Raw genomic sequence first — 57,671 nt, forward strand, 5'->3', positions numbered from 1 at the left:
TAATAGCGGTTCTAGGGTTCAAATCCCTATCCCTCCACCACCATTGAAAAGCCCGCTGAGAAATCAGCGGGCTTTTTCATATCTGCTATTTAGAAAAACAAAAAAGAGCACTAACGTGCTCTCTCTACTATTCTCTTAACCAGCATATCTAAAGTTAACTAGTCAGGGAGATATTTTCCTTCGGCTACCTGCCAGAAAGCTCTAATCAATGGGTTCTCAAGTTGAGATCGTTTACAGCAGACACCTAATTCAAAGGATTTGATCGGTTCTATTTTTAAGCGATCGACCTTGTCTCTCACAGGACTGTTGTTAATGACGACATCAGGAGCAATACCCACTCCACAGCCCAGTGCAACCATACTTACAATCGCCTCATGTCCAGATACCTGAGCGTAAATGCTGGGCTTAATCTTCATTTTTTTGAACCATGCATTCGCACGTTCACGGGCAGTGCCTGCTTCGGGAATGATAAAAGGCACTTCATTCCAATTTGGCCTTTCGGATTGCAGTTGCTGACTAAAGCTACTGACACCGGATGGGATGATCACTGACAGTGGTATATCGCTAATGGTTTCGAACTCTAATCTTGAAGGTAAAATGTCTGGTTTAGCTGAAATAGCAATATCAGCTTCATCATTCAGTATCTTGTCAATGGACTGCGCTGGATCACCGGTAGAGAGCTTAAACTCAATATACGGATGAATAGCCCTGAACTCGGTAATGAGTTCAGGAAGGTGACTGTAGCTTGCTGTTACGGAACAGAAAATACGGATCTCACCCTTGAGCTCCTGTTCTCCGCCTTTTAGGTGAAGATTATATTGCTGCCACTCGCCAACGATGCTCAATGCCACAGGTAATAGGTGTTTACCTGCCGGAGTGAGATCAACACTTCGATTATCCCTGATAAGCAGTTCTTGCCCTGTTTCTTCCTCAAGCTTTTGTATCTGACGACTAAGAGCAGAAGGACTGACGTGCATAGCAGCAGCTGTTTTGCTGAAACTCTTGCTATCACATAAATGTATAAATAATTGTAGAGATTTTATGTTCATGTTCTGTGATCGTTTCCATGTTGCATTTATTGCAATAACTAATTGTGAATATATCACTTTCAGCAACGGGATGTCTGTTTTAGTATGAAGTCATTCGATAGAGAGATATCGACCTTACGGACTTATTTTTAAAGGAGTGCCCTACAATGGCTAACTATTTCAATACATTAAACCTTCGTGAGCAACTAGACCAATTAGGTCGCTGCCGTTTCATGGATCGTGAAGAATTTACGACTGAAGCTGAATACCTTGAAGGTAAAAAGATCGTCATTGTTGGTTGTGGTGCTCAAGGCCTAAACCAAGGTCTAAACATGCGTGATTCCGGTCTAGACGTATCTTACGCTCTACGCCAAGCTGCAATTGATGAGAAGCGTCAATCATTCAAGAATGCTGACGAAAACGGCTTTGTAGTTGGTAGCTACGAAACGCTAATCCCTCAGGCAGACTTAGTTATTAACCTTACTCCTGATAAGCAACACACTAATGTTGTTGAGACAGTAATGCCTCTAATGAAAGAAGGTGCTGCTCTTGGTTACTCTCATGGTTTCAACGTTGTTGAAGAAGGCATGCAATTACGTGCTGACCTTACTGTAGTAATGGTTGCACCTAAGTGTCCAGGTTCTGAAGTTCGCGAAGAGTACAAGCGTGGCTTCGGTGTACCAACACTTATCGCTGTTCACCCAGAAAACGACCCTAACGGCGAAGGTTGGGATATCGCTAAAGCTTGGGCTGCAGGTACTGGTGGTCACCGTGCTGGTTGCCTAGAGTCTTCTTTCGTAGCGGAAGTTAAATCTGACCTTATGGGTGAGCAAACAATCCTTTGTGGCATGCTACAAGCGGGTTCTATCGTATCTTACGAGAAGATGATTGCTGACGGTATCGAACCTGGCTACGCAGGTAAGCTTCTACAATACGGTTGGGAAACGATCACTGAAGCACTTAAGTTTGGTGGCGTAACTCACATGATGGATCGCCTATCTAACCCAGCTAAAGTTAAAGCGTTTGAGCTTTCTGAAGAACTTAAAGACCTAATGCGTCCGCTTTACAACAAGCACATGGATGACATCATCTCTGGTCACTTCTCTAGCACAATGATGGCTGACTGGGCGAACGATGACGTGAACCTACTAGGCTGGCGTGAAGAGACAGGCGAAACGGCATTCGAAAACTACCCAGCTTCTGACGTAGAAATCTCAGAGCAAGAGTACTTCGACAACGGTATCCTAATGGTTGCTATGGTTCGTGCCGGTGTTGAGCTAGCATTCGAAGCTATGACGGCATCAGGCATCATCGACGAGTCTGCTTACTACGAATCTCTACATGAGCTTCCACTAATTGCAAACACAGTTGCTCGTAAGCGTCTTTACGAAATGAACGTAGTAATCTCTGATACTGCTGAGTACGGTAACTACCTATTCGCTAACGTAGCAACACCGCTACTACGTGAGAAGTTCATGCCTTCAGTAGCAACAGACGTAATCGGTCGTGGTCTAGGTGAAACATCTAACCAAGTTGATAACGCTAAGCTAATTGAAGTAAACGAAGCTATCCGTAACCACCCTGTAGAGTACATTGGTGAAGAGCTACGTAGCTACATGAGCGACATGAAGCGTATCGCTGTAGGCGGTTAATGAGTCTCTTAGATACTGACAAATTTGCAGAAAAAGCGAAGCAGTATCACTAGCTCCTTACTGATTGGAGTTATAAATAAGCAACACAACATCTAATAGAAAGGCTTGGTCGCCGTTGACCAAGCCTTTTTGCTTTTAGGAACAAAGCCTTATAAATCAATTGAGTGAACATTGCTTGATAGGTCTTCGTCGACTTGCAGTTCTTGATTGATCCTCAGAAATACAAAAGGGTTGGTGCTTTCACACCAACCCTTTCAGTTTTCTTGCTTTACGCTTACTTATCGGCAATCTTTGCTTCTAAGTCCGCTAGCTTTTGTTCCATTTCAGTTAGCTTCTGGCGAGTGCGCAGCAGTACTTGTGTTTGAACATCAAACTCTTCACGGCTCACAACGTCTAGCTTGTTTAGTTGGCCTTGGATAACCTGGCGAACTTTTTGATCTACGTCTGAACCAAGCTCTTTTACTGGTTGAGGCATAGAATCGTGGATCTGCTTAGCAATCTGCTCTAGTTTTTTTGGATCAAACATATCAATTAAAACTCCTGAATATTTACCACTATTCTATTTAATCACACTTGAGATGTCGCCTATGGCGTATAAAAAAAGGCCACCGAAGTAGCCTTTTTATTGTTAATACGACTTAGCGATTACTTATTATCAGCTAATTCTCTGTGTGCTGCTTTTGCTTCATCGACGCGGGCTAGCTTTTCTAGATCTTTGTCTTCAACAAATACAGGTAGAGGTTTGTGTTTTTCAGCCAAGTAGCTGTAAATCACTGGCAGTACAAATAGCGTGAAGATAGTACCAATCGCTAGACCTGCAACGATTACGATACCAATACTAAAGCGCTGAGCTGCACCCGCACCACTTGCGTACATCAGTGGGATTAGACCCGCGATCATCGCCGCCGTTGTCATCAGGATTGGACGAAGACGAACCTTCGCCGCTTCCATTACCGCTTCGATACGAGTCTTGTGATGATGTAGCTGCTCTTCTTTTGCAACTTCACAGATCAAGATACCGTGTTTGGTAATCAGACCAACCAAGGTGATCAAACCTACCTGCGAGTAGATGTTCATCGTTGCCGCACCCCAAGCTAGAGCTATTAGAGCACCACAGATCGCCAGTGGTACAGATACCATGATAACCAATGGATCCTTAAGAGATTCGAATTGAATCGCAAGTACCAAGAAGATGATAGCTAGTGCTAGACCAAAGGTCGCGTAAAGTGCGCTACCTTCAGTTACGTATTGGCGCGCTTCACCCATGTAATCGTGGTTGTAGCCACTTGGTAGTTTATTTGCTGCCGTATCTTCAAACCAAGCAATTGCATCACCCATTGCCGCACCTGGTGCAGGTACCGCACCAATCGTCGCTGAGTTCAATTGGTTGAAGTGAGGAAGAGAACGAGGTTCTGCCACAACATCAATCGTAATCAAACTGCCTAGTGGAACGGCGTTACCATCAGCTGCTCGAACGTAGTAGTTGTTCATTGACTCTGGGTTCAAACGGAATTTACGTTCAACCTGAGGAATTACCTCGTAAGAACGTCCATTTAAGTCAATACGGTTGACGTAGCCGTCTGACATCATGGTACCTAGCGTGATACCGATATCTTGCATGGTCACACCGTATGCGCCCGCTTTATCCTTGTCGATGTTGATCTTCATGGTTGCTGAGTCGTAGTTCAGGTCGAGATCTGAATATACAAACAGTGGATTTGAAGATACATCAGCCAGAATGTCAGTGGTGATTTGGAACAAGCTTTCAAAACTGTTTGGCGTTGTAATGACAAACTGAATTGGAAGGCCTGAACCTGCACCTGGTAGTTCTGGCATTTGGAACGCTGTTACTGCCATTCCAGGAACATCTTTCACTAAACCACCAACGCGGTTTGCTACTTCTGATTGGCTTGCTTCACGCTCACTCCATGGAACCATAGATGCAATACCAAACGCTTGGTTTGCATTAGGAACACCAGTAAACACCTGCGCGTACGCTACTTCTGGCTGGTCAGACAGAATTGTGTTTACGTCGTTCATGGTATTTTGCATGAAGTCTAAGTTCGCATTCGAAGGTGCTGTACCCATTAGCATGATTACACCCTTATCTTCTGAAGGTGCTAACTCACTAGGGATGAACTTGAATAACATTGGCAAACTTGCAAATACGATGATAGCAAAGCCAATGAATACTGGACGATGCTGCATTACCGCGCCAAGCATACGCTCGTAACGGTTAGTCATACCATCCAGTACGCCATGAACTTTCTGTTCAAACTTGCTTGGCTCAGCGTGAGCTTTCAGCATTTTTGAACACATCATTGGCGATAGCGTAAGTGCCACAATACCTGACACGAAAACCGAACCAGCTAGGGTTAACGCAAACTCTTTAAATAGCGAGCCTGTGATACCACCCATCATTGCGATTGGAGCATATACCGCACCTAGCGTTAGTGTCATTGCGATAACAGGTACCGCAATTTCACGGGTACCGATAATCGCCGCACGGAAAGGGGACTCCCCGAGCTTGATGTGCCGGTCGACGTTCTCAAGTACTACGATAGCATCATCTACCACCAAGCCGATGGCGAGTACCATTGCCAGTAGTGTCATCAGGTTCCAAGAGAAACCCATTGCCTGCATTACCATTGCCACACCAATCAAAGACAGTGGGATAGTAACGATAGGAATCAGTACCGCTCGGAATGAACCTAAGAACAAGGTAATTACGATCAATACGATTAATGCAGCTTCAAGGATTGTCTTGATAACCTCTTGAATTGACTCGTTAATTGCAATGGTTGAATCGTACATTACGTTCATAGAGATGTTGCTTGGTAGGTTCTTCTCTAGTTGAGGGAGAAGCTCAAGTACATCTGCAGCGATGTTGATTGGGTTGGCACTTGGTGCCGCATTAATCGCAGCAACAACCGCTTCCTGACCGTTTGCACTTGCACGGTAAACGTCGTGGCTTTTCTCTAGAGAAACCTTAGCGATGTCAGACAGACGAATAATCTCACCTTCACCACTTCTAACGACTAAGTTCTCTAATTCTTCAGTGTTCGATACTTGCGTGTCGGCACTGCCGTTATAAAGAACAAATTCGCCGGTTGCTTGACCTGTAGCCGATTGGTAGTTGTTGGCATTCAATACCGTCATCACATCGCTAGCAGTTAGATTAACTGCAGCCATTTTTGACGGATCTAGCCATACGCGTAGTGCGTATTTCATACCACCATATAGGTCAACTTTCGATACACCGTTTACCGTAAATAGCTGCGGGTTAATTACACGCTCTAGATAATCGGTAATTTGGCTCGACACCAACTCATCACTAGTAAAACCAATGTAGAGTACCGCTGTTGTTGAACCGGTCGACATAGTCACGGTTGGATCTTCGGCTTCTTTAGGAAGCTGAGAACGTACCGAGTTTGTCTTGGCCAGTATGTCAGACAGCGCTGCATTCGGGTCGGTGTTCAACTTCATGTTCACCGTAATCGTCGAGCTACCGAGTACAGAAGAGGAAGTCATATAGTCGATGTTATCCGCTTGCGCCACAGCCTGTTCGAGGGGCTGGGTGATAAAGCCTTGGATAAGATCGGCACTTGCACCGTAGTAACTCGTGGTTACGGTTACAACGGTATTCGTCATTTCAGGGTATTCACGCACCTGCATTTTGAAGATTGCTTGTAAGCCAAGCAGCGCAATCAAAAAGCTGATGGATACCGCTAGAACTGGACGTTTAATAAAAACATCAGTAAAGCGCATTGTGCCTCCAGTTACAGCTTAGGTGTTTCAGATGGTGGAGTGATTGCATCACTTTCAACAACCTTAACTTTGGCGCCGTTACTTAGACGTACTTGGCCAGAAGTTACAACCGTATCGCCAGCTTTAACGCCTTCAAGGATGTGCGCGATATCTGCTGTGCGTTCACCAACTTTCACGACGTGTTGAGCAACACGCTGAACGCCGTCTTCTTCAGTCAGGATGTAAACATTGTCACCGTATAGAGTGAAAGTAATCGCCGTTTGCGGCAGGGTTACTTGGTTCTCTAGTTTAGGCAGAATGATGTTAGCGCGAGCGAACATGCCACTACGAAGCTTGCCATCATTGTTTGGAATATCCGCTTGAACTTGGATAAGACCACTTTGGATGCTTACTGCAGGTTCAATAGCACTGATAGAGCCTTCAAACGGTTTTTCTGGGTAAGCATCAACAAAGATGTCGATAGCCTGGCCAACATTAATGCGAGAGATATCTGTTTGAGAAACTGTGAAGCGCAGGCGCATGACACTGGTGTCTTCTAAACGAACGATATCGGTACCCGATTGTAGGTATTGACCTAGGTATACGTTACGAATACCAACCTTGCCATCAAAAGGTGCGCGAATTTCACGACGCTCGATCGATGCTTTTAGGCTTTCAATGTCAGCAGATAGAGAGAAGTAGTTCGCTTCTGCTTCATCGTACGCTTCTTTAGAGATAGAACCTTTCTTGAATAGACCTTGGTAACGTTTGTATTTTGCTTTCGCAGCAGGCAAACGAGCTTCAGAACTCTTTAGGTTTGCTTTCTCTACGTCAGAATCAAGACGCACCAGTTGCTGACCATTCTTAACATCAGTACCGGACTCGAAAGAGATCTGGTCAATAACACCGCTGGTTTCGTTCGCTAGTGTCACACCTTGGTTAGGTTCGATGAAGCCGATAGCTTCAATCACTGGAACCCAGTCGATCGGCTGAACTTCAGTTACCGTTACTGGAAACTCTGGTTCAGGGCGGTTGGCCATATACTCAGCAATTTTTTGTTGTTTGAACATGTTAAACCCAATAACGCTGCCGAAAAGTAGTACAGCGATGAGTAACATGAAGAAAGTCCACTTTTTCATTATGGTCAAAACTCCGATCTAGTGTTTAATTATTGCGTCCCAACTGGCTTCGATTGCAGATTCTAGTTCTGCCTCATCAAGTTGGTAAAATCCTAAAGAATGCTTGCGTGCTAGAGAAACACTAGCCGCCAAGCTCAATCCACCTAATACTTCATTGTTAAGTGGTTTAAACAATCCTTGTTCTTTCCCCTCATTAAATAGCAGCTCAACTTGGGCAAACATTTTACGTTCTAGTTCCCTGAAGTTTAGGCTATTTGTGATGGGTAGAGAGTCATACTGAACCCGATTTTTTATTGCGGCTAAATTCGTTCCTGCTAAGTTCCATATGTTCAACCACATAGTACGGTAGCGTTGTTTAATTGGATCCGAATCATTAACCCCTTCTTGAACAGCATCAGCTACTCTTTGAGTCACGAGCATTCGAACATCTTCTATCAAATGCTCTTTATCATCGAAGTAGCGATAGATAGTGCCTGCAGCCACTCCCGCTTCTTTGGCTAATTTTTGCATTGAAAGGCCTTGGAAACCGACCTCTGCAATTAGCTTTTCAGCTGCAGAAAGTATTTGCTGGCGTTTATCCCGAGGTGCATGAGTTGTCATATTTCAACCACCAATGAATGAACGTTCATTCATTATAGCCTAATAACCACACACATGTGCAACAAAGTTTTACATAATCAGCGTAAAAATCTTGTATAAGAGAACGTAGCATTCGTGCTGTTGCAGCATTATTATAGGCGCGCAATTGAATTCGCCCCTCTAGACCAAACTGAGAATCAAATGAAACTGAACCCAAGACAAGATGAAGCCGTGAAATATGTTTCGGGCCCCTGCTTAGTATTAGCGGGTGCTGGATCCGGTAAAACACGTGTTATCACGAATAAGATCGCTTACTTGGTTCAAGAGTGTGGCTATAAGGCGCGCAATATTGCAGCGGTAACCTTTACCAATAAAGCGGCACGTGAGATGAAAGAGCGTGTTGGGCAAACTCTGGGTAAGGGCGAATCGAAAGGGCTGATTGTTTCGACCTTTCATACCATGGGTTTAACCATCATTCGTCGTGAATATAAAGCGCTGGGTTTGAAAGCGGGTTTCTCTCTGTTTGATGACCAAGACCAACTAGCTCTGTTAAAAGAGTTAACAGAGAGACAGATCGATGGTGATAAGGATTTGCTGCGCGCTTTAATGAGCACCATTTCGAATTGGAAAAATGACATGCTGACGCCAGATCAGGCGAAAGCTCGTGCTCAAGGCGAACAAGAGCAGTTGTTTGCATTCTGTTTTGAGATGTACCAGAAACAGATGAAGGCATACAACGCACTCGATTTTGATGATCTGATTGCGATGCCTGTATTGTTACTGAAAACCAATCAAGAGGTGCGTGAGCGCTGGCAATCGCGTATCCGCTATTTACTGGTCGATGAATACCAAGATACCAACACCAGCCAATATGAGTTGGTTCGTTTACTGGTGGGAGAGCGTGGTCGCTTGACGGTAGTAGGTGACGATGACCAATCTATCTATTCATGGCGTGGTGCAAAACCGCAAAACTTGGTGTTGCTGGGTGAGGATTATCCGAATCTTCGCTTGATCAAACTCGAGCAAAACTATCGTTCAACCAGTCGAATCTTACGTGCAGCGAACATCTTGATCGCCAACAACCCACACGTTTATGAAAAGTCACTGTTCTCAGAGATCCCAGACGGTGAAAAGCTCAAGGTACTGAATGCCAAGAATGAAGAGCATGAGGCCGAGCGTATTACCGGTGAGATCATCGCTCATAAGTTTTTGAATCGTACTGAATATAAAGATTACGCAGTGCTTTACCGTGGTAACCACCAATCGCGCTTGATTGAAAAAGCCTTGATGCAGAACCGTGTGCCTTACAAGATCTCTGGCGGTACTTCTTTCTTCGCCAGAGCAGAAATTAAAGACATCATGGCGTACCTGCGTGTGTTGGTGAACCCAGATGATGACAACGCCTTCCTACGTATTGTAAACACACCGCGTCGTGAGATTGGTCCGGTGACGCTTGAGAAATTAGGCAGCTATGCCAACATGCGTGGTAAGAGCCTCTTTGAAGCCAGCTTTGAGATGGGCTTGGAGCAGACCCTGACGGGACGTGGTCTAGAAAACCTGCGCCGTTTCGGTGACTGGATTGTTCGTATCTCAGATAATGCTGAGCGTGGTAATACGGTTGAAGCCGTTCGCTCTTTGGTTCGTGACATCAACTACGAAGATTGGTTGTACGAAACCTCAGCGAGCCCGAAAGCCGCTGAAATGCGAATGAAGAACGTCTCTGATCTCTATAGTTGGATTGTGGCCGATCTTGAGGGTGACAACTACGACAAAGAAGAGAAAACCCTACGCGAGGTGGTTCAACGTTTAACGCTGCGCGACATGATGGAGCGTGGTGAAGATGACGATGACGCAGACCAAGTTCAATTAATGACATTGCACGCATCGAAAGGCCTAGAGTTCCCGTATGTATTTCTTATGGGTGCAGAAGAGGGCATCTTGCCGCACCAAACCAGTGTCGATGAAGGTAACGTAGAAGAAGAACGTCGTCTTATGTATGTAGGGATTACTCGAGCTCAGAAAGAGCTGACCTTTACTAAGTGTCGTGAACGTCGTCAATATGGTGAATTGATTAAGCCAACACAAAGTCGCTTTCTAGACGAGTTGCCGCATGAGGACGTTGAGTGGGAAAGCGTTAAGAAGCCTCAATCCGCTGAAGAAAGAATGGAAAAAGGGCAGGCACACATTGCGAATATTCGTGCGATGTTCAACAAGAAATAAAGCTCAGCTTTAATAGCACTATATTAGAAGCCAATAAAAAAGGTGACCATGAGGTCACCTTTTTTGAATCTGGCATTTTTAATTACAGATCGGTAAATTACAGACCGGCAATCATGTGCTCGATAGCATCTTTGATTTCATCGTCTGAACAGTCCATACATGAACCTTTCGCTGGCATCGCATTGAAACCGTTGATTGCGTGGTCAGCTAGGATGTCGCGACCTTGAGCAATACGAGGGCCCCAATCTCCAGCATCACCTGTTTTAGGTGCGCCACTTACGCCAGATGCGTGACAAGCGATACAAAAGGTACCGTAAACTGCTGCGCCATCACGAGGGCCTGTTGGTTCTGCGGCTACTGGCTCGCTGCCGACTAGGTAAACTTGGCCAACTGGTTTGATGCGTTCAGCAATTGCATCTTGCTCCGCTTCGCTAAGGCCTGCAGCCATTGCGCCAGTTGAAAAGGTTAAAACTGCGATGACAACGCTTAAAATTCGACGAGACATATCCATTAAACTCACTTTACATTCCCAAGGTAAGTACATGCTTACCAATTTATAGTGTTGGAAGGGTGTTTTGGCTTTAACCAGCAAAGAGCAACTGTTAAACCAATGTAAATAATGGGTGATTATATCCCGATAAGTTGTTGCAATAAACAACAACTTATAAGCTGTGGCGGGTTGTAGTACTCAAATAAGGGGTTTATCACATATTAACTGTCGAAAAAGAGACCAAACAGAAAAAAAAGTTAAAAAAGTACTAGACGGCATTGGGTGATATACGTATTATTCCACTCCGCCGACAGGGCATGCGCCTGTAGCTCAGCTGGATAGAGCGTTGGCCTCCGGAGCCAAAGGCCGAAGGTTCGAATCCTTTCAGGCGCGCCATCCGGTCTCTTACTTCGGTAAGTGAGAAATTGGCACAAAAGAAATAATGGTGGCTATAGCTCAGTTGGTAGAGCCCTGGATTGTGATTCCGGTGGTCGCGAGTTCGAATCTCGTTAGCCACCCCATTCTTTCTTTATAAAATATCGGTAGCTTCGGCTTCCTGTGTTGATTCACTATCCCAAGAATCGATACAAAATTAGTCGGTGAATAGCGCAGCTTGGTAGCGCATCTGGTTTGGGACCAGAGGGTCGGGGGTTCGAATCCCTCTTCACCGACCACTATTTCAATAATCGCTTTTAAGCGGTTATATAAAAAATTAGTGGTGGCTATAGCTCAGTTGGTAGAGCCCTGGATTGTGATTCCGGTGGTCGCGAGTTCGAATCTCGTTAGCCACCCCATTAATTTTGGTAACTTCTTTGAAGTTCCCAGTTTGAGAAATCAAACGAAATGTCTCGGTGAATAGCGCAGCTTGGTAGCGCATCTGGTTTGGGACCAGAGGGTCGGGGGTTCGAATCCCTCTTCACCGACCACCTTAAGAAAGCTCATCAGAAATGATGAGCTTTTTTTTCATCTGTAGATCACTAGATAGGAACCCAAATGGGTTCGCCTGATGTTCAAAGAATGTCTCTTCACCGCTCACTTAAGAAGCATCATCAGAAATGACGGGCTTTGTTGCATATGTCGTGTCAGTATTCTTCAATTATTGCTTCCCACAGTGTTGAATTGGTCCAGTTCGACTCGCTCCTCTTTAATAAACTCCTTTTAGAAGCAAGAATCCCACCTTCGATCTCCTCGATTATTACGTCTGTATGGAGGTAGTTCATTTATCAAACGGAAAGATCTATATCTAATTTTATATAAAATAACCACTCAATAATTCGACAAATTAATAGGTCTGGTCTAGAGATTTTTGTGAAAAGTTGAATTTGGCCCTTAATCTGCTCACTAACCCATGTATTTGACAGCTTTCTACGCATTTGGTCGTTCAAAACTCCTCAGATTTATTAAGCCTTTCGTTTCTCTGGTTTGTATTTATCAAAAAAATACAAACGGTTAAATGTATGGTTACTTGGCGTTTATCTAGTTGTTTTATTTGTTTAAATTAACAAAGTTAGCGTTTGTTTCTATAGTGTTAATTGTTTTTTGGAATAATTATTTGTTTTTATTGAATGGTAGTGAGATCTGCTTTGAAGCACAGGTTTAACTCTACAAGTAAGCAGTGGTAAGGAGTTTGTGAGTATTTCTTGCCGGTAATATAATGTTGATTTTTCTTACTATATGCTCTCTGTGTGAATAGTTATGTGGCACTTTTGCTTGCTAAGCGTTTAATGTCGACTTTTTATCCTATTTTTGTTGCTTTTCTGTGAATTATTTGCCAAATTGTCAACCGTATAAAATATCAGAACAATATTCTGGTAAGAATGGATTCAATTTTGCAGACAGGGCAGAAAGCTGCCAAAGCAGTAGAGGTCTGGTAATGTCACTTTTAGAAGTAAAAAATCTTCGTATCGAATACCCATCTCGTCATGGAGTTCACGCCGCAGTTAAATCGCTTTCGTTCAACATCGAACGTGGTGAGATCGTTGGTGTTGTAGGCGAGTCTGGTGCAGGTAAATCAACAGTAGGTAATGCTGTGATCGATTTGCTGAGCCCTCCCGGCCGCATTGCTAGCGGCGAGGTATTTCTGGATGGCGAAAAAGTCTCTGGCTTATCTCCTGAACAGATGCGTTCTGTTCGCGGCTCAAAGATTGGTTTTATCTTCCAAGACCCAATGACTTCTCTTAACCCTCTATTCACAGTAGAACAGCAGTTAAAAGAGACGATTCATGCCAACATGAAGGTTTCGGATCAAGAAGCCTACCAGCGTTCATTAGACTTGATGAACCAAGTGGGTATCCCACAACCTGAAAACCGTTTAAAGCAGTACCCACACCAGTTCTCTGGCGGTATGCGTCAGCGTGTGGTTATCGCGATCGCATTGGCTGGTGAACCTGACCTTATCATCGCAGATGAACCAACGACGGCACTGGATGTGTCTATTCAAGATCAAATCTTAGGTTTGATTCGCGATCTATGTATTAAGAAAAACGTAGGTTGTATGTTGGTCACGCACGACATGGGCGTGGTATCAAACGTTACCGACCGCGTAGCCGTTATGTATCGTGGTGACTTAGTTGAGTTTGGCCCGACGGCGAAAGTCCTTGGTACTCCTGAACACCCATACACACACAGTCTTATCTCAGCGGTTCCACGTTCAGACCGTAAACTTGATCGTTTCCCTCTTGTGAGCTACATCGAAGAAGCGCACGAGATGGAGCCTCTAGATGTGAAAAACCACTGGTTAGGCCAAAGCCAAGATCACCGTGATTACACTGGCCCATTGTTGAATGTTGAAAACGTGCACTTACGCTTTACCACCAAAGATTCTTTCTTTGAGAGTCGTCGTGAGTACGTTCAAGCATCAAACAACGTGAGCTTTGAAGTGCATGAAGGTGAGACGTTTGGCTTAGTAGGTGAGTCAGGCTCAGGTAAATCAACGATTGCTCGTGTGATTGCTGGCTTGTACGCACCCAACTCAGGCAAGGTAACGTTTGAAGGCGTTGACCTGACTGGGCTTAAATCTGAAAAAGAGCGTCGCCCAATGCGCCGCCAAATGCAGATGGTTTTCCAAAACCCATACACATCAATGAATCCTCGAATGAAGATATTCGACATCATTGCTGAGCCTATCCGATTCCATAAACTGACGCGTAACGAGAATGAAACTCGTCAGATCGTGAACGACCTGCTAGAGCACGTTGGTTTGGGCGTAATGGCCGGGGTTAAGTACCCACACGAATTCTCAGGTGGTCAACGTCAGCGTATATCTATCGCTCGCGCTTTGGCTACTCGTCCTCGTCTTTTGATTTGTGATGAACCTACCTCGGCACTGGATGTGTCGGTACAGGCTCAGATCCTCAACCTATTAAAAGACTTACAAGACGAGCTAAACCTAACCATGCTGTTCATCAGTCACGATTTACCGGTTATTCGCCAAATGTGTGATCGTGTTGGTGTGATGCAAATGGGAGAGCTATTGGAAGTTGCGCCAACCGAGCAGCTATTCCAATCGCCTCAGCATGAATACAGCAAACACCTAATTTCTTTAATGCCTGAATTTACAGGTCTAAGAGAAGAAAAAGCAGTGGCACAAGCCGCGGTATAAAAATCAGCAGGCTGGAGTTTAGCTTGCTAAAAACAATAAACAGACGCAAATACAACAACTAGGGATCTGGATTCCCGCATGAAGGAGTTATGCAATGAAAACCATGAAAAGCAAATTAGCAGTAGCTTTAATGGCAGCTGGCCTAAGCTTTAGTGCAGCAGCAGCAGATATTACCGTTGGCTACGCAGCTGACCCTGTATCACTTGACCCGCACGAGCAGCTGTCTGGTGGCACACTGCAAATGTCTCACATGGTGTTTGACCCTCTAGTACGTTTCACGAAAGAGATGGATTTTGAAGGCCGCCTAGCATCTAGCTGGGAGCGTGTTGATGAAACGACTTTCCGTTTCAACCTACGTAAAGGTGTGAAATTCCACTCTGGTAACGAACTGACTGCTGATGATGTTGTGTGGACTTTTGAACGTCTACAAGCTTCTCCAGACTTTAAGTCTATCTTCACGCCATACGAAAAAATGGTAAAAGTGGATGACTACACAGTTGAGCTAGTATCAAAAGCGGCTTACCCACTAGTACTACAAACAGCAACTTACATCTTCCCAATGGACAGCAAGTTCTACTCTGGCCAAACAGCGGAAGGTAAAGACAAGTCTGAGCTAGTTAAGCACGGTAACTCGTTTGCTTCGACTAACGTTTCAGGTACTGGTCCTTTCATCGTAACGCAGCGTGAGCAAGGCGTTAAAGTAACGTTCGAACGTTTCAACGATTACTGGGATACAGAAACTGAAGGTAACGTAGACAAGCTAACACTTGTGCCAATCAAAGAAGACGCGACACGTGTTGCAGCACTTCTTTCTGGCGACGTTGATATGATTCACCCAGTAGCACCAAACGATCACAAGCGTGTTAAAAACGCTAAGAACATCGATCTAGTAACGCTACCTGGTACTCGTATCATCACGTTCCAAATGAACCAAAACAGCAACGAAGCACTTAAAGATGTTCGCGTTCGTCAGGCGATTGTTCACGCAATCAACAACGAAGGTATCGTTAAGAAGATCATGAAAGGCTTCGCAACAGCTGCTGGTCAGCAAAGCCCAACAGGCTACGCGGGTCACAACGAAGACCTAGTTCCTCGTTACGATCTGAAAAAAGCGAAAGAGCTGATGAAAGAAGCGGGCTACGAAGATGGCTTTACGCTAACTATGATGGCACCAAACAACCGTTACGTGAACGATGCGAAAGTAGCGCAAGCGTCTGCGGCAATGCTGTCTAAGATTGGTATCAAAGTTGATCTTAAGACTATGCCTAAAGCACAGTACTGGCCTGAGTTTGACCTATGTTCAGCAGACATGATGATGATCGGCTGGCACTCAGATACTGAAGATTCAGCTAACTTTAACGAGTTCCTAACTATGACTCGTAACGAAGAGACTGGCCGTGGTCAATACAACTGTTCTGGTTACTCAAACCCAGAAATGGATGCGATTGTAGAAGCTTCTAACACTGAAACTGACCCAGTTAAGCGTGCTGAAATGCTGAAAGGCGTTGAAGCAACACTGTACAACGACGCAGCATTTGTACCTCTACACTGGCAGAGTGAAGCGTGGGGCGCGAAGTCTAACGTAGGTGCAGCAGACGTAGTAAACCCAATGGTTATGCCTTACTTCGGCGACCTAGTTGTAAAATAATCTAGCTTGCTAGAATCGAGAGCCTGAAGTTTTTCAGGCTCTCAAATTATTAAGAAATAGATTTAAGTTTCGGTATTTGGTCTTCCTTCAGTCTGGCTAAATACCTTTTTTAAGACTGAATTTTGTTATCTAGTCGCGGATTTCGATTAGATAGTCATGGATAGATAAGGGGCAAGGAATGGTTACGTTTCTGGTCAAGCGCCTGTTTCAGGCACTGATAGTGATGTTTGTGATCAGTTTGGTGGCGTTTGCCATTCAGGATAACCTGGGCGACCCGTTGCGTGAGTTAGTCGGTCAATCTGTTTCAGAATCGGAGCGTCAAGCGCTGCGTGATGAACTCGGCTTAAATGATCCCTTCATTACAAAATACACTCGCTTTGTGGGCGCCGCTCTACAAGGTGATCTTGGTACTTCATATTTCTTTAAACGCCCTGCTGTGGACGTAATCTTAGATAAACTAGTCGCAACGCTTGAACTTGTGTTTGGCGCTTCTCTGATCATTGTTTGTCTGTCGATTCCACTTGGCGTTTATTCTGCAATACACCCAAAAAGCTTCTTCACTAAACTGGTGATGGCGGGCAGTAGTATCGGCATTTCTGTGCCTGTTTTCTTAACCGCAATCATGTTGATGTATGTATTCTCTATTGAATTAGGTTGGCTGCCGTCGTTTGGACGTGGTGAGACCGCAAACTGGTTTGGTTGGGAGTCTGGCTTCTTAACGATAGATGGCCTTGCGCACTTAGTGCTGCCGAGTATTGCTCTAGCATCTATCATGCTGCCGCTATTCATTCGTCTAGTACGTTCTGAAATGCTAGAGGTTCTTAGCTCTGAATATATCAAGTTTGGTAAAGCAAAAGGCCTAGCGCTGAACAAGATTTACTACCAACACGCTTTGAAGAACACAATGCTACCTGTACTAACGGTAGGTGGTGTTCAAATCGGTACCATGGTGGCATATACCATTCTGACTGAAACTGTATTCCAGTGGCCGGGTACCGGCTTCCTATTCCTTGAAGCGATTAACCGAGTGGATACTCCACTGATTACCGCATACGTTATTTTCGTTGGCCTGATCTTCGTAGTAACGAACACCATTGTTGACCTGCTTTACGGCATCATTAACCCAACAGTGAACATTACAGGGAAAGGAGCATAAGCATGGAACACACAACAACAGCTCCATCTCGTTGGGAGCGATTCAAGCAGTCAGACATTCTGTACTACTTCTTACGCGATAAAGTGGCAATGGTGAGCTTCGCTATCTTTGCAGCTTTCCTTGTGATGGCATTAGCGGCACCGATTCTAGCGCCAACAGACCCGTATGACGTGACGTCTATCGACATCATGGACTCTGAATTGCCACCATCTTGGATGGAAGACGGCGAAGAACGCTTCCTACTGGGTACTGATGAGCAAGGTCGCGACATCTTATCTACGATGCTTTACGGCTCGCGTCTGTCATTGACGATCGGTTTCCTAGCGGTAGGTCTTCAGCTGACTCTCGGTATCATCATTGGTCTGTCTGCGGGTTACTTCGGTGGTCGTATTGATAGCTTCCTGATGCGTTTTGCCGATGTTCAGCTTTCGTTCTCAACCATGATGGTTGCGATCATTGTCTCGGCCATCTTTAAGGCGAGTTTCGGTAGTGACTTCTACGCGCAATATGCCGTTGTTATGCTCGTGGTGATCATCGGTATTGCTGAATGGCCGCAGTATGCTCGTACGATTCGTGCATCGGTATTGGCAGAGAAGAAGAAAGAGTACGTAGAAGCGGCACGTGTGATGGGCTTTAGAGCGCCTCGCATCATGTTCCGTCATATTCTGCCTAACTGTTTATCACCGATTCTGGTTATCTCTACGGTACAGGTGGCAAATGCCATCATGTCAGAAGCGGCACTTTCTTTCCTAGGTTTAGGCCTTCCGGTAGACCAACCGTCACTCGGTGCCCTGATCAGTACTGGTTTTAACTACATTTTCTCAGGAGCATGGTGGATCACAGCATTCCCAGGTGTGCTTTTGGTAACATTGGTTCTCGTTATTAACCTATTAGGCGACTGGTTACGTGACGTGTTTAACCCGAAAATTTATAAAGGGTGATAGCCCGGTTTGATTTTTAGTAAAAAAAGTCACTAAATTAAGAGCCGTAAGCAATTACGGCTCTTTTTTTGCTTAATGGATCTGGAACTTAGTATCATTGATAGAGTCAATAATACTTAAAATGGAATTCATGTTTTATCGACATAGATTCGGTAATAATTAGCCCGCAAGGGTTTAAGTGGTGGTTATGAAATTGACAATGAATGCTGTATGTCGTGCTGTGACGAGAAATTATCGTATGGGGCTTATCGCTGCATCTCTTTTGGTATCGAGCCAAGTGAATGCAGAATCGGTTCTATGTGATGCAACTCAGGCAAGCACCAACCAATTACCACAGCTAGAGCAATCATGTCCGATCGGTAAGGGCGTTTGGGGTAGCAAGGCGCCTAAACGTCACTCAGACAACGAACTGTTTTGGGTTCAATGTGGCTTGCTGAATAAGCCTTTGTCACTGAACCGAGCAAAACCTCTGTATGAGAAGATCTCGACCAACGTTTGGATGAAGCCAGAAGGCGGAGACTACCGTTGCTTAATCGGACCTTACTCTACCTTCTCGGATGCGAGAAAAGACCTAACTCAGGTACGTAAGGTTCCTGGTTACGGTGAAGCGTTTATTCGTATGGTCGATAAGTCGAAAACTTCATCACAGCCTATCGTTGCAAAAGCGGTAGAACCAAAAGCGGTGACGCCCAAGGCTCCTGCAAAAGTAGAAGCTAAGCCTGCACCGAAACCTGTGGCTGCTAAGCAAGCGGCGGCGGTAACGAGCGCTGCTGTTATTCAGACATTACCAAGCGGTAACGCGAGCTCAGACAATGATCTAGAGATCGAGATTCGCGTGAAAGCAGACGTTGCGGGTAGCCAATATGCGATTCCTTACCTTCTAGACCATCAACAACAGTTCTACATGGAGCAAGGTAAGCCTTGGAGCCGCCTAGATTACGATAGCGCTGAATTGGTGTGTAATCAGGTCAACATGAAGCTGATGAGTGAAAAGCAATGGCAGAGCATCTTGAACTCAAAGGTTATGGAAAAACAGAACTGGCCAATGCATCTCCCTTATTGGGGCGCAGATAAGAAAGGTCTGTTTACCAACGGTAACGTCAACCAATTGAAAGGCTCTTCATTGCTCAATGTGATGTGCGTTAAGTAACGATGACCGTTGTTATACCAAATAAGCCTCAGTCATTGCTGGGGCTTTGTTGTTTATACGCCCTTCTTTTTCAACATAGGTTCGACTTTTAGATACTCGTTCTTCAAGACGAATTTGATTAAAAATCGCTAAAAATTGTTCAAATAGCGCGGTTGATGCGTAGAAAACCATAACTCAAGCAATAAGGTGATTGAGATTATGAGTTTAAAAAAACGATTAGAAGACGTGGCTCCACGCTTTGAAGCCGGAGGGAAGTACGAAAAGCTTTACCCTGTGTATGAGGCTTTCGCGACAATATTCTATACACCCGGAAACGTAAATCGCGGCATAACCCATGTTCGTGACAGTATTGACCTAAAGCGCATCATGATTCTGGTGTGGTTGGCGACCTTCCCGGCAATGTTCTGGGGTATGTATAACGTCGGACATCAAAGCGTCCTCGCATTAACCTCCAGCTATCAACTTAACGAACTTGCCTCAGTTATTGAAAGCAGGTGGCGTCTGTCGTGGGCATTTGGTGATGCGCAGTCATTGATAGCAAGTGGCTGGGCAAATCAGATGTTGCTTGGTGCACTCTATTTTCTACCCGTTTATGCTACGGTGTTTGTGGTAGGTGGCTTCTGGGAGGTACTGTTTGCTGTCGTGCGTAAGCACGAAGTTAATGAAGGCTTCTTTGTTAGCTCGGTGCTGTTTGCACTCATCCTCCCGCCGACTATACCTCTATGGCAAGCCGCGTTAGGTATCACTTTTGGTATCGTTGTCGCCAAAGAGCTGTTCGGTGGTACTGGGCGCAACTTCCTTAACCCTGCACTCGCAGGCCGCGCGTTTCTCTATTTCGCGTATCCAGCCAACATGTCGGGTGGACTTGTGTGGGTTGCCGCTGACGGCTATTCAGGCGCGACACCGCTGAGTCAATGGTATGAAGGCGGTAGTTCGTCACTCATCAACAACATGACAGGTAAGGCGATCACTTGGATGGATGCCTTCATCGGTAATATTCCGGGCTCAATGGGCGAAGTGTCTTCACTGCTGATTATGCTGACCGGTGTGATTTTGATTGTGATGAAGATAGCTTCTTGGCGCATTGTAGCTGGGGTGATTGTCGGTCTTGTGGTGACGTCGAGCTTGATGAACTGGATTGGCTCTGATACCAACTCGATGTTCTCGATGCCGTTCTACTGGCACTTTGTGTTGGGCGGTGTTGCGTTTGGTACCTTCTTCATGGCGACCGACCCAGTTTCTGCCGCTTTTACCAACCAGAGTAAGTGGGCTTACGGGATCTTGATTGGTGTAATGACGGTCGGTATCAGAGTGCTTAATCCAGCCTACCCAGAGGGCATTATGCTGGCTATCTTGTTTGCTAACTTGTTTGCTCCATTGTTCGACTTTATTGTGAAAGAGCAAAACATCAAACGCAGACAAAAACGTACAGCACGATAAGAAATAAAACCCCAACGAAAAAGGCTTGCAGATGTGCAAGCCTTTCAATTTTTATCGCGATTGCTTTGAAGTTGATTTAACTCCACTTCAAATCAATCTCGAATGGTTGGGTGCTACCACAATGCTCACCACACATCTCGTCGTAGGCACTGTTATGAATAAGCGTGGCCGACGCTACGCCTTGGTCACTAAAGTGGTCGCGCGCTTGGTTAACACTCAAAAACTTCATTGGGTGCTGGTGGTCGTCTTTGATTAACTGTTTTTGCTCGCCAATGATTTGGTAAGCCAAGTAAATCCCGCCTTCAAATGATTCAATTAGTAGATTCATCACAAACTCCGTTGTTGTTCTAGATAGGTCAGTATCTGTGTTACGTGGAGTTGGGGAGTAAGGTTCAAGAGTGGGCATAAAAAAAGCAGGCACAAGGCCTGCTTTTTAAGGGATATCAACAAAAGGCGTTGATTATCTCATCGTTACAAACTCTTCTGAGCCCGTTGGGTGGATAGCTACAACAGAGTCGAAGTCTGCTTTGGTTGCGCCCATCTTCATTGCAACGCCGAAGCCTTGAATCATTTCATCAACCGTGAAACCGATGCCGTGTAAGCCGACTACTGTCTCTTCTTCGCCAGCACATACTAGCTTCATCTTACAAGGTTGACGGTGCTTGGTTACTGCTGTGTACATAGCAGTGAAGCCTGATGTGTAAACCTTGATGTTGTCTTTGCCATATTGCTCTTCAGCTTCTTGAGTCGTTAGACCAATTGTGCCGATAGGTGGGTGGCTGAATACAACAGTAGGCACTAGCTTGTAGTCCATTTTCGCGTTGGTTTGACCGTTGAATAGGCGCTCAGAAAGCTGACGACCTGCTTTAACTGCTACAGGTGTTAGCTCGATACCGCCTTCCATGATGTCACCAACACAGTAGATGCCAGGAACGTTAGTCGCTTGGAATTCGTCTACCTTGATGTAGCCACGGTCGTTTGTCTCAACGCCAGTTGATGCAAGGTTTATAGCATCAGTCGCTGGGTGACGGCCGATAGCCCAGATTAGGTGGTCAACGTTTTGAGTGTTGCCATTTTCTAGGTGTAGAGTCAGCGTGCCGTCCGCTTCTTTCACTACTTCTTTAGGCACAGAGTGCGTGTGAAGTGTTGGACCTTCCGCTTCCATTACTTCAACCAATGTCTCGATGATCATTGGGTCGAAGCTACGAAGTGGTGATTCTTTACGACAGAATAGGTGTGTTTCTGTGCCAAGTGCGCTTAGTACGCCTGCGATTTCTACTGCGATGTAGCCTGCGCCGATAACAGCAACACGTTTAGGTTGCTCCATTAGGTCGAAGAAGCCATTTGAATCGATGCCGTATTCTGCGCCTGGGATGTTTGGAATGGTTGGACGACCACCTACCGCGATCAGGATGTGATCTGCTGTGTAGTGTTCGCCGTTAACTTCAACGGTCTTCTCATCAACGAACTTAGCAAAGCCTTTGATTACGTTTACTTTGTTGTTACCCAGTACGCGATCGTAAGATTGGTGGATACGACCAATGTACGCTTGGCGGTTTTCTACCAATTTGCTCCAGTTGAAGCCTTTTACGTCAACGTCGAAGCCGTAATCTTCAGAGTATAGGTTGATCGCTTCAGCAACTTGAGCGCCGTGCCACATTACCTTTTTAGGAACACAACCAACGTTTACACAAGTACCACCAAGGTCTTGAGCTTCGATAAGTGCAACCTTTGCACCGTGCATTGCTGCGCGGTTTGCTGATGCGATGCCGCCTGAACCGCCGCCGATACAGATGTAATCAAAATGAGTCGCCATTACTTTCTCCATTTATTGAAGGCTGTGGGTACAGTGAGCGCACTGAACACCTACGTCCTATAGATTCTTAAATTGTCTAATTATTATATTGAGGGCAGATCGGTTGAACTCAATCTCCCTGTTTAAAATTTATTCGTGTACGTCACAATCTGCTGAATATTCGTCAGAGCATGACGTTAAGTTCGAGATTACTCGGGTACGATCCACTCTACTTTGAAATGACCGGTCGCCGGCGCAATTGCTTCCTTCAAGAATGGAAGAATCTCTTTCATTTGGCTTTCTAGCTTCCAAGGCGGGTTAATCACGATCATGCCTGATGCCGTCATGCCACGCTCGTTGGTGTCTGGTGATACGCCAAGTTCGATTTGTAGAATCTTGTTGATGCCTAAGCCTTCAAGTCCTTCGATCATATCTTCGATATCACAGCGATTTACCACCGGGTACCAAATTGCGTAGATACCGGTTGCCCAGCGCTTGTGGCTTTGAGCGATTGCTGTCACGACATCACGATACTCTTTTGCCAGCTCGTAAGGCGGGTCGATCAGTACTAAACCACGACGTTCTTTTGGTGGCAGGCTGCCCTTTAAGCGCTTAAAACCATCTTCTTTGTAGATAGATACCTGACGATCACGGTGGAACTCTTGCTCAAGCAGAGGGTGATCGGCTGGGTGAAGCTCAGTCAGTACCATGCGGTCTTGGTCACGCAGGTGTGCACGTGCAACACGTGGAGAGCCCGGGTAGTAACGCAGTTTCTCGCCATTATTTAGAATGGAAATAGACTCAAGGTAGCTTTGAATGTCTTCAGGAAGATTTTGCTGTTCCCAAACGCGAGCAATACCTTGTTTGTATTCGCCAGTTTTTTCAGACCATTCATGCGTTAAGTCGTAACGACCTACACCAGAGTGAGTGTCATGGTAAACAAAAGGCTTATCCTTCTGTTTCAAAGAATTAAGAATAAGGCTCTGTACGATATGCTTTACTACGTCGGCATGGTTACCTGCGTGGAAGCTGTGGCGATAACTTAACAAATTAAACTCTCGTAACACTCTCGAATTAGAGTGTGGTTAGTGTAGGTGGGGTTAATCAGACTATTATAACCCTCAATGGACCATAAATTCTCGAACAATTCAGGAACAGTCGCTAGCAATATGCAGTTAGTTATTGGTTCTACTATTGAAATTTGCCTTGTTGGGCACTATTTAATAACTATTCGCAGGTGATTTTTTAGGGCGAACTTTAGCCTGATGACTGTAAGACGACCTCATTACAAAAAAGACGAAAGTCTCTAAAGCCAAAGGAATGTTTATATGTCTAATCCGCTATTAACCTTCACGGACCTACCTCCGTTTTCACAGATCAAGCCAGAGCACGTAAAGCCTGCAGTTGAGCAAGTGATTGAAGCGTGTCGCAACAAGATAGAACAAGTACTTGAAGGTAATACTTCACCAAGCTGGGACAACCTAGTTGCTCCAATTGAAGAAGTGGATGATCGTTTAGGTCGCATTTGGTCACCTGTAAGCCATATGAACTCTGTCGTGAACAGTGACGAACTGCGTGAAGCGTATGAGAGCTGCCTGCCTGTGCTATCTGAATACGGCACTTGGGTTGGCCAACACAAAGGCTTGTTCGAAGCGTATAAAGCGATCAAGGCGAGTGAAGCATTTTCTGCACTGAACCGAGCTCAACAAAAAACCATTACTGACGCACTGCGTGACTTTGAATTGTCGGGTATTGGTTTACCAGCAGACGAGCAGCATCGCTACGGCGAGATCAGCAAGCGCCAGTCTGAGCTAGGCTCTCAATTTTCAAACAACGTGCTTGATGCAACCATGGGTTGGAGCAAGCAGATCACAGACGTAGCTGAACTGGCAGGTATGCCTGAATCAGCACTGGCGGCAGCACAAGCGGCTGCTGAGTCTAAAGAGCAACAAGGTTACTTACTGACTTTAGATATCCCATCATACCTACCTGTGATGACCTACTGTAATAACCAAGAACTGCGTAAAGAGCTTTATGAAGCATACGTAACGCGCGCTTCAGATCGCGGTCCAAACGCAGGTAAGTGGGACAACACTGAGATCATCACTGAGCAACTTAAACTGCGTCACGAGATCGCGCGCATGCTTGGTTTCAGTACTTACAGCGAAAAATCTCTTTCGACTAAAATGGCAGAAACGCCAGATCAAGTACTTGGCTTCCTAAACGACCTAGCAGTAAAAGCCAAACCGCAAGGTGAGCGCGAAGTTGAAGAGCTACGCCAGTTTGCAGAGAAAGAGTTTGGTGTTTCTGAGCTAAACCTGTGGGACATCGCTTACTACAGTGAGAAACAAAAACAGAAGCTGTTCGAGATCTCTGATGAAGAGCTTCGTCCTTACTTCCCAGAATCTAATGTGGTTTCAGGTCTGTTTGAGGTACTGAACCGCGTGTTTGGTATGTCGGTAACAGAGCGTGAAGGCGTAGACACTTGGCATGAGTCAGTGCGTTTCTTTGATATCTTTGAGGCGACTGGAACACTGCGTGGTAGCTTCTACCTAGACCTATACGCACGTGAACACAAACGTGGTGGTGCTTGGATGGATGACTGTCGTGGTCGTCGTATTACTGAATCTGGTGAGCTGCAAACGCCAGTTGCTTACCTAACGTGTAACTTCAACAAGCCAGTCGGTGATAAGCCTGCGCTATTTACTCACGACGAAGTAGTGACCCTATTCCACGAATTCGGTCACGGCATTCACCACATGCTGACGCAAGTAGAATCGGGCGCAGTTGCGGGTATTAATGGCGTGCCTTGGGATGCGGTTGAATTGCCAAGTCAGTTCCTAGAAAACTGGTGTTGGGAAGAAGAAGCGCTGTCGTTCATCTCTGGTCACTTTGAAACGGGTGAAGCGCTACCAAAAGAGATGCTAGAGAAGATGCTAGCGGCGAAGAACTTCCAATCTGCGATGTTTATCCTGCGTCAGCTAGAGCTTGGTTTGTTCGATTTCACGCTACACACAGAATACGACCCTGAAGTCGGCGCTCGTGTACTAGAAACGCTAGCGGATGTTAAGTCTAAGGTATCGGTACTGCCAAGCCTAGATTGGAACCGTTTCTCACACAGCTTTGGTCACATCTTTGCTGGTGGCTACAGTGCGGGCTACTACAGCTACCTGTGGGCAGAAGTGCTATCGGCAGATGCGTTCTCAGCATTTGAAGAGGAAGGTATCTTCAATACTGAAACCGGTAATCGTTTCTTGAATAACATCCTTGAAATGGGTGGCAGTGAAGAGCCAATGGAGCTGTTCAAACGCTTCCGTGGTCGTGAGCCACAAATCGACGCAATGCTGCGTCACGCGGGAATCAACGCATAATCACGGTAACTATCTAGTTTATTGCGAGATAATTGCGAAAAGAGCCTCTAGTTAGAGGCTCTTTTTTTGTCTGTGCTTGATGCTAAACAAGGCGAATCAATGTTATGGATTCACATTGCGGTTGATAGGGTTCTGCAATGAAATCAGTGTCTCTGTCGACTGAACTTCATCGATCGCTTGCAGCTTATCGATCAATACAAACTGCAGCTCTTCTATCGACTTACACATCAGCTTTACAAAGATATTGTAAGCACCAGTGGTGTAGTACGCCTCAACCACTTCGTCTAAGGCATTCAGCTTAGCTATCGCCGAGTGGTAATCTTTGGCAGCATTAAGATTGATGCCAATAAAACAACACACGTCGTAACCTAGCTTTTTGGTGTTTACCACAACTTCCGTTCGCTCAATAATGTCTGCCGATCTCATCTTTTCGATGCGAACGTGAATCGTTGCAGGGCTGACATCGAACTGCTTTGCCATTTCAGCATAAGGAGTACGTGCATCTTCCATCAAGGTTTTGAGAATGGCACGGTCTAGATCATCTAGACGAGCTGTGGTTGTGGACATGCATAATCCTTAGGTTGAATGAAAAACATACCGGCTTGAGTACACATCATAGCCAAGGGTGATAATATTAGCAGTAACTATAGGGTTAGGGTGAATTCAGTGCGATTTTCGTTATTTTTTATTGTGATGTGTTGGAGTGTTTTTGCTTCAGCTCAGGCAAAAGATGTGTTGGTCATTCACTCTTATCATCAAGGCTTTTTCTGGACAGATGATTTCCATAAAGGATTATCCGATGAGCTCGATCGTGACGGGCTGTCGTATCGTGTCGTTTATCTTGATAGCAAACGTACTCAAAACCCTGAATACCTTGAGCGTGTCTACCAGCTTTATCACACCAAGTTGATGCATGAAGAATTCGCTGCAGTTGTGGTGAGTGATAATAACGCGCTCAATCTAATGAAGCGTCTCGCACCCGATCTCAAAGGTACGCCAGTCATCTTTGGCGGCATCAACAATTTCTCCCCTCAAATGATTGAAGGCTTAAATGCGACCGGTATTACCGAAGACATAGATTTGGTTGGCAACATCGAGCTGATCAAGCGCCTTCAAGCGACCGTAAAGAAAATCTACATTGTTACCGACCACTCAGTTACGGGTGAGGCCATTCGTTCTCAAATCGATCTGTTCATCAAAACCCACCCGGATTTTTCTGACCTCGTTGAGCACTATGTGCCGGATTCTTACCAAGAGTTAATGGCCTTTTCTCAACGTGCTGACCTAGGCAAGAGCTTGCTGTTTTGGGCGTATTACCGCGATGCACAAGGTAGAGTGAGTAGCGATGAGGATTGGCGACAATTGAACATCAAAACCCAAATGCCACTGTACATGGTGCACGATCTAGGGCTAGGTTTTGGTGCGATTGGTGGTGTTATTCAAAGTGGTGAAACGCAAGGTCGAGACACAGGGCGCGTGCTATTGAGTGTGCTGAACAATCCTAAGGCTCCATTGCCATTGGTGGTTGCTGGCGCGCCAGAAATCAAACTCGATTACCAACAGATCTCACGTTGGGATCTGGGCGCAGAGAACGAAGCCTCGGTGACCTTCCTCAATAAGCCGAAGTCATTTCTAGTGCGCTACCGCGATGAAATTCGCACCATAGGTTTGCTGTTTTTGGTGATGTCGTGTGTCATCGCGACCTTGGTGTACTACCTTAATCGTCTTAAAAAAAGTGAACGTGCTAGCCGACAAAGTCAGTTGTTACTGGAATCGATATTCGACCAAAGCCTGCAGTTCATGGGGATCATTGATAAGGGTGGCGTGCTGCTGTCTAGTAACAGCAAGCTGCATGAGCTGCTTTATAATCAAGGCTATAAGCTGGGAACGCCACTGCAACAACACCAACATTGGGAAAGTTCTGCGCGAGAGGTGCTAGCCGACTATTTCATCACAAAAAGTGAGCACCCAGCCTTACGATTTGAAGCCGAAGTGTGGTGTCGAGATCGCGGTGCGATGGTGTTGGATATTTCATTGAAGCCGATGCCGGGTAGTGAAGAAGAAGACATTCAGTTTCTCTTTGAGGCGCGAGACGTGACCTCTCGTAAGCTTGCTGAGAATAAGCTGTTCCAGCGTGAAGCAAACTTGAAGCTGTATTACGACAAGCAACCAGTGATGATGATTACGCTCGATGGCAATAATCGCATTCAACAGGTGAACCAGTTTGCCGAAGAGCTTTTGGGATATCCACTCGATCAGTTGCTGGGCCATCGCCCTAGAGAGTTCTATGTTGATGAAAACGCGATGATTCCTCGCCACATCTTGCTGCAACCACAGCATAAGATTCGTGGTGTGTGGCGTCGTGATATCGAATATCGTCATGCCGACGGCAGCAAGATCTGGATTCGTGAAAATATCCGCCCGTTGGTCGAATCTGATCAGCTGCTGATTGTGGGTGAAGACATCACCGAAACGCACGAGCTTTCTGAAAAGCTAGAATATCAGGCTCGCTATGACCTGCTGACTGACACCTTTAACCGCAACCACTTTGAGCAAGAGCTGCAAAAAGCGCTGAAAGAGGTTGAGAGTCACATGCGAACTCACGCGATGTTGTTCTTAGATTTGGATCAGCTGAAAGTGCTGAACGATACCGCAGGACATGAAGCGGGTGATGCTGCGATCTTGTTTAGTGCCAAGTTGCTAGAAGACGTGCTGCCTTACAATGCGGTGTTAGCGCGAATGGGTGGTGATGAGTTTGCTGTATTAATGAAAGACTGTACTGAGCGAGACGCGGTTAATGTGTGTCGCAGTATTATCTCGATGATGAGTGAGAATCCATTCTTGTGGGATGATATTCGACTCAACCTGACTTGCTCTATCGGTATTCGATTGATTGATCATACTGCGGCTTCACCGCAGATGGTGCACGCTCAGGCGGATGCAGCTTGTCATGCCGCTAAAGAAGAAGGTCGCAATCGCTATCATCTTTACCATCAAGATGATGAAGACCTGCGTCGTCGCCATCTTGAGATGGAGTGCGTTAACCTAGTGCATGAGGCCTTGGCTAATGATCGCTTAGAGCTGTTTGCGCAGCGTATTCTTGGCCTAGATGAAGACAGCGATAAAATGCACTTTGAAATCTTGGTGCGCATCAAGAACATCCAAGGGGAATACATCTCCCCAGGGATTTTCATGCCAGCCTCAGAGCGTTATAACATCGCGCATTTGATTGATCGCCAAGTCGTCAGTCAAACCTTGAGTTGGTTGGAGCAACGCCCTGAGGTTATTGAGGAACTCGGGATGTGTTCAATCAACCTTTCCGGTCACTCGATGGGGAATCGTGACTTTGTCGAGTTCTTGATAGATAGCCTGAGCGATTCATCGATACCGTGTCATAAGATTTGTTTAGAGATCACCGAAACGGCTGCGATGAGTAACATGAAGCAGGCGATCAAGTTCTTCACACGAATCAAAGAGCTTGGCTGCATGATTGCATTGGATGATTTTGGCTCAGGGCTATCGTCATTTGGTTATCTGAAAAAACTGCCCGTCGATATTGTGAAGATCGACGGCCTGTTTGTACGTGATATTGATGTGAATGAGATGGACCATGTGATGGTTCGCTCGATCAATGATCTCGCCAAGCAGATGGGCAAGCACACCGTGGCTGAGTTCGTTGAAAATACCCAGATCATCGACAAGCTTATAGAACTGGGTGTGAACTACGCGCAGGGCTATATCATAGGCCGACCTAAACCACTCGCAGAGCTTGTTGAAGAGTTAAGACAAGAACGAGAGACAGAGCCATTGGTTTAGGTAAGCTGACTTTAGCCGGGAATACTTTTCACCGCTAATATGTATTGTTGAGGCAATCAGGTAAACTGGTTGCCTCTTTTGTTTTGAATACTACTGTCTGTTGGAGACGACCTTGCAACTACAACTGATTTGCGAAGATGCTACCCAAATCGATCATTTGAATGACTTAGCGACCCGCTGGAACTTATCTCATGATGAAAGCAGCGACTTTGCTTTGGTACTGACCAGTGAGCGACTTGAGCTACGTAAAGTCGATGAGCCTAAGCTTGGCGCTATCTTTGTTGATTTAGTGGGAGGCGCTGTCGGTCACCGACGTAAGTTTGGTGGTGGTAAAGGTCAGGCGATTGCCAAAGCAGCTGGTCTAAATAAAGGGGCAACGCCAACTATCCTCGATGGCACTGCAGGCTTAGGGCGTGATGCGTTTGTGTTGGCTTCTCTAGGTTGTAAGGTGCAAATGGTCGAACGTCACCCAGTTGTGGCTGCACTGCTTGATGATGGCTTGCAGCGAGCGCAACAAGACCCAGACATCGGTGGTTGGGTAAGCGAACGCATGAAGTTGATTCATGCATCCAGTCACGATGCATTGGATAAGCTCAGCAACGATCCTGACTTCGAACAGCCAGACGTGGTTTACCTCGATCCAATGTATCCACACCCAGAGAACAAAAAGAAGTCGGCTTTGGTTAAAAAAGAGATGCGCGTATTCCAATCTTTGGTGGGTGCCGATCTGGATGCTGATGGTCTATTTGAGCCGGCGATGAAGTTGGCATCGAAGCGAGTTGTGGTTAAAAGACCAGATTACGCAGCGTGGTTAGACGAGCAAAAACCGAGCATGGCGATCGAAACCAAAAAGAACCGTTTTGACGTCTATGTGAAAGCATCAATGACTTAGAGGAAGCATCAATAACTTAGCTACACGCTAAGAAAATTTCCCGTCATAAATACGATAAATTGCCATTTAACACTTGCGATAGTCGCGTTACGGATGTATATCTAACTAAGAATCATTATTATTCTTAGCTGGAGTTGTAGCATGGCTAAACGCTTTTGTAAGTTAAACCGTCGAGATATCACTGAGCACTTGGGCGAGATCCACAGCTTGGTGACTGAACCTAAGTTCGTGTGTCGTTCTTGCGCGCGTTCTTCGGCGGATCAAGCGAATCTATGCAAACCAACCGCAATTCCACCTCTTGGTTGTCAAAACAAACCTGTTGAAGAGAAAGTCGCATGCGGCCTACTAGCGGAGACACTACCTGCACCAGAGCTATCGCTTGCGGAAATCAACGAGACAATTGAGCCGAGCGTACAAATGTTCGATCCTGCCGCCGCTGATATTGCCCCTGAGCTTGCAAAAAAAGAAGCCGCACAGAAAAAAGCCAAGCTGAAAAAACTGATGGCGAAGGCGAGCGGTGTTGAGAAAGCTGAACTCAAACAAGCGAAGAAAGCAGCTAAGAAACAAGAGAAGTACAATAAAAAGCTCGCGAAGATGATTAAGAAGCAGCAAAAGTTGTTTAAGAAAAGCCAGAAACTGGAAAGTGACCTTGAACGCATCAACCTACAACTTGATGATGTTGCCTTCACTGAAACTAAGACTCAGGTAGTGAGCCACAATCACATCCACTGAAGTTGATTTGAATGGTTTATTGCTACAGCGATGATTTAAAAAGAGCGACCTTAGGTCGCTCTTTTGCTTTTTGGGGTTATCTGAGCTAGCTCATTCAGCTCGTGCAAATCAGCTAAGCGTTGCTTGCGGATCTTGCTACGCGCTTCTTCACCCACGTCTCATTGACGAACAAAGAGAATAAGATAACGGCGCCACCAATAGACAAGCGAACCAAATCGACATCTCTGTTCCAAATCAGGATATTCACCACTAGGCCAGCAGGAACCAAGGCATTGTTCATCACTGCCAGCGCGCCAGCATTCACCATACACGCGCCTTTATTCCACATAAAGTAACCCAGCCCCGAAGCAATCAAGCCAAGGTAGATCAGGATTCCCCATTGAAGTGTGGTGGTGGGCAGTTTCTCTGGATTGCCCAGTAGCATGAAAGCCACTGACGCGACACATAGCGCTCCTAAGTAGAAGTAACCAAATACGGTTCGCTGAGGTAACTCGGTCGATTCCTTCTCCATCACCACCTTGTAGCCCACCTGACCAATAGCAAAACACAGGTTCGCGCCTTGTACGACGAGGAAGCCAACCAAAAAGTTTTCGTTGATGCCTGCGAATTTAATGAATACCGCGCCCAATACCGCAATTGCTGCTGTCACTAGGTACCACGGAGAGAATTGCCCTTTGAGAAAGTCATAAATTAGCGTGACGTAAATTGGCGTGAAAACGGTAAACAAAAGGACTTCAGGAACGGATAGCAGTAAGAAAGACTGATAGTAGAAGCAGTACATCAGGCCAAGCTGGATACCACCAATTGCCATCAATTTAGCGATCAGCTTACGCGATACGCCGCGAAACTTTAGGAAAGGAAGAAATACGACGCCAGCAAGGGCAACACGCATTAAAACAGAGAACCAAGAATCAACCTGACCCGCAAGGTAAACGCCGATCAGGCTAAAGGAGAAGGCCCATAGGAGGGTAACACCAGCTAAATAGCTCATAGTAAAACTTCGTTAATAAGATATGAGCTGTATGTTACCTAACCTTAAATCATTAGTCTTCTGAATCTCTTAGAGGCACGACCAGCATATCAACCGGAGAGGCGTTGATCAGTTGGCGTGTTGAAGAGAGCAGCTTGCTCCAAAAGTCTTGATGGTGACCGCAAACCACGAGGTCAACATTGAACTCGTTGATGGTGTCACACAGCTCATGACTCAAATCACCACTGCCTACTAGGGTATGGGTGATCGGGTATTGGGCGTGCTCCGCAAAATTTTGCAGCTGAATACGAGATGCTTCCATCGCGTTGTGCTGGGTCTCGGCCATGTTGATATCAATCAGGCCAGTGTAGAGCTCTGCGTAGTTAATATCGATATGGATAAAAGAGACTTTGGCTTCCAATGGCTTTGCCAATGCTACCGCTTTATCCACAATTAATTTGCTGTCTTCTGATAAATCGACTGCGACCAAAATATGTTTGTAACTCATATCGCTACCTCCTTTATTCATTGTCTGTTTAAAGATTAGCACTATGCGATGGCTTTTTTTGCTGAAGTGATCTCATATCCACTGTCTTGCGTAATGACAGCTCGAAATATTGGTTAACTAATGGCCTGCGAGATATTCATTAAATAGTGATATAGTAGAGAAAATTGAGGATGTAATTAGGAGTCTTAAATGCTGTCAAAAACTATGGTTGAGCAACTGAATGATCAAATTAACCTAGAATTTTTCTCATCCAATCTATACTTACAAATGAGTGCTTGGTGTGAAGACAAAGGATTTGAAGGTGCAGCAGAGTTTCTGCGTGTTCATGCAGTAGAAGAAATGGAACATATGCAGCGTCTTTTCACTTACGTAAGCGAAACAGGTGCAATGCCAATTCTGGGTGCGATTGAAGCACCAAAACACGAATTCGAAAGCCTTGGCGCAGTGTTCCGTGAAACTTATGAACATGAGCAGATGATTACTGAAAAGATCAACAAACTGGCTCACGTTGCTTTCAGCACACAAGACTACTCAACCTTCAACTTCCTGCAATGGTACGTTGCAGAGCAACACGAAGAAGAGAAGTTGTTTAAAGGTGTATTGGATAAGCTAGAACTTGTTGGTGAAGACGGTAAAGCACTGTTCTTTATTGATAAAGACCTAGCGCAATTGGCAAAAGATGGTTCATCTTCAATTATGGAAGCTCCTGCCGTTTAGGTAGTACGAGAAAGACACTGATTATCTTTTTCTTTTGAGTTTTCTTATGAAGATGTAGGGAGGAAAGGATGATCAGCGGCGACACTATTCTATTTGCACTAATGGTTGTGACTTGCGTGAACTGGGCGCGTTATTTTACTGCGCTAAGAACGCTCATTTATATTATGCGAGAAGCGCATCCTCTACTTTATCAACAAGTAGACGGAGGCGGTTTTTTCACAACCCATGGCAATATGACCAAACAGGTCCGCCTGTTCAGTTACATCAAAAGCAAAGAGTATCACCATCATCATGACGAAGTTTTTACTTCGAAGTGCGATCGCGTAAGACAGTTATTCATACTCTCTTCTGCTCTGCTAGGTGTAACCTTGCTGTCTTCTTTCATCGTCTAAGTTTTTTAGTACGTGTGAAGTAGAGCTTAGGTTTTGGTGTGAAGCTTGGTTGTCGGTTCGTTAAGCCAAGTAGTGGTTTTGCTGCTGTCTGCAAACTGTACAATTGAACATCAATTGCAAAGTTTAAAATTGCCGCTAAAATAGCGAGCAATTAGTAAGGATGTGCTGTTTATGCACATCCTTTTTTATTGATGGCATTTCGAGAACAGGGTGTACTCGGGCTGCAAAAGTGAAGAAAAGCAGAACCACATGAGTGAAAAATTTGATGTAATCGTAATTGGTGCGGGCGCCGCAGGCTTAATGTGTGCTGCGGAAGCTGGTAAACGCGGCCGACGAGTGCTGGTGGTTGATCATGCAAAGAAACCAGGCAGAAAAATTTTAATCTCAGGTGGCGGTCGTTGTAACTTCACTAACTATGATGTTTCAGCCAACAACTTCCTGTGTAACAACCCTCACTTCGTGAAGTCAGCTTTATCTCAATACACCAACTGGGATTTTATCTCGATGGTGAGCAAGCACGGTATTGAGTTCGAAGAGCGAGACCACGGCCAGTTGTTCTGTGTGAATGACCATACCGCAAAAGACATCGTGAGTATGCTGCTTGACGAGTGTAAGCAGGCGAAAATCGAACAACGCTACCGTTGTGATGTTCACTCCATCGAAAAGACTGATTCTGGCTTCAAGATGCACCTCAACACTGACGAAGTTGAGTGTGACTCATTGGTTGTAGCGACAGGTGGTTTGTCGATGCCTAAGCTGGGCGCAACGCCATTTGGCTACAAGATTGCCGAGCAATTTGGTTTGTCTGTGATGCCAACTACCGCAGGCTTAGTGCCATTCACTCTGCATAAAGAAGATAAAGAAGCTTTCGCAGAGCTTTCTGGTATCGCAATTCCTGCCGAGATCACCGCGCAAGACGGAACCTTGTTCAAAGAAGCACTGCTGTTTACTCACCGCGGCCTATCGGGTCCTTCAGTTCTGCAAATTTCTTCGTTCTGGAAAGCGGGTCAGTCGGTTTCGATTAATCTAGTACCTGAAGTCGATGTAGCTGAGCTGCTGGCTAACTCTCGCGAGAAGCACCCAAATCAGAGCCTGAAAAATACCTTGGCGAAAGCACTGCCGAAGCGTTTTGTGGAGGTGTTGATTGACCGTAAAGAGCTTGAAGACAAGCCGCTTAAACAGTTCAATGAAAAACAGCTGAATGACATCGTAGAGTATCTAGAAAACTGGAAAATCGCGCCAAACGGCACCGAAGGCTACCGAACGGCCGAAGTAACTCTAGGCGGTGTGGACACCAATCACCTATCGTCAAAAACCATGGAATGTAAGAGTGTCTCTGGCCTCTACTTCATCGGTGAAGTGATGGATGTAACCGGCTGGCTTGGTGGTTATAACTTCCAATGGTGTTGGAGTTCTGGCTTTGCAGCGGGTCAGTGGGTTTAAGCTTTTAGCTTACTCACTAGATTTTAAATTATATAAAAATGGCGAGTCATACGACTCGCCATTTTTGTATCTAACATTGTGCTCTAGCTCTAGACTCGACTTTATCGATAGCTTTTCGTGCTCAATCGAATCTTTTAGCGCTTATTTACACAGCTTTGTTTTTTGAAAACTTGATCTGTTGAATCACTAAGCCAGCAATGATCAGTACCAAACCAAAAAGTGTTGCTGGGTGAATCTCTTCGCCAATGATGGTTGAAAGCAGCATCAGTGAAATAAACGGTGAGGCAAAAATCAGGTTGCTGATACGCGCCGTATTGTTGGTTAGCTTGAGTGCTGATAACCATAATACAAAGGTAATGCCCATCTCGAACAGACCAACGTAAGTCACCGCCATCCACCCCTTCGCCGTAATTTGGCTAAAGCTTTCACCTTCGTAAAGGGTTAAACCGATCGCAAATGGTAATGCCACTAAGAAACCAAGCAGCACGCCAACCACTGGGTCAGCCTTGTTTTTGGTGTTGAGAATCCAATATCCTGCCCAAAGTAGAGTAGAAAGCAGCGCTAGCGCCACACCGAGTGGGCTGTCGAACTGCATGCCTAATACATCGCCTTTGGTCGCAATAACCACCACACCCGCATAGCTGAAGGTACACGCAATCCAATCTTGCTTGCGAATCTTTTGCCCCAGAAAAACCGCCGCCATTAAGGTTAGTGTGATAGCCCAGCTGTAGTTGATGGCTTGAGCTTGAGAGGCGGGCAGCAGGTCGTAGGCTTTGAATAGAATCAGGTAATAGGCCAATGGGTTAACCAAGCCGAGCAGCAGGTAATACCAAGGGTTTGAAAGAAACGTAGTACTCAGTTGAGAAAGCTTGCCTTGAAAGGCGCAGACTGCGATCAGCGCAATCGACGACACAATGCTAGCGATAGTCAGCATTTGAATAGGTGAAAACTCAGCAAGGGTCAGCTTAAAAGCAGTAGCGACCGTTGACCACAGCAGTACTGCGGAAAGGCCAAAGCCCAAGGCACGACGTTCGTTCATGGCAACTCATTCTAATTTGATGGGACAGAATACGGAGCGCCTAGTCTATCTGTCGAATTTTAATACGGCAAACTGGACATTTATCCAGTATCAAAATACCATTTAATGAGTTATTTCCAATTAGGCTAAATCATTATCATGCAATGGATTATCGAACATCAGGCAACGCTTATTGCTGCAATTTCTGGCGCGCTCGTCAGCGGCGGTGTCGTGGGTTGGTGGATTAAACAGAAGCTCTCTTTTCAGCAGCGATTGCTCGAGCAGCAGCTAGAGTCCGATCGTTTGTTGCATGAATCTCAGCAAGCTCAGCTCAAAGCATCACTCGCAGAGGCGCAACAAGAACTCAATGAGTTAGATGATGATCGAGACAAAGCGGCATTCGAGCTCAAGCAGGCGCACGGTAAGGTGATGGCTGCGATGGAAAAGCTGCGTTACTTTGAGGCGGTCAAGCAAGAGCGCCAGCAGTACGCTGATGAGATCAATATGCTTAAAGATCATAAGTCTGAATTAGAAGCCGAGCTGCGCGAGCAAGAAGCAAGGCATGACCAAGAAAACCTCGCCAATAGTGAAAAGCTGCAACTACTAGAACAAGCCGAATCTCGACTTAAGCAGCAGTTTGAATTGTTAGCGAACCAATTGTTTGAAACCAAAACCGCCAAGGTCGATCAGCAGAATAAGCAGAGCTTAGAAGGTTTGTTGTCTCCACTAAGAGAGCAGTTGGAAGGCTTCAAGAAACAAGTGAACGACAGCTTCAGCCAAGAGGCCAAAGAGCGTCACACCTTGGTGCATGAGCTTAAGAACCTACAACGTCTCAATGAGAGCATGACACGTGAAGCGGTGAACCTGACTCAAGCGCTAAAGGGCGATAACAAACAACAAGGTAACTGGGGCGAAGTGGTATTGGCACGGGTGCTTGCTGAATCAGGGTTGCGCGAAGGTCACGAATACCAAACGCAAGTGAACCTGCAAAACGATGCGGGCAAGCGCTACCAACCGGATGTGATCGTGCATCTGCCACAAGATAAGCAAGTGGTGGTCGATTCAAAAATGGCGCTGGTGGCATTTGAGCGCTACTTCAATGCCGAAACCGATCAGCAACGCGATGCTGCATTGCGTGATCACTTGGTGTCATTGCGAGCGCACATCAAAGGCTTGAGCCAGAAAGATTATCATCAGCTCAAAGGCATACAGAGCCTGGATTACGTATTGATGTTTATCCCGGTTGAGCCAGCATTCCAAGTGGCGATTCAGGCTGATCCTAGCTTGGTGAAAGATGCGATGGAGCAAAACATCATCTTGGTCAGCCCAACCACTCTGCTGGTGGCACTGCGTACCATTGATAACCTGTGGCGTAACGACAGACAGAACCAGAACGCACAAGTTATCGCGGAACGTGCGAGCAAGCTTTACGACAAGCTGCGCCTGTTTGTTGATGATATGGAAGGCCTTGGCAGCTCACTTGATAGAGCCAACCAAAGTTATCAAGGGGCGATGAATAAGCTAGTGACAGGGCGAGGCAACGTGATTCGTCAGGCCGAAAGCTTCAAGCAATTGGGTGTTGAAGTGAAGAAACCGATCTCGATTGGTTTGGCTGAAATGGCGCAAAATGAGGCTTTTTCAGAAAATGCCTCCTTAGTAGAAAGACAACCTGCTGAGGATAAAGTAAACTAATCGGCCGCAGCGCCTCTAAATACAAAGAGCGCTGTCGATGAGAACTTACCATGGTAGATAACAGCATTATGGACACAAGCGTGCAGACAAATTCAGCAGTAGAGTCAGAAACCACACACTTTGGTTTCGAAACAGTCGCAAAAGACGAAAAAGTCGCGAAAGTAGCAGAGGTATTTCACTCTGTAGCCGCTAAATACGACATCATGAATGACTTAATGTCGGGTGGTGTTCACCGTTTGTGGAAGCGATTCACGATTGATTGCAGTGGCGTTCGCCCGGGTCAACGTATCCTAGACCTTGGTGGTGGTACCGGTGACCTGACTGCGAAGTTCTCGCGTATCGTTGGTGAAAAAGGCCACGTGGTTCTTGCTGATATCAACAACTCAATGCTGAATGTTGGCCGTGATAAGCTGCGTGATAGCGGTATTGTTGGCAACGTACATTACGTTCAAGCAAACGCTGAAGAGTTGCCTTTCCCTGACAACTACTTCGATTGCATTACCATCAGCTTCTGTCTGCGTAATGTCACCGACAAAGACCAAGCGCTACGTTCAATGTACCGCGTGCTTAAGCCGGGTGGTCGTTTGTTGGTTCTTGAGTTTTCTAAGCCAGTACTTGAGCCACTATCAAAGGTTTACGATGCCTACTCTTTCCATCTGTTGCCAAAAATGGGTGAGCTGATTGCTAACGATGCAGACAGCTATCGTTACCTTGCAGAATCTATCCGCATGCACCCTAACCAAGAAACCTTGGAAGGCATGATGCAGGAAGCGGGTTTCGAGAATACTAAATACTTCAACCTAACGGGCGGCATTGTTGCGCTGCACCGCGGTTACAAGTTCTAGTCGAACTTGGTAGCAGGCTCGTAGGGCGTGCTAAACAATAAGAATAAAGACAGAACGGATAGGTTAAGGCTTATCCGTTTTCAAAGGTAAGGACAGTCATGCCATTTGATCCATTGGTAACCGCGGTTATTGAAACCTCTTTAAATACTTTCGTGAACGATGATCCAGCCTTGGTTCGTCGTTTGTCTCGTTTAAAGGGGCAGATCATTCAAGTTAATTTGAAAGAGTTGAATAAAACACTCACTTTCGTTTTCAGCCAACAAATCGATGTGTTGTCGGAATACGAAGGGCAGCCTGATTGCTACCTATCTTTGAATTTATCGGTGTTACCGGAATTGCGTGAGCAATCGAACATCACCAAGCTGATCAAGCAAGATAAGCTGATCTTAGAGGGTGATATTCAACTGGCACAGAAATTTGCTCAGCTGATGACAGACTGCAAGCCTGATTTGGAAGAGTGGTTATCGCGCGTAACGGGCGATGTGGTTGCGCATACCTTGGTGCAAGGCGTTAAAAACGTCGGTGGCTTTGTGACAAAACAGGCGACTAAGCATCAAAACCATGTTGCTCAAGTTCTGACTGAAGAGTGGAAGATCGCACCCGCACCGTTAGAAGTCGCGCACTTTTGCGACCAAGTTGATGACGTAAAAAGCTCCGCTGCTCGTCTTGAAGCTAAGTTGAACGCTCTGTTGGAGAAAGCATGACCCCAGCAGAACTGAAACGTCTTTATCATATTATCAAGGTACAGTTGGAGTACGGCCTTGATGAGTTGATGCCGGAACACCAACTGACTAAAGCCCCTTTGTTGGCGCGAAAGTCACTGTTTTGGCTCAAGAACAAGCATCAAGATAAAGAGTTGGGTCATCGCTTGCGCCTTGCGCTGCAAGAACTTGGCCCAGTGTGGATCAAGTTTGGACAGATGATGTCGACACGTCGTGATCTGTTCCCTCCTCATATCGCCGATCAGTTGGCGTTGTTGCAAGACCAAGTTGCGCCGTTTGATGGACAACTGGCTAAGCAAGATATGGAAAAGGCGGTCGGTGGCAGTTTAGACAACTGGTTTACCGACTTTGATATCGAGCCACTGGCTTCTGCTTCTATTGCTCAGGTGCATACCGCAAAGCTTAAAGAGAGCGGTCGCGAGATTGTTCTGAAGGTAATTCGACCTGATATTCGCCCGGTGATTGATGCAGATCTAAAACTGATGCACCGAATGGCGCGTATAGTCGCTAAGTCGCTTCCTGAAGCACGTCGTTTGAAACCCGTTGAGGTCGTTCACGAGTACGAGAAAACGTTACTTGATGAACTCGACCTGCGCCGCGAGGCAGCTAATGCCATTCAACTACGACGTAATTTTGAAGGCAGTGAAGAGCTGTATGTTCCAGAGGTTATCCCTGATCTAAGCAGCGAAACCCTAATGGTGTCAGAGCGTATCTACGGTATTCAAGTCTCCGATATTGAGACGCTAGAAGCCAACGGCACCAACATGAAATTGCTCGCGGAACGCGGTGTGACGGTATTCTTCACTCAAGTATTCCGAGACAGCTTTTTCCATGCCGATATGCACCCGGGTAACGTATTCGTTAATCCAGAAAATCCGGATAACCCTCAGTGGATTGGTTTGGATTGCGGCATTGTCGGCACGCTCAACAGCGAAGACAAGCGTTATTTAGCCGAGAACTTGCTGGCTTTCTTCAATCGAGATTACCGTAAAGTTGCTGAGCTACATGTGGATTCGGGGTGGGTGCCACACGACACTAACGTCAATGATTTTGAGTTCGCGATCCGTATGGTGTGTGAGCCAATTTTTGCAAAACCACTTGGCGAGATCTCATTTGGCCATGTGTTGCTAAACTTATTTAATACAGCAAGACGTTTCAACATGGAGGTTCAGCCTCAGTTGGTACTTCTGCAGAAGACCTTGTTGTATGTGGAAGGCCTAGGTCGTCAGTTGTATCCGCAACTTGATTTGTGGGCAACCGCCAAGCCTTTCCTTGAAACCTGGATGATGAATCAGGTGGGGCCGCAAGCTGTGATCAACGCAGTAAAAGAGCGCGCGCCATTCTGGGCAGAAAAACTGCCAGAGCTGCCAGAGCTACTTTATGACAGCTTGCGCCAAGGTAAAGCGATGAACCACAGAATGGATCAGCTTTATCAAGGCTACCGAGATAGTAAGCGTCAGCAAGCAACTGGAAAGTTTTTGTTTGGCGTTGGAGCCACTTTAGTCGTATGCTCCGCAATATTAGTTTCAAGCCCTTATGAGCAGCTATCTATGGGCTGTGGCATCGCAGGTGTCACATTTTGGTTGCTTAGTTGGCGAGCTTACCGTCGTTAGACAGTAGACTCTCTTAATATTTTTATGTGTAGACAGACCCGAGGACAATGACAATGGGTGGTATCAGTATTTGGCAACTTCTAATCATTGCTGTAATTGTAATTTTGCTATTCGGAACAAAGAAACTGCGCGGTATGGGTGGTGACTTAGGTTCAGCGGTTAAAGGCTTCAAAAAAGCGATGAGCGATGAAGACAAGCCTGCAGATAAGAAAGATGCAGACTTCGAACCAAAGAATATTGAACAGCAGAAGACAGAAGCTCACGCTGAAACAACTGCTGAAACAAAGAAAGACAAAGAGCAGGCGTAAATCGTGTTTGATATCGGTTTTTGGGAACTGGTATTAATATCTGTCGTTGGGTTAGTGGTTTTAGGGCCTGAGCGTTTGCCCGTGGCGATTCGCAGTATTTCCAAGTTTGTTGGACAAGCGAAAAGCATGGCAAACAGTGTGAAAGATGAACTTTCTCATGAGCTTAAGGTGCAAGAGCTGCAAGAAAACCTACGCAAGGCGGAAAAAATGGGTATGGAAGATTTATCTCCAGACCTTAAAGCGTCAGTCGATGAACTCAAGCAGGCCGCTGCTGAGGTTCAACGTCCGTATGCTAAGCCTGAGTCTGATAAGCCAAGTGAGACTAAACCTAGTGTCACGGAAACTGTGGAATCTGAAACCATTCAGGTCAACAGCGAAGCTTCAGCACCGTCAGATAAGAAAGCCGAATAGTCTCGCAAGGAGGAGTCGCCGGATACTTGAGTCGCTAGATGTTTAAATAGATAGCTATTCAAGTAAATAACTATTCAAGTGGATACCAATTCAACTGGATAGATACACGCGCGGCTCCTTTTCGATCTTCCTGTTTAAGAGGTTTGACATGTCTTCGACTGAGCAGACACAGCCTTTAATTAGCCACCTTCTAGAACTACGTAATCGCCTACTACGTGCGATTGTCGCGGTGCTAGTGATATTTGTCGGGCTAATTTATTTTGCTAATGATATTTATGAATTCGTATCAGCACCTTTGGTAGATCGTCTACCGGAAGGGGCGACGATGATCGCAACCGATGTTGCATCGCCATTTTTCACACCGCTGAAATTAACCTTGATCGCGTCTATATTCCTCGCGGTTCCGTTTATTTTGTATCAGGTGTGGGCTTTTGTTGCTCCGGGCTTATACAAGCATGAAAAACGCTTGATCATGCCGCTATTGGCTTCAAGTTCATTGCTGTTTTACTGTGGTGTGGCGTTCGCTTACTTTATTGTATTCCCGTTGGTATTTGGCTTTTTTACAGCCATATCATTAGGGGGAGTAGAGTTCGCAACCGACATCTCAAGCTATCTTGATTTTGTACTCGCGCTGTTCTTTGCTTTTGGTATTGCCTTTGAAGTGCCTGTTGCGATTATCTTGTTGTGTTGGACGGGTGCAACAACGCCTCAATCTCTGTCTGAAAAGCGTCCTTACATTGTTGTGGGTGCTTTCATCATTGGTATGATGCTGACACCACCTGATATGATCTCGCAAACACTGTTGGCGATTCCAATGTGTATTCTGTTTGAGATTGGTCTGTTCTTCGCACGTTTTTATACGCGTAAGCCAGATGCGGATGAAGAGGAAGAAGCTGAATCTTGATTCGGAATGCTTCAGTAAAAATCACATAATAAAAAAGCGGCCTAGGGCCGCTTTTTTATTATGTCTGTTTATCGAATCTTTAACTGATAGCCACAGTTCTGACATATATAGAGCTCTTTGATGCCCAAAATTTTATGCCATAGGGTTCGATGTTGACGTTGTAAGTGTTGTGAATGGTCACACATAATCAACTACCTCCATATGCAGGTGGTTGATACTATACATGTCACTTAGCTTTCTCAAATAAATTCAGGAGAAATCCGTAATAATTACTTATTAATAGATTTATCATAAATTAAACAATGCCTTAGCATTTGTGGTGGTTATGTTTTCGACTTCTTCAAGGGGAATTCCGCGTAATTCGGCGATGCGTTTTGCTACTAATTCTGTGTAGGCTGGTTCATTGCGTTTACCGCGATTCGGTGTTGGTGCTAAATATGGGCAATCTGTCTCTAGGATGACGTAATCCATATCGAGATGTGGGATCACCTTGTCCATCCCTGAATTCTTAAAGGTCGAAACGCCGCCTAAACCTAAATGAAAGCCTAGCTCGTTGATCGCTTGAGCTTCCTCTAAGCTGCTACCAAAGCAGTGAAATACCCCGCGTAAGCTGCCATCTTGTTCTTTACGAAGTAGGGCAAGTGTCTCTTCAATGGAATCACGAGTGTGGATCACCACGGGTAGATCAAGCTCTTTTGCCCACTGTAGTTGAGTCACAAACGCCATCTCTTGTTCAGCCTTGAAGGTTTTATCCCAGTACAAGTCGATACCAATCTCACCCACGGCGATAAAGTCATGCTTATCAAACCAAGCTCGAATGGTTTTGAGGGTTTGCTCGATATTCGCATCCACATAACAAGGGTGTAAGCCCATCATTGAACGGCACACATCAGGAAACTGAGCTTCCGTCGCTAACATTGGCTCGATAGATTCTAAATCGATGTTCGGCAATAGAATGGTATCAATCCCTTGAGCCAGTGCGCGCTGTACGACTTGCTCGCGGTCTTCATCAAATTCGCTCGCGTAAATATGAGCATGGGTGTCGATCATTGTTTTGTCCTGAAAGCGGTCTTTACTGAGTTGTCATGAGTATACGGCAGTGTGAGGAGAAGGTCATTTTTTGCCATTTATCCCTATTTTTGAGTGGGTTTCATATTTTACTGCTAGCGTCCTGAGCCATCAGTGATATGCTTTTGCCTGTATTTAGCACTTTTCATATCTAAGTATTTCGGTGCTTAGACTAGGCAAGGAGAATCTAGTGTCTGTTTCAATTCAAGGTCAATTCCCAGGTCGCCGTATGCGCCGTATGCGTAAGCACGACTTTAGCCGTCGCCTAATGGCAGAAAATCAATTGTCTGTGGATGATCTAATCTACCCAATGTTTATCCTGATGGGTAAAGACCGCCGCGAGCCTGTCGAGTCAATGCCAGGTGTTGAACGCTTGTCGATCGATTACATGCTCGAGGAAGCAGATTACCTGTCAAAACTGGGTGTTCCTGCGATTGCTCTATTTCCAGTCGTGAACCAAGATGCTAAAAGTTTATGCGCAGCTGAAGCTCATAACTCAGAAGGTTTGGTGCAGCGCGCTGTACGTTTACTAAAAGAGCATGTGCCAAACATTGGCGTTATTACTGACGTAGCACTAGACCCATTCACTACTCACGGCCAAGACGGCATCATCGATGAAGATGGTTACGTGATGAATGACGAGACGACTGAAGTCTTGATCAAGCAAGCATTATCACACGCTGAAGCGGGTGCTGACGTAGTTGCCCCATCGGATATGATGGATGGTCGCATTGGTAAGATCCGTGAAGCGTTAGAAGAAGCGGGCCATATTCATACTCAGATTATGGCGTACTCTGCAAAATATGCATCGTGCTACTACGGCCCATTCCGCGACGCAGTCGGCAGTGCTTCGAACCTGAAAGGTGGTAACAAGAAGAACTACCAGATGGATCCTGCGAACAGCGATGAAGCGATTCACGAAGTCGCGATGGATCTTAATGAAGGTGCGGACATGGTGATGGTTAAGCCTGGCATGCCTTACCTAGATATCGTGCGCCGTGTGAAGCATGAACTTCAAGCGCCGACATTTGCCTACCAAGTGTCTGGTGAGTATGCGATGCACAAAGCAGCGATCCAAAACGGTTGGCTTAAAGAGCGTGAAACCGTCATGGAATCACTGCTGTGCTTTAAGCGCGCTGGTGCTGATGGCATTCTTACTTACTTCGCTAAAGATGTGGCTGAGTGGCTTGCAGAAGACAATGCACAAGCCGCAGAGCACTTAAAAGAAAAGTAATCGTGTAGAGTTCACTTAAGTGATCAGTAAAGGGTTGGCCATTGTGCCAGCCCTTTCGTTTATGAGGATGAATAAGATGTCAGTTGTCGTACGTGAAGGTTCTTTAGAAGAAGTGGTGTCTGTGGTCGAGCAGATCTCTGAGTTCGCTAAAAAAGAGAGTGTCGCTTCTCTATCAGAGCGACTGGCAGGGAAAAAGAACCTTATCTTAGTGGCTGAAGAAGCTGGCGTGTTGCTTGGCTTTAAGATCGGCTATGAGTTGGAGCAAGATACTTTTTACAGCTGGTTTGGTGGCGTGTCACCGCTCGCGAGGAATAAAGGCGTTGCACAGGTGCAATTAGACGCTCAGGAACAGTGGGCGAAAGAGCAGGGCTACAGACAGTTAAAGGTTAAGTCTCGTAACCAGTTCCCTGCAATGTTGCGCCTGTTATTGAGAAACGGTTACCTAATCGAAAGATTTGAAGAAAAAGAAGACATTAATGACCATAGAATCCATTTTTTGAAGCAAATTTAAGCACTGCTGTTAACGGTTTATAAATTAAATGAGATTTATTATCATTTAATTGTTGACTATTAAATGAGAATCATTATTATTAACTTCGTCTTAGGGAATGAGGAAATGTTCACAAGGATGTTAAGTACTCAAGTATCTACTTGGTTACCCAACAGAATTCTCGCGAACTTGTACTAAGTTCTTTTTGACACGACATTGCTCACATTGCTTCCAGTGTAATTTATAGCTTTTAGGTAAAGCTGTGGTATTCAATTTGAATGGCTTTACTGGTTTTTGCTAGGCGACATCTTCGGGTGTCGCTTTTTTTATACCTACCATTTCAACAAGATGCATATTTAGTGGCACGTATTTTTATGAATAAAACGCCATCAGCATTCTTTTCCACAACGCAAGATCGAGAAAAGATCGTTGATCATCTGTTCGATCTGTAAAATTATTCTTTATTTTCAATTGTTTATTGGTGTTTTTTGAGTTGTTCACCTTAGTTCTCAACAGGGTGGATAAATAATATAAACAGAGTTATCCACAGAACGCTTGCGTCTAAGAACAAAAAATAACAACAAATCGATTATAACGAACACAACCGAGTGAACGGATACAGATCGACAACGTGGAATCCAACCAACAGACGTGGCATTCTTAACAGATAATTTCTGTACTTACTGGATACACAAACATTATGGCTCGTATTCCTGATAATCCATTGATTCTGATCGATGGCTCTTCTTACCTATATCGCGCGTTCCATGCTTACCCTGGCACAATGAGCAATGGTGATATCCCAACTAACGCTGTTTACGGTGTAGTTAACATGCTGCGCAGCATGATGCGTCAATTTGCTTCTGATCGTATTGCGGTAATTTTTGATGCGAAAGGAAAGACGTTCCGTGATGACATGTACCCAGAGTACAAGGCAAATCGTCCACCTATGCCTGATGATCTTCGTTGCCAGATTGAGCCTTTGCACAATGTGATTCGTGCAATGGGTTTGCCACTTATCTCTATTCCCGGCGTTGAAGCGGATGACGTGATCGGTACGCTTGCTTCTCAAGCTTCTGCGATGGGTATGCCTGTGCTTATTAGTACTGGCGATAAAGATATGGCGCAGCTTGTCGATGATAATGTTACTCTGATCAACACCATGACCAACGTGGTAATGGATCGTGAAGGCGTGATTGAGAAGTTTGGCATTCCGCCAGAGCTGATCATCGACTACCTTGCGCTGATGGGTGATAAAGTCGATAACATCCCTGGTGTTCCGGGTGTCGGTGACAAGACAGCGACCGCTCTGCTGCAAGGCATTGGTAGCATCGAAAAGCTGTATCAAAACCTTGATGATATTGCCGCTCTTGGCTTCCGTGGTTCAAAAACTATGGCTAAGAAGCTGATTGATAATAAAGACAACGCTGAGATGTCTTACGAGCTTGCAACGATCAAGCTGGACGTCGAGTTAGAAGAGACACCTGAGTCGCTTGTAAAAGCACAACCAAACACGGATGAGCTGATTAAGCTATATGGTCAACTGGTCTTCAAGTCTTGGTTGAACGAGCTACTTGAAGGTGGCAGTGGTGTGGTTGAGGCGGATGAAAAGTCGGGCGCAGTGCGCAGCAATACGGCATCAACCACTTCTACCGTAGAAATGAACACCTCTGCCGTGACGATTGATCGCAGCAACTACGAAACCATCCTCGATGAAGCGTCATTCAATGTTTGGCTAGAGAAACTGAAAGCGGCTGAAGTATTTGCTTTCGATACTGAGACCGACAGCCTAGATTACATGGTGGCGAACCTCGTTGGCCTGTCATTCGCGACTGAAGAAGGCGTTGCCGCTTACGTACCGGTTGCCCATGATTACCTAGATGCACCGCAGCAGTTGGATCGTGATTGGGTACTTGAACAGCTTAAGCCGATTCTTGAAGATGATGCACAAGCGAAAGTAGGTCAGAACCTGAAGTACGATATGAGTGTGCTAGCGCGCTACGGTATCGAGATGAAAGGCATCAAACACGACACCATGTTGGCGTCTTACGTTTTCAATAGCGTAGGTGGCAAGCATGATATGGACAGCCTAGCGCTGCGTTTCCTTCAGCACAGCTGCATCTCATTTGAGCAAATCGCAGGTAAAGGTAAGAAACAGCTTACTTTCAACCAGATTGAGCTGGGTGAAGCGTCTCCATACGCAGCAGAAGATGCTGACGTGACACTACGTCTTCATAACCGTTTGATGGAAAACATTGAGCAAGATGAAAAGCTAAAAGCCATCTATGAAGAAATCGAAGTACCCCTGATCCCTGTAATGTCTCGCATTGAACGTACTGGCGTATTCATCGATGACATGTTGCTGGGCGCTCAATCGCAAGAGATTGCGGTTCGTCTGGATGAGTTAGAACAGAAAGCCTACGAGATTGCAGAGCAAGAGTTCAACATGAACTCGCCAAAACAGCTGCAAGCGATCCTGTTTGAGAAAATGGGCCTGCCAGTTATTAAGAAAACGCCATCAGGTGCACCTTCAACCAACGAAGAAGTGCTGCAAGAACTGGCTCTTGATTACCCACTACCTAAGCTGATCATTGAGTATCGTGGCCTTGCGAAACTGAAGTCTACCTACACAGATAAACTGCCGAAGATGATCAACGCTGAAACGGGTCGTGTTCATACGTCTTATCACCAAGCGGTGACAGCAACGGGTCGTTTGTCTTCAACAGATCCAAACCTACAGAACATCCCAATTCGTAATGAAGAAGGTCGTCGTATCCGCCAAGCATTCGTTGCACAACATGGTTGGAAGATTCTAGCGGTCGATTACTCTCAAATTGAATTGCGTATCATGGCGCACCTATCGGGTGATAAAGCGCTTCTGGAAGCATTCCAACAAGGCAAAGATATCCACGCGGCAACGGCTGCTGAGATCATTGGTGTTGATATTGAGCAGGTAACGACTGAGCAGCGTCGTCGTGCTAAAGCCGTTAACTTCGGTCTGATCTACGGTATGAGTGCCTTTGGCTTGGCTAAGCAACTGGGTATTCCTCGTGGCGAAGCACAGCACTACATGGATACTTACTTCGAGCGTTACCCTGGCGTAATGCAGTATATGGAAGACACACGCAGCGCTGCTTCAGAGCAAGGCTTCGTTGAAACCATTTACGGTCGTCGTCTGCACCTTCCTGAGATTCAATCTCGTAATGGCATGCGTCGTAAGGCTGCTGAACGCGCGGCGATCAACGCGCCAATGCAAGGCACGGCAGCAGACATCATTAAGAAAGCGATGTTGTTGGTGGATGAGTGGATTCAAGCGGAAGGCGATGGTCGTGTGAAACTGCTTATGCAGGTACACGATGAATTGGTGTTTGAAGTGGAAGAGTCATCTTTAGCCGAAATTGAAAGTAAAGTACAACAATTGATGGAATCCGCTGCAGAGCTAGAAGTGCCGCTTGTCGCGGAAGCTGGCCACGGTGACAACTGGGATCAAGCCCACTAATCAGTTTTTGACCTTAATAAGCAAATTAGTATGAGCCAGTGCACAAACACTGGCTTTTTTTTGTCTCAAATAAAGTTAAGTCGTAATAAGAATTTAGGTGTTTTAATAAAACATTCATGAAAAAAAACTACAAAAGTTGTTTTCATTTCTGAGCAATTGTTGTACATTAAATCTCGTAGGGTACAGAGGTAAGATGTTCTATCTTTCAGACCTTTTGTTTCACGTTATTGGATTAGGCTGATTCAGCCGCCCCAGTCAGTATTTGACTGGGGCGTTTTTTCTTGTGCGAAAGAAAAATATTTCCAACCTATCATTCCCCCGCAAAACCTCTCATTTTTAGTGCCTTTTATTACACTTTCTCAAGCACAGTGATAAACCCCTGATTTGCCTTAGATCTGGAATTCGATCAGCGTTTGGTAATTTAAATCCGTCTCTAAGTCGATTGTTTTATCACTTGAAATAACTTTTATTTTACAAGTTATCGATAAAGGATTGATGGCTCACGCCTTATTTATCAGTGTATTGAGTCGGTGAATGCTCAATGTAATCCATGATTTTCTGTTGTTTCTCGGTGCTGTATTTCAGTGCTTCGGCGGTGATCTGGATGGATTGCGCCATCGAAGAGATATTGTTGGTCGCTTTTACCAAGGTTTGCTGCATGGGTTTCAGGATAAGCAGATAGATAGCGGTCAAAGCGATAATAATCACACCGATAACGGCTGCCAGCGCAATGATGATCTTGGTCTGAATGTCATCCAACAGCACTTGGCTGGTTTGTTTAAAGGCGAGTCGAGATTGGTCTAAGGCTTGTGGCAGTTGATTGAGGGATGTCTTGGTGGAGCTCGCAAGCTTATTGATGCTTTCAACGGTTTGATTGAGGGCTTGTTGCTGGTCGTCGCTTAGATTGGGGTTGTTGACTATCGCCTGCAAAGATTGCGATATCACCTCAAGAGACTCACTCGCATCTTGGGCGTACTTTTCCATGCCATCTAGGTCTAAGGTCATATCGACATTGATCAGTGGGGCTTGTTCTTGTTCTGCTTCAGAGGCAAATCCTGTCAGTGAGACCAACATAAGTGCAATGATGGCCAATGGTGTTTTCCACATGAGTATTCCTTCTCATTGTTCTGATTATTTAGATGTGTCTTTTAGTATGGTTCACTTCTATTGGTTCTAGTGGGTAAATCCGATCTTTAACACTAAAAACTTAGGCTTAACTCACTCATTTTTGGGCAAAAAAATACCCCACCTATATAAGGAGGGGCATTGATAAGGCAAAATCACGTGTTGTCAGTGCTCTAACCTATAGCGATAAGTAGAGGAATTACTCTGAGTCGTTGTGCTCTTCGTCCGCTAACTCATCAATGATTTGATCAGCAAGCGCTGGAGCAAACCACTCATCCATCTTGGCACGCAGTTGGTCAACGCCGATGCCCTTCATTGAAGAGAAGACATCAACCGCAACATCACCACCGAAAGATTTTGCATCGTTACGGATTTTCAGTAGCTGTGCTTTACGCGCACCACTTTTCAGTTTGTCTGCTTTTGTTAACAAAACCTGTACTGGGATGCGGCTATCGATAGCCCAGTAGATCATTTGTTGGTCAAGGTCTTTCATTGGGTGACGGATATCCATCAATACCACTAAACCTTTCAGGCTTTCACGTCGTTGTAGGTATTCACCTAGCGACTTCTGCCATTTTTTCTTCATCTCAAGCGGTACTTGAGCAAAGCCATATCCAGGTAAATCGACGATATGACAACCGTCCGTTACCTTAAATAGGTTAATTAGCTGAGTTCGACCGGGTGTTTTACTGGTTTTCGCCAAGCTTTTTTGGTTAGTAACGCGATTTAACGCGCTAGATTTACCAGCATTGGAGCGTCCTGCAAACGCAATTTCGATCCCTTCGTCTTCTGGTAAATGACGAATATCAGGTGCACTGGTAATGAAATGCGTGTTTTGATAATGAATTTTTACGCTCACTGTTAACTCCATCTCGACTTTGTGTAGTCGATTGATTACTTTTTTGTGAATTTGTGTAAAATAACCGTGCTCGGCATAAGGTCGCCTATTGTACCATGAGTGGCAACATAGAGTGGTACTGGAAGCTTGATAATTATAATGGAATGTCATGAAGAAATTAGCGCTAATTTTGAGTCTTTTAGCCAGCTGCTCAGTATGGGCTCAAGGTAGTATTGAAGCTGGTAAAGCCAAATCACAAACATGTGTTGCCTGCCACGGTGCTGACGGCAACAGTCTGATCACTCAGTACCCTAAGCTGGCCGGTCAACATGAGAAGTATCTAGAGAAGCAGTTAAAAGAGCTTAAGCTAGGTATGACAAGTGGTGGTAAGCAAGGTCGTTACGAACCTGTAATGGGTGCAATGGCGATGCCTTTATCTGAAGAAGATATGGCTGACCTAGCGGCATACTACGCCTCTCTACCTATCTCTAGTAACTCTACTCCTGAAAATGTAGTAGATGAAGGTAAGGTTCTTTACACAGCGGGTAACGCAGAACGCGGCGTAACGGCGTGTATTGCTTGTCACGGCCCACGTGGTAATGGTACCGAACTTTCTGGTTTCCCTAAGATTTCAGGTCAGCACGCAGATTACATCAAGGCTCAACTTGAAAAATTCCGCGATGGTGACCGTAATAACGACATGAATGCGATGATGCGTGATGTAGCTAAAAAGTTAACAGACGCTGATATTGATACCTTATCGAAGTACGTTGGTGGTTTACACTAATTTGTCGGTTTCTTGCTCTTAGCCAGAGCAAAGGAATGTACGTTCGAGCGAGATTGAAGAGACGCCCCGATCAGTAATGGTCGGGGCGTTTTCTTTTGTATTGGTTTTATTAATGCATTTTGTGTTTATGTCTGATTTATCAATGTGTGATCGATTTGTGTACAAAAGTGTGAAGTCGCACTCTTGTAGTCTTTTTGTAACACGGTAAAGTAACCGCCATCAGCTAGGAGCTGACTTAGATATGGATGATCATCTAGTCTAACGGTATAGACAGAAATGGATCAGGCTAGGACAGCCCAGCAACAAGGTGTTAGAAAAGGATAGCCAAAACTCATCAGGACGATGAACAACAAACAAATTTGGCATGGAAAGCACCAATAACAAATGGAGATTTGTGTACCAAGTTGAGTATGCAAATTTTGGCCGATATAGGCAGATTTAGAGAGCGATAGGTTTTCCTATCGCTTTTTTTATTGATTTGATGAAAAAACACCCAATACCTCTCCACTATAAACTCAGTTTCTGGTATGTTTCGCATCCCTGTTTAAGGATGTGCTATGTATACTTGTCCCTTATGCCATCACCAAGGCGTGAATCACTATTTTGAAGACAAACGCAGAGCCTATCTGCAGTGTCAGCAATGTGAACTGGTATTTGTTAAACCTGAACAAAGGTTAGAAGCAAAAGAAGAAAAAGCACACTATGATCTCCATGAGAACGATCCTAGTGATGCAGGCTATCGCCGCTTTTTATCTCGCATCGCGGATCCACTAACAGACAAAATTTCATCTAACTCACAAGGGTTGGATTTTGGTTGTGGCCCAGGCCCTACGCTATCTATTATGTTAGAAGAAGCCGGACACACCATGGAGTTGTACGATATCTATTACCACCCAGATACCTCTGTGTTGGAAAAAACGTATGACTTTATGACTGCCACGGAGGTGATAGAGCATCTTTATCACCCAGACAAAGTGTGGCAGCAATGGTTGAATTTAGTTAAACCCAAGGGCTGGATTGGTCTTATGACTAAACTAGTAATAGACGTAGACGCGTTTGCTGGTTGGCACTACAAGAATGACCCGACACATGTCGTCTTCTTTAGTCGTCAAACATTCCAGTTTTTGGCAGAGCGGGATAAGCTCGAACTAGAATTTTTTGGAAATGATGTAATTTTACTGAGGAAAGTGCAGTAATGGGTCGTAGTAAGAAATCAAGAAAGCCGGGAGCACTTGGCGCTCCGGAGCCTATGGTTACTCGTAACCGTAGTGAATCTGATGTTGAAGGTCGTGAACGTAAGCGTGTTAAAAAGCGTAAAGGCCTTAAGTCTGGCAGCCGTCACTCAGATGGTAGCGAAGCAAAACAGCGTAAAGCTGCACAAGCTCGTGACCCTCGTTTAGGCAGCAAGAAAAAAATCCCGCTGATCGTTGAACCAGCGAAGAAGCCGACTAAACAAGAGCGCAAGCTGTCTAACGAACAAGAGTTAGAGATGCTTGAGAATGATGCTCAACTGAACACACTGCTAGATCGTATCGAAAATGGTGAGAACCTAGGTGCTGGTCTGCAGAAGTTTGTTGATGAGAAACTTGATCGTATCGAACACCTAATGGGCCGCTTAGGTCTACTAGAGCCAGAAGACGATGAAGAAGAGATCTTCGAAGAAGCACCGGTTGCATCTAAGAAGAAAGCGAGCTCTGACGAAGACTTGCTATCTCAATTCGAAGATTTCGATTTAGACAGCTTTAAAGGTTAATAGCCAATGAACGTAACCTTATTAGCAATTGCTGGTGGAATTATCATTCTCGGCTTGGGCTCTTACGCAGGTTACCTTCTACTTCAAGTGAAGAAGCAGACGGAGTTGCAAAAGCAGCATCAAGCACTCGCCATTGAAAAACGTAACGCGACGATTTACGAAAACGTAAATACTTTGTGCTTAGCGGGCATTCAAGGGCAATGTGACTTACCTGAGATCAGTATCCGAGTGTGTATCATTATGGATAATGTTCAGGGTGATGAGCGTGTCGATTTTGATTCTGAGTATCCTGCTCTTTCTGAGCTGTACCATATCGTAAAAGATATGGCTCGCGGAGATGCAAGACAGGAACTGACGAAGAAAGAACGCATGCAGCAGAATCTCACACGCCATAAGGCAGAGACTCGCTTGAATGATGCGGTCATTGAAGATCTGAAAAGGTTGCAAGAGAAGGTTAAGCCTCTCAACAACCAAATCAACATTCAGATGATCTAGTCGCTAAGACTTTTAAAATAGAGGCTTGTTTAATACAGAGTATTCTTGAGTTGTGCGGTTGTTGAGACATATAGTTTTGTTGAGACATATAGTTTTAATACGCCTTGTTCTTAAGACAGCTTATCTTTATAGATAGTGTTAAATGAGCCTTCTTACCTTTTGCGTCTCGTTAATCCCGACGCTTTGTTAGTGATCAAGCTAGCAGTTCTGAGTTTTTGTCTGAAAAATTGATTTTGTCTTAGAACGACCTTACTGGTCGTGTGGCAAAATAACCCGTCTATATTTTAATGTATGTAAAATGATTTGAGAGACCTTAGGTTCTCGCGGATCTAAATTGGAAATACCGCTATGTCGAGCAAGCCAGTAACAACGAATCAGCAAATCGTTTGGGATCAAGAGATCTTAAACAAGTACAACTATTCGGGACCTCGTTACACCTCATACCCAACTGCGTTGGAGTTTCATGAAGCGTTTACCGTCGCTGATTACGACATGGCGTGTACTCAATATCCTGAGCGTCCACTCTCTCTTTACGTGCATATCCCATTCTGTCACAAGCTTTGTTATTACTGTGGTTGTAATAAAGTCATTACTCGTCACTCGCATAAAGCGGATGAGTACCTTGATGTGATCGAACATGAAATCCGCCAACGCGCCTCTTTATTGAATGGTCGTGAAGTGACTCAATTGCACTTCGGTGGTGGCACGCCAACGTTTTTGACCAAAACACAAATCACTCGCTTGATGATGATTTTGCGTGAGGAATTTAACTTCACCGCTGACGCTGAGATCAGTATTGAAGTTGACCCGCGTGAGATTGAGCTAGACGTACTTGATCACCTGCGTAATGAAGGTTTCAACCGTCTGAGTATTGGTGTGCAAGACTTCAATAAAGAAGTGCAGAAGCTGGTTAACCGTGAGCAAGATGAAGAGTTCATCATTGCGATGGTTCAACGTGCGAAAGAATTAGGTTTCCGCTCAACTAACCTTGATTTGATTTACGGCCTACCGAAGCAGACTCAAGCTTTGTTCGCTGAAACATTGAAGCAAGTGCTGGAGATGAAACCGGGTCGTTTATCGGTATTTAACTACGCACACATGCCTCAGTTGTTTGCTGCTCAGCGTAAGATTAAAGACGAAGACCTACCGGAAGCGAAAGAGAAAATGGCGATCTTACAAGATACCATCGAGACGCTAACGGGTGCGGGTTACCAGTTCATCGGTATGGACCACTTTGCTCTACCTGAAGATGAGCTAGCGGTTGCCCAGCGTGAAGGCATTCTGCATCGTAACTTCCAAGGCTACACCACTCAAGGTGAAGCTGACCTAATTGGTTTCGGTGTTTCTGCTATCTCTATGGTGGGTGATGCTTACGCGCAAAACCAAAAAGAGTTGAAGAAGTACTACGCTCAGGTGAATGATTTGCGTCATGCACTTTGGAAAGGTGTGGCACTAGACAGTGATGACCTTCTACGTCGTGAAGTGATCAAGCAGCTTATCTGTAACTTCAAGCTTGATAAAACCATGATCGAGTCTGAGTTCTCGGTTAACTTTAATCGCTACTTCAAAGAAGATTTAGAGCTTCTACAAACCTTCATCAACGATGATTTGGTTGAAGTCGATGACAAAGAAATCCGCGTAACTCTGCGTGGCCGTTTGCTGATCCGTAACATCTGTATGTGTTTTGATAAATACCTACGTGCAAAGGCTCGCCAGCAGCAATTCTCTCGCGTTATCTAATCGCTCGATTGAGAATAGAAACATAAAAAATGCCAGCATCATGCTGGCATTTTTGTATCTGACTCATTCGATTTCTGCCTGACTAGGTGAGGCTCTCAGTGATATTTTGTTTGACCTTGGCACTTTGCTTGGAGTTGCTGAGGTCGGTAGGCCATTGGTCAAACGGAACTGGACGGCTGTATAAGAATCCTTGAGCAAGCGGGCATTGTAGTTGCTTGAGTAATTCTGCCTGTTGCTGTGTTTCAACGCCTTCTGCCACCAAGCTCACTTTGAAACCTTTAGTGATGTTAACGATGGCCGCGACGATAGAGCTGTCGAGGTTCTCTTTGTTGAGCTTGCTTACGAAGCTTCGATCGATCTTCAGGCAATCAAATGGCAGCTTTTGCAGATAGGCTAGGGAAGAGTAGCCAGTACCAAAATCATCAATTGCGATTGAGACCCCTAACGCTTTGAGCGTCAGCATGTTATCGATGATGGTTGGATCGTTGTCGACGATGCGTGATTCGGTGATCTCTAGTGTCAGGTTGCTTGCTGGCAGCTTGGTGTCTCGCAGCGTGCCTTTTACTTGTTCAACAAAGCCACTTTCGCTTAGCTGATCGACTGATAGATTGACGTGAATCGAGAAGTCTTTTCTCCACTTTCCTGACTCAATCGCGATGGCTGTATCTCGACACGACTTATGCAGAATTTGTTTTCCGATATCGTAAATGAGTCCGCTCTCTTCCGCGAGAGGAATGAACTCGAGTGGCGAGATCACCCCTTCATCCGTTATCCAGCGAGCTAAAGCTTCCGCACCTATGGTCGAGCCAGATTCTAGATCAATAATAGGCTGATAAAACGGTTCGAACTGTTGAAGCTCTATTGCTCGGTTCATCCGCGCTAGCATCTTGGTGCGATGTCTCGATGCTTTACCCATCTCCGGGCTGTAAATGCTGACACTGGTTTTGTCTTGTTTTGCGTTGCTCAGTGCAATGCTGCTGCTGCGTAGCAGGAGTGTAATGTCATGGAGATTCGAGACCTTCACTATCCCCATCGATACCTTAATCACCACGCTTTCTGATTCCATTGAAAATGGGGAAGCGAAGGTTTGAAGTAAGCGGTTAGTCAGCAGCTGAACATCATCGCTTTGCGTTACGTTTGGTGCGTAAATGGCAAACTCATCACCACCAGTTCGAGCCAATAGGTATTCGGATGGCAGTGTGCCTCTTAAACGAGCCGCCGCAATGATAAGCAGTTGGTCACCATTGTAATGACCTAGGCTGTCATTGATGTCTCGGAAGCGATCAATACCAATCAAATACAGCGTGCCTTTTTCGTTATCAGGGTGTTTCTTGGCCGCATCAATAAAGCCTTCACGACTGTATAGCTTGGTTAATGAGTCATAGGTAAGCTGAGACTGCAAGGCGTGAAACGAGGCCTTTAAGTTGTTGGCCATTTCATTGAATGACTCCACCAACATGCTGGTTTCATAGATATGCCCCGTCTTTGGCATGCTCGTGTCCCAGTCGCCTTTAGCAAGGCGTTTGGCTGCATCTGCAGTCGAGGTGATGGGTTGGGTTACGCGATTAAAGGCAACTAATCCTGCAATGACTCCAAGGCAACTCAGTGCTAGCCCGAGCAACCAACTGTTTCTTTGATTTTCTGGTAATTCACCGAGCAGATTGCTTTCAGGAATCGACACTCCAATAAACCACGTGAGGCC

Annotated in this window: 47 protein-coding genes and 5 tRNA genes (1 of these 52 running past the window's edge); 35 read left to right on the top strand and 17 right to left on the bottom strand. The window is 45.4% G+C overall.

The window, feature by feature from the left end; genetic code table 11:
• Nucleotides 1-158 precede the first annotated feature (158 nt).
• A complete protein-coding gene (ilvY, locus tag MSG38_RS20910; protein WP_248402521.1) occupies nucleotides 159-1,049 on the bottom strand; it encodes an HTH-type transcriptional activator IlvY in 891 nt (296 codons plus the stop codon).
• Nucleotides 1,050-1,195: 146 nt separating this feature from the next.
• Between ilvY and ilvC the strand changes: the two genes are divergently transcribed.
• Nucleotides 1,196-2,680, top strand: a complete 1,485-nt coding sequence (ilvC, locus tag MSG38_RS20915; RefSeq protein ID WP_248402522.1) for a ketol-acid reductoisomerase — start codon at nucleotides 1,196-1,198, stop codon at nucleotides 2,678-2,680.
• A 274-nt stretch (nucleotides 2,681-2,954) separates the two neighbouring features.
• Here ilvC and MSG38_RS20920 read toward each other — a convergent pair whose 3' ends face one another.
• The 4 genes from MSG38_RS20920 to MSG38_RS20935 all read right to left on the bottom strand — a co-directional run bounded on the left by MSG38_RS20920 (nucleotide 2,955) and on the right by MSG38_RS20935 (nucleotide 8,166).
• Nucleotides 2,955-3,206: an accessory factor UbiK family protein gene (locus tag MSG38_RS20920; RefSeq protein ID WP_009848085.1), complete on the bottom strand. Its 252-nt coding sequence runs from the start codon at nucleotides 3,204-3,206 to the stop codon at nucleotides 2,955-2,957.
• A 119-nt stretch (nucleotides 3,207-3,325) separates the two neighbouring features.
• The gene (locus tag MSG38_RS20925) at nucleotides 3,326-6,448 is read right to left on the bottom strand and encodes a multidrug efflux RND transporter permease subunit (RefSeq protein WP_060983267.1); all 3,123 of its coding nucleotides are present in this window, start codon (nucleotides 6,446-6,448) and stop codon (nucleotides 3,326-3,328) included.
• An 11-nt stretch (nucleotides 6,449-6,459) separates the two neighbouring features.
• On the bottom strand, nucleotides 6,460-7,566 hold the full coding sequence (locus MSG38_RS20930; protein WP_019820916.1) for an efflux RND transporter periplasmic adaptor subunit: 1,107 nt from the start codon (nucleotides 7,564-7,566) through the stop codon (nucleotides 6,460-6,462).
• Nucleotides 7,567-7,584: 18 nt separating this feature from the next.
• Nucleotides 7,585-8,166, bottom strand: coding sequence for a TetR/AcrR family transcriptional regulator (locus MSG38_RS20935; RefSeq protein WP_017629442.1), 582 nt, complete (start codon nucleotides 8,164-8,166; stop codon nucleotides 7,585-7,587).
• Nucleotides 8,167-8,346: 180 nt separating this feature from the next.
• On the opposite strand from MSG38_RS20935, the gene rep reads away from it, so the two are divergent.
• The gene (rep, locus tag MSG38_RS20940) at nucleotides 8,347-10,365 is read left to right on the top strand and encodes a DNA helicase Rep (RefSeq protein WP_050644457.1); all 2,019 of its coding nucleotides are present in this window, start codon (nucleotides 8,347-8,349) and stop codon (nucleotides 10,363-10,365) included.
• 97 nt (nucleotides 10,366-10,462) lie between these two features.
• On the opposite strand, the gene MSG38_RS20945 is transcribed toward rep, so the two are convergent.
• Nucleotides 10,463-10,876 carry a cytochrome c5 family protein gene (locus tag MSG38_RS20945; RefSeq protein WP_017069626.1) on the bottom strand — a complete coding sequence of 138 codons (414 nt, stop codon included), beginning with the start codon at nucleotides 10,874-10,876 and terminating at the stop codon, nucleotides 10,463-10,465.
• 298 nt (nucleotides 10,877-11,174) lie between these two features.
• Between MSG38_RS20945 and MSG38_RS20950 the strand changes: the two genes are divergently transcribed.
• The 11 genes from MSG38_RS20950 to MSG38_RS21000 all read left to right on the top strand — a co-directional run bounded on the left by MSG38_RS20950 (nucleotide 11,175) and on the right by MSG38_RS21000 (nucleotide 20,791).
• A tRNA-Arg gene (locus MSG38_RS20950) sits at nucleotides 11,175-11,251 on the top strand.
• A gap of 49 nt (nucleotides 11,252-11,300) precedes the next feature.
• A tRNA-His gene (locus MSG38_RS20955) sits at nucleotides 11,301-11,376 on the top strand.
• A 76-nt stretch (nucleotides 11,377-11,452) separates the two neighbouring features.
• Nucleotides 11,453-11,529: transfer RNA gene (locus MSG38_RS20960), tRNA-Pro, on the top strand.
• 44 nt (nucleotides 11,530-11,573) lie between these two features.
• Nucleotides 11,574-11,649 (top strand) — tRNA-His (locus tag MSG38_RS20965).
• 55 nt (nucleotides 11,650-11,704) lie between these two features.
• Nucleotides 11,705-11,781 (top strand) — tRNA-Pro (locus MSG38_RS20970).
• 947 nt (nucleotides 11,782-12,728) lie between these two features.
• Nucleotides 12,729-14,456, top strand: a complete 1,728-nt coding sequence (locus MSG38_RS20975; protein WP_019826573.1) for an ABC transporter ATP-binding protein — start codon at nucleotides 12,729-12,731, stop codon at nucleotides 14,454-14,456.
• Between the two features lie 94 nt (nucleotides 14,457-14,550).
• Nucleotides 14,551-16,104 (top strand): ABC transporter substrate-binding protein, encoded by a 1,554-nt coding sequence (locus MSG38_RS20980; RefSeq protein ID WP_050633914.1) that lies wholly within the window; start codon nucleotides 14,551-14,553, stop codon nucleotides 16,102-16,104.
• Between the two features lie 178 nt (nucleotides 16,105-16,282).
• Complete coding sequence (locus tag MSG38_RS20985; RefSeq protein WP_008218600.1) at nucleotides 16,283-17,260, top strand: ABC transporter permease; 978 nt, start codon at nucleotides 16,283-16,285, stop codon at nucleotides 17,258-17,260.
• 2 nt (nucleotides 17,261-17,262) lie between these two features.
• Nucleotides 17,263-18,201, top strand: coding sequence for an ABC transporter permease (locus tag MSG38_RS20990; protein WP_048607511.1), 939 nt, complete (start codon nucleotides 17,263-17,265; stop codon nucleotides 18,199-18,201).
• A 187-nt stretch (nucleotides 18,202-18,388) separates the two neighbouring features.
• On the top strand, nucleotides 18,389-19,351 hold the full coding sequence (locus MSG38_RS20995) for an SPOR domain-containing protein (RefSeq protein WP_248402523.1): 963 nt from the start codon (nucleotides 18,389-18,391) through the stop codon (nucleotides 19,349-19,351).
• Nucleotides 19,352-19,549: 198 nt separating this feature from the next.
• Nucleotides 19,550-20,791 carry an NADH:ubiquinone reductase (Na(+)-transporting) subunit B gene (locus MSG38_RS21000; RefSeq protein WP_248402524.1) on the top strand — a complete coding sequence of 414 codons (1,242 nt, stop codon included), beginning with the start codon at nucleotides 19,550-19,552 and terminating at the stop codon, nucleotides 20,789-20,791.
• Between the two features lie 76 nt (nucleotides 20,792-20,867).
• On the opposite strand, the gene MSG38_RS21005 is transcribed toward MSG38_RS21000, so the two are convergent.
• The 3 genes from MSG38_RS21005 to MSG38_RS21015 all read right to left on the bottom strand — a co-directional run bounded on the left by MSG38_RS21005 (nucleotide 20,868) and on the right by MSG38_RS21015 (nucleotide 23,635).
• Nucleotides 20,868-21,119, bottom strand: a complete 252-nt coding sequence (locus MSG38_RS21005) for a DUF6482 family protein (protein WP_102349859.1) — start codon at nucleotides 21,117-21,119, stop codon at nucleotides 20,868-20,870.
• 132 nt (nucleotides 21,120-21,251) lie between these two features.
• On the bottom strand, nucleotides 21,252-22,607 hold the full coding sequence (gene gorA, locus MSG38_RS21010; RefSeq protein ID WP_102432224.1) for a glutathione-disulfide reductase: 1,356 nt from the start codon (nucleotides 22,605-22,607) through the stop codon (nucleotides 21,252-21,254).
• A gap of 188 nt (nucleotides 22,608-22,795) precedes the next feature.
• Entirely contained in the window at nucleotides 22,796-23,635 is an 840-nt protein-coding gene (locus tag MSG38_RS21015; RefSeq protein ID WP_017065664.1) for a 23S rRNA (adenine(2030)-N(6))-methyltransferase RlmJ, read from the bottom strand.
• Nucleotides 23,636-23,914: 279 nt separating this feature from the next.
• On the opposite strand from MSG38_RS21015, the gene prlC reads away from it, so the two are divergent.
• The gene (gene prlC / locus MSG38_RS21020; RefSeq protein WP_248402525.1) at nucleotides 23,915-25,957 is read left to right on the top strand and encodes an oligopeptidase A; all 2,043 of its coding nucleotides are present in this window, start codon (nucleotides 23,915-23,917) and stop codon (nucleotides 25,955-25,957) included.
• Between the two features lie 102 nt (nucleotides 25,958-26,059).
• On the opposite strand, the gene asnC is transcribed toward prlC, so the two are convergent.
• Complete coding sequence (asnC, locus tag MSG38_RS21025) at nucleotides 26,060-26,524, bottom strand: transcriptional regulator AsnC (RefSeq protein ID WP_008218581.1); 465 nt, start codon at nucleotides 26,522-26,524, stop codon at nucleotides 26,060-26,062.
• 126 nt (nucleotides 26,525-26,650) lie between these two features.
• Here asnC and MSG38_RS21030 point away from each other — a divergent pair, with 126 nt between their 5' ends.
• The 3 genes from MSG38_RS21030 (at nucleotide 26,651) to MSG38_RS21040 (ending at nucleotide 31,397) form a co-directional block, all read left to right on the top strand.
• Complete coding sequence (locus tag MSG38_RS21030; RefSeq protein ID WP_061039859.1) at nucleotides 26,651-29,773, top strand: EAL domain-containing protein; 3,123 nt, start codon at nucleotides 26,651-26,653, stop codon at nucleotides 29,771-29,773.
• A 112-nt stretch (nucleotides 29,774-29,885) separates the two neighbouring features.
• Nucleotides 29,886-30,665: a class I SAM-dependent methyltransferase gene (locus MSG38_RS21035; protein ID WP_017060146.1), complete on the top strand. Its 780-nt coding sequence runs from the start codon at nucleotides 29,886-29,888 to the stop codon at nucleotides 30,663-30,665.
• Nucleotides 30,666-30,806: 141 nt separating this feature from the next.
• Entirely contained in the window at nucleotides 30,807-31,397 is a 591-nt protein-coding gene (locus MSG38_RS21040) for a hypothetical protein (RefSeq protein ID WP_050652009.1), read from the top strand.
• 112 nt (nucleotides 31,398-31,509) lie between these two features.
• Here the strand turns inward: MSG38_RS21040 and MSG38_RS21045 are convergent, their stop codons facing one another.
• Both MSG38_RS21045 and uspA read right to left on the bottom strand, forming a co-directional pair.
• Nucleotides 31,510-32,388 carry a carboxylate/amino acid/amine transporter gene (locus tag MSG38_RS21045; RefSeq protein WP_017060148.1) on the bottom strand — a complete coding sequence of 293 codons (879 nt, stop codon included), beginning with the start codon at nucleotides 32,386-32,388 and terminating at the stop codon, nucleotides 31,510-31,512.
• A gap of 52 nt (nucleotides 32,389-32,440) precedes the next feature.
• Nucleotides 32,441-32,875 (bottom strand): universal stress protein UspA, encoded by a 435-nt coding sequence (uspA, locus tag MSG38_RS21050; RefSeq protein ID WP_017060149.1) that lies wholly within the window; start codon nucleotides 32,873-32,875, stop codon nucleotides 32,441-32,443.
• Between the two features lie 189 nt (nucleotides 32,876-33,064).
• On the opposite strand from uspA, the gene ftnA reads away from it, so the two are divergent.
• The 3 genes from ftnA to MSG38_RS21065 all read left to right on the top strand — a co-directional run bounded on the left by ftnA (nucleotide 33,065) and on the right by MSG38_RS21065 (nucleotide 35,427).
• The gene (ftnA, locus tag MSG38_RS21055) at nucleotides 33,065-33,592 is read left to right on the top strand and encodes a non-heme ferritin (RefSeq protein WP_017066029.1); all 528 of its coding nucleotides are present in this window, start codon (nucleotides 33,065-33,067) and stop codon (nucleotides 33,590-33,592) included.
• Between the two features lie 68 nt (nucleotides 33,593-33,660).
• Nucleotides 33,661-33,984 carry a universal stress protein UspB gene (uspB, locus tag MSG38_RS21060; RefSeq protein ID WP_009848060.1) on the top strand — a complete coding sequence of 108 codons (324 nt, stop codon included), beginning with the start codon at nucleotides 33,661-33,663 and terminating at the stop codon, nucleotides 33,982-33,984.
• Nucleotides 33,985-34,233: 249 nt separating this feature from the next.
• Nucleotides 34,234-35,427 carry an NAD(P)/FAD-dependent oxidoreductase gene (locus tag MSG38_RS21065; RefSeq protein ID WP_248402526.1) on the top strand — a complete coding sequence of 398 codons (1,194 nt, stop codon included), beginning with the start codon at nucleotides 34,234-34,236 and terminating at the stop codon, nucleotides 35,425-35,427.
• Between the two features lie 145 nt (nucleotides 35,428-35,572).
• Here the strand turns inward: MSG38_RS21065 and MSG38_RS21070 are convergent, their stop codons facing one another.
• Nucleotides 35,573-36,466: a DMT family transporter gene (locus MSG38_RS21070; RefSeq protein ID WP_048612429.1), complete on the bottom strand. Its 894-nt coding sequence runs from the start codon at nucleotides 36,464-36,466 to the stop codon at nucleotides 35,573-35,575.
• A 138-nt stretch (nucleotides 36,467-36,604) separates the two neighbouring features.
• Here MSG38_RS21070 and rmuC point away from each other — a divergent pair, with 138 nt between their 5' ends.
• From rmuC to tatC, 7 genes are all read left to right on the top strand, one after another.
• The gene (gene rmuC, locus MSG38_RS21075) at nucleotides 36,605-38,137 is read left to right on the top strand and encodes a DNA recombination protein RmuC (protein WP_248402527.1); all 1,533 of its coding nucleotides are present in this window, start codon (nucleotides 36,605-36,607) and stop codon (nucleotides 38,135-38,137) included.
• Nucleotides 38,138-38,202: 65 nt separating this feature from the next.
• Nucleotides 38,203-38,982, top strand: a complete 780-nt coding sequence (gene ubiE / locus MSG38_RS21080; RefSeq protein ID WP_026012235.1) for a bifunctional demethylmenaquinone methyltransferase/2-methoxy-6-polyprenyl-1,4-benzoquinol methylase UbiE — start codon at nucleotides 38,203-38,205, stop codon at nucleotides 38,980-38,982.
• 98 nt (nucleotides 38,983-39,080) lie between these two features.
• Complete coding sequence (locus tag MSG38_RS21085) at nucleotides 39,081-39,686, top strand: SCP2 domain-containing protein (protein WP_050652011.1); 606 nt, start codon at nucleotides 39,081-39,083, stop codon at nucleotides 39,684-39,686.
• Nucleotides 39,683-41,317, top strand: a complete 1,635-nt coding sequence (ubiB, locus tag MSG38_RS21090) for a ubiquinone biosynthesis regulatory protein kinase UbiB (protein ID WP_248402528.1) — start codon at nucleotides 39,683-39,685, stop codon at nucleotides 41,315-41,317. The genes MSG38_RS21085 and ubiB overlap by 4 nt, the downstream gene beginning before the upstream one ends.
• Nucleotides 41,318-41,370: 53 nt before the next feature.
• Nucleotides 41,371-41,625, top strand: a complete 255-nt coding sequence (gene tatA / locus MSG38_RS21095; RefSeq protein ID WP_017060154.1) for a Sec-independent protein translocase subunit TatA — start codon at nucleotides 41,371-41,373, stop codon at nucleotides 41,623-41,625.
• Between the two features lie 3 nt (nucleotides 41,626-41,628).
• Nucleotides 41,629-42,036: a Sec-independent protein translocase protein TatB gene (tatB, locus tag MSG38_RS21100; protein ID WP_048612432.1), complete on the top strand. Its 408-nt coding sequence runs from the start codon at nucleotides 41,629-41,631 to the stop codon at nucleotides 42,034-42,036.
• Between the two features lie 148 nt (nucleotides 42,037-42,184).
• On the top strand, nucleotides 42,185-42,940 hold the full coding sequence (gene tatC / locus MSG38_RS21105; RefSeq protein ID WP_017060156.1) for a twin-arginine translocase subunit TatC: 756 nt from the start codon (nucleotides 42,185-42,187) through the stop codon (nucleotides 42,938-42,940).
• Nucleotides 42,941-43,228: 288 nt separating this feature from the next.
• Here tatC and MSG38_RS21110 read toward each other — a convergent pair whose 3' ends face one another.
• Nucleotides 43,229-43,990, bottom strand: a complete 762-nt coding sequence (locus tag MSG38_RS21110) for a TatD family hydrolase (RefSeq protein ID WP_060983246.1) — start codon at nucleotides 43,988-43,990, stop codon at nucleotides 43,229-43,231.
• 208 nt (nucleotides 43,991-44,198) lie between these two features.
• Here MSG38_RS21110 and hemB point away from each other — a divergent pair, with 208 nt between their 5' ends.
• From hemB to polA, 3 genes are all read left to right on the top strand, one after another.
• Entirely contained in the window at nucleotides 44,199-45,242 is a 1,044-nt protein-coding gene (hemB, locus tag MSG38_RS21115; protein ID WP_017060158.1) for a porphobilinogen synthase, read from the top strand.
• Nucleotides 45,243-45,318: 76 nt separating this feature from the next.
• A complete protein-coding gene (locus tag MSG38_RS21120; protein ID WP_248402529.1) occupies nucleotides 45,319-45,753 on the top strand; it encodes a GNAT family N-acetyltransferase in 435 nt (144 codons plus the stop codon).
• A 679-nt stretch (nucleotides 45,754-46,432) separates the two neighbouring features.
• Complete coding sequence (gene polA / locus MSG38_RS21125; RefSeq protein ID WP_248402530.1) at nucleotides 46,433-49,231, top strand: DNA polymerase I; 2,799 nt, start codon at nucleotides 46,433-46,435, stop codon at nucleotides 49,229-49,231.
• 507 nt (nucleotides 49,232-49,738) lie between these two features.
• Here polA and MSG38_RS21130 read toward each other — a convergent pair.
• A complete protein-coding gene (locus tag MSG38_RS21130; RefSeq protein ID WP_248368857.1) occupies nucleotides 49,739-50,338 on the bottom strand; it encodes a GTP-binding protein in 600 nt (199 codons plus the stop codon).
• Nucleotides 50,339-50,555: 217 nt separating this feature from the next.
• Complete coding sequence (gene yihA, locus MSG38_RS21135; RefSeq protein WP_017060162.1) at nucleotides 50,556-51,215, bottom strand: ribosome biogenesis GTP-binding protein YihA/YsxC; 660 nt, start codon at nucleotides 51,213-51,215, stop codon at nucleotides 50,556-50,558.
• A 148-nt stretch (nucleotides 51,216-51,363) separates the two neighbouring features.
• On the opposite strand from yihA, the gene MSG38_RS21140 reads away from it, so the two are divergent.
• From MSG38_RS21140 to hemN, 5 genes are all read left to right on the top strand, one after another.
• Nucleotides 51,364-51,981 carry a c-type cytochrome gene (locus MSG38_RS21140; protein WP_012602993.1) on the top strand — a complete coding sequence of 206 codons (618 nt, stop codon included), beginning with the start codon at nucleotides 51,364-51,366 and terminating at the stop codon, nucleotides 51,979-51,981.
• Between the two features lie 557 nt (nucleotides 51,982-52,538).
• Nucleotides 52,539-53,177, top strand: coding sequence for a class I SAM-dependent methyltransferase (locus tag MSG38_RS21145; protein WP_048612436.1), 639 nt, complete (start codon nucleotides 52,539-52,541; stop codon nucleotides 53,175-53,177).
• Nucleotides 53,177-53,734, top strand: coding sequence for a Der GTPase-activating protein YihI (yihI, locus tag MSG38_RS21150; protein ID WP_017060163.1), 558 nt, complete (start codon nucleotides 53,177-53,179; stop codon nucleotides 53,732-53,734). The genes MSG38_RS21145 and yihI overlap by 1 nt, the downstream gene beginning before the upstream one ends.
• Nucleotides 53,735-53,740: 6 nt before the next feature.
• Nucleotides 53,741-54,229 carry a DUF2489 domain-containing protein gene (locus MSG38_RS21155; protein ID WP_048661282.1) on the top strand — a complete coding sequence of 163 codons (489 nt, stop codon included), beginning with the start codon at nucleotides 53,741-53,743 and terminating at the stop codon, nucleotides 54,227-54,229.
• A gap of 348 nt (nucleotides 54,230-54,577) precedes the next feature.
• A complete protein-coding gene (gene hemN / locus MSG38_RS21160) occupies nucleotides 54,578-55,969 on the top strand; it encodes an oxygen-independent coproporphyrinogen III oxidase (RefSeq protein ID WP_048663047.1) in 1,392 nt (463 codons plus the stop codon).
• An 82-nt stretch (nucleotides 55,970-56,051) separates the two neighbouring features.
• Here hemN and MSG38_RS21165 read toward each other — a convergent pair whose 3' ends face one another.
• Nucleotides 56,052-57,671 carry the 3' portion of a GGDEF and EAL domain-containing protein gene (locus tag MSG38_RS21165; RefSeq protein ID WP_248402531.1) on the bottom strand. Its footprint extends 963 nt past the window's final position, so the window shows 1,620 of its 2,583 coding nt (coding positions 964-2,583); its start codon lies off the right edge, out of view — the gene reads right to left on this strand; its stop codon occupies nucleotides 56,052-56,054.

The organism is Vibrio sp. 1CM24A (assembly GCF_023161725.1).
Taxonomy (GTDB): domain Bacteria; phylum Pseudomonadota; class Gammaproteobacteria; order Enterobacterales; family Vibrionaceae; genus Vibrio; species Vibrio coralliirubri.

Coding starts and splice junctions, on each gene's coding strand:
- ilvY (WP_248402521.1), bottom strand. CDS start 1,049: ATGAACATAAAATCTCTACAATTATTTATACATTTATGTGATAGCAAG.
- ilvC (WP_248402522.1), top strand. CDS start 1,196: ATGGCTAACTATTTCAATACATTAAACCTTCGTGAGCAACTAGACCAA.
- MSG38_RS20920 (WP_009848085.1), bottom strand. CDS start 3,206: ATGTTTGATCCAAAAAAACTAGAGCAGATTGCTAAGCAGATCCACGAT.
- MSG38_RS20925 (WP_060983267.1), bottom strand. CDS start 6,448: ATGCGCTTTACTGATGTTTTTATTAAACGTCCAGTTCTAGCGGTATCC.
- MSG38_RS20930 (WP_019820916.1), bottom strand. CDS start 7,566: ATGAAAAAGTGGACTTTCTTCATGTTACTCATCGCTGTACTACTTTTC.
- MSG38_RS20935 (WP_017629442.1), bottom strand. CDS start 8,166: ATGACAACTCATGCACCTCGGGATAAACGCCAGCAAATACTTTCTGCA.
- rep (WP_050644457.1), top strand. CDS start 8,347: ATGAAACTGAACCCAAGACAAGATGAAGCCGTGAAATATGTTTCGGGC.
- MSG38_RS20945 (WP_017069626.1), bottom strand. CDS start 10,876: ATGGATATGTCTCGTCGAATTTTAAGCGTTGTCATCGCAGTTTTAACC.
- MSG38_RS20975 (WP_019826573.1), top strand. CDS start 12,729: ATGTCACTTTTAGAAGTAAAAAATCTTCGTATCGAATACCCATCTCGT.
- MSG38_RS20980 (WP_050633914.1), top strand. CDS start 14,551: ATGAAAACCATGAAAAGCAAATTAGCAGTAGCTTTAATGGCAGCTGGC.
- MSG38_RS20985 (WP_008218600.1), top strand. CDS start 16,283: ATGGTTACGTTTCTGGTCAAGCGCCTGTTTCAGGCACTGATAGTGATG.
- MSG38_RS20990 (WP_048607511.1), top strand. CDS start 17,263: ATGGAACACACAACAACAGCTCCATCTCGTTGGGAGCGATTCAAGCAG.
- MSG38_RS20995 (WP_248402523.1), top strand. CDS start 18,389: ATGAAATTGACAATGAATGCTGTATGTCGTGCTGTGACGAGAAATTAT.
- MSG38_RS21000 (WP_248402524.1), top strand. CDS start 19,550: ATGAGTTTAAAAAAACGATTAGAAGACGTGGCTCCACGCTTTGAAGCC.
- MSG38_RS21005 (WP_102349859.1), bottom strand. CDS start 21,119: ATGAATCTACTAATTGAATCATTTGAAGGCGGGATTTACTTGGCTTAC.
- gorA (WP_102432224.1), bottom strand. CDS start 22,607: ATGGCGACTCATTTTGATTACATCTGTATCGGCGGCGGTTCAGGCGGC.
- prlC (WP_248402525.1), top strand. CDS start 23,915: ATGTCTAATCCGCTATTAACCTTCACGGACCTACCTCCGTTTTCACAG.
- asnC (WP_008218581.1), bottom strand. CDS start 26,524: ATGTCCACAACCACAGCTCGTCTAGATGATCTAGACCGTGCCATTCTC.
- MSG38_RS21030 (WP_061039859.1), top strand. CDS start 26,651: ATGTGTTGGAGTGTTTTTGCTTCAGCTCAGGCAAAAGATGTGTTGGTC.
- MSG38_RS21040 (WP_050652009.1), top strand. CDS start 30,807: ATGGCTAAACGCTTTTGTAAGTTAAACCGTCGAGATATCACTGAGCAC.
- MSG38_RS21045 (WP_017060148.1), bottom strand. CDS start 32,388: ATGAGCTATTTAGCTGGTGTTACCCTCCTATGGGCCTTCTCCTTTAGC.
- uspA (WP_017060149.1), bottom strand. CDS start 32,875: ATGAGTTACAAACATATTTTGGTCGCAGTCGATTTATCAGAAGACAGC.
- ftnA (WP_017066029.1), top strand. CDS start 33,065: ATGCTGTCAAAAACTATGGTTGAGCAACTGAATGATCAAATTAACCTA.
- uspB (WP_009848060.1), top strand. CDS start 33,661: ATGATCAGCGGCGACACTATTCTATTTGCACTAATGGTTGTGACTTGC.
- MSG38_RS21065 (WP_248402526.1), top strand. CDS start 34,234: ATGAGTGAAAAATTTGATGTAATCGTAATTGGTGCGGGCGCCGCAGGC.
- MSG38_RS21070 (WP_048612429.1), bottom strand. CDS start 36,466: ATGAACGAACGTCGTGCCTTGGGCTTTGGCCTTTCCGCAGTACTGCTG.
- rmuC (WP_248402527.1), top strand. CDS start 36,605: ATGCAATGGATTATCGAACATCAGGCAACGCTTATTGCTGCAATTTCT.
- MSG38_RS21085 (WP_050652011.1), top strand. CDS start 39,081: ATGCCATTTGATCCATTGGTAACCGCGGTTATTGAAACCTCTTTAAAT.
- ubiB (WP_248402528.1), top strand. CDS start 39,683: ATGACCCCAGCAGAACTGAAACGTCTTTATCATATTATCAAGGTACAG.
- tatA (WP_017060154.1), top strand. CDS start 41,371: ATGGGTGGTATCAGTATTTGGCAACTTCTAATCATTGCTGTAATTGTA.
- tatC (WP_017060156.1), top strand. CDS start 42,185: ATGTCTTCGACTGAGCAGACACAGCCTTTAATTAGCCACCTTCTAGAA.
- MSG38_RS21110 (WP_060983246.1), bottom strand. CDS start 43,990: ATGATCGACACCCATGCTCATATTTACGCGAGCGAATTTGATGAAGAC.
- MSG38_RS21120 (WP_248402529.1), top strand. CDS start 45,319: ATGTCAGTTGTCGTACGTGAAGGTTCTTTAGAAGAAGTGGTGTCTGTG.
- polA (WP_248402530.1), top strand. CDS start 46,433: ATGGCTCGTATTCCTGATAATCCATTGATTCTGATCGATGGCTCTTCT.
- MSG38_RS21130 (WP_248368857.1), bottom strand. CDS start 50,338: ATGTGGAAAACACCATTGGCCATCATTGCACTTATGTTGGTCTCACTG.
- MSG38_RS21140 (WP_012602993.1), top strand. CDS start 51,364: ATGAAGAAATTAGCGCTAATTTTGAGTCTTTTAGCCAGCTGCTCAGTA.
- MSG38_RS21145 (WP_048612436.1), top strand. CDS start 52,539: ATGTATACTTGTCCCTTATGCCATCACCAAGGCGTGAATCACTATTTT.
- yihI (WP_017060163.1), top strand. CDS start 53,177: ATGGGTCGTAGTAAGAAATCAAGAAAGCCGGGAGCACTTGGCGCTCCG.
- MSG38_RS21155 (WP_048661282.1), top strand. CDS start 53,741: ATGAACGTAACCTTATTAGCAATTGCTGGTGGAATTATCATTCTCGGC.
- hemN (WP_048663047.1), top strand. CDS start 54,578: ATGTCGAGCAAGCCAGTAACAACGAATCAGCAAATCGTTTGGGATCAA.